This window comes from Ruegeria arenilitoris (assembly GCF_013035315.1).
In the GTDB taxonomy this organism is placed as follows: Bacteria; Pseudomonadota; Alphaproteobacteria; order Rhodobacterales; family Rhodobacteraceae; genus Ruegeria; species Ruegeria arenilitoris_D.
In genome coordinates this window covers 54547-112217 of sequence record NZ_WQHP01000004.1, presented here as the reverse complement: position 1 = coordinate 112217, position 57671 = coordinate 54547, and the positions used below count along the sequence as shown (strand labels likewise).

Genomic DNA, 57671 nt, shown 5'->3' with positions numbered 1-57671 from the left:
CAGTGGCAGTTCGGGGATCAGGTTGACGCGGATTGGCTCACCTTCGCGCCAATAGGACGATAATTGCAGCACGGATGGACCGCTAAGCCCGCGATGGGTGAACAACAGCGCCTCGTCAAAACTGGTGCGATCATTTGACAGGCGGGCGGGCAGGGACACGCCGGACAAGTCTTTGAATTTCCCGTCCGAAAAGGTGAACGGCACCAACGCCGCGCGCGTGTCTGTCGTCTTCAGGCCGAATTGGCGCGCGATGTCATAGGCCAGCCCGGTCGCTCCCATCTTAGGGATCGACTTGCCGCCGGTGGCCAGCACGAGCTTGGCACAGCTTAGGCTGTGTCGTTGCCCTTCCCGATCAACCTCCAGCGCGAAGCCGTGATCGGTTTTGCGCAGGTCTTTGACCTCGGTCCGAATCCACAGTTCTGCGCCGGTGCGTTCCATTTCGTCCAGAAGCATCTGTACGATCTGCTTTGACGACCCATCGCAAAACAATTGCCCCAGAGTTTTTTCGTGCCACGCGATACCGTGCCGCCCGACAAGATCTATGAAATCCCATTGCGTATAGCGCGCCAGTGCGGATTTGCAGAAATGGGGGTTCTGCGACAGGAAATTGCCCGGACCCGCATACATATTGGTGAAATTACACCGCCCCCCGCCCGAAATGCGGATTTTCTCACCCGGTGCCTTGGCATGGTCGATCACTAGCACGCGCCCGCCACAATGGGCAGCGCACATCATACCGGCAGCACCGGCTCCAAGGATGATCGTGTCGAACTTCATGCGCGGGTGGATGGCGTGATTTGGCGGAGATGACAAGAGGAAGCGGAGTTCGCAACGACAGGAGGGGGCATCGCCACGCTTTGGGCATTTCGACCCTCGTGGAATAGCGCCGATTTCGCGGGCCGAGCTGTCATTCCACTAGCCCAAACGCAAAAATCCCTGTAGACTCTCAAACAGATCCCGAAAAAGGGACGTTAACGAGGCAGAGAGTGGCGGTATCTCATGACTGAGATGGTGTATGGCGCGGTCCAGGACCAGCGCGGCGAACCGATTCTTCCGAAATGGTGGCGGACGATTGATCGTTGGACGATGTCCTGCGTTCTGATCCTGTTTGTCATCGGATTGTTGCTGGGGTTGGCATCCTCACCGCCATTGGCCAGCCGAAATGGCTTTGATCCGTTCCATTATGTCGAGCGGCAGGCATTGTTCGGCGGATTGGCGCTGATTGCGATGCTGCTGACGTCGATGATGTCGCCGACGCTGGTGCGACGTCTGGCGGTGCTGGGTTTTCTGGGCGCATTTGTGGCGCTGGCCTTCCTGCCGGTCTTTGGGACGGATTTCGGTAAAGGGGCGGTGCGCTGGTACTCGCTAGGTTTTGCCTCGTTGCAGCCGTCCGAGTTTCTGAAACCCGGATTCGTGGTGGTCGCCGCTTGGCTGTTGGCTGCGTCGCAAGAGATCAACGGCCCTCCGGGACGGTTGTGGTCCTTTGCGCTGTGCATGGCGATTGTCGCTATGCTGGTGCTGCAGCCGGACTTTGGGCAGGCCTGTCTGATCCTGTTTGGCTGGGGCGTGATGTATTTCGTGGCCGGTGCGCCGATGCTGTTGCTGGTTGGCATGGCTGGTGTTGTTGTTCTGGCCGGAATGTTAGCCTATTCGAACTCGGAACACTTTGCCCGTCGGATTGACGGGTTCCTGAATCAAGAGGTCGATCCGACCACGCAGCTTGGCTATGCCACGAATGCCATCCGCGAAGGTGGGTTGTTCGGCGTCGGCGTGGGTGAGGGGCAGGTGAAGTGGTCTCTGCCCGATGCCCATACGGATTTCATCATCGCGGTCGCGGCCGAGGAATATGGCCTGATCCTGGTGCTGATCATTATCGCGCTCTACGCTTTGATCGTTGTGCGTTCTCTGCTGCGGCTGATGCGTGAACGCGATATGTTCATCCGTTTGGCGGGCACCGGTCTGGCCTGCATGTTCGGCGTTCAGGCGATGATCAACATGGGTGTTGCGGTGCGCCTGCTGCCAGCCAAAGGGATGACCTTGCCGTTTGTCAGCTATGGCGGTTCGTCCCTAATTGCGGGCGGTATCGCCGTTGGCATGCTGCTGGCCTTTACACGAAGCCGCCCTCAGGGCGAACTTGGCGATATTCTGCGCGGAAGAGGATAATGGGGAAACCTTACCTGTTGATTGCGGCTGGCGGCACCGGGGGCCATATGTTCCCGGCGCAGGCGCTGGCCGAAGCGATGCTGCAAAAAGGCTGGCGCGTCCGCCTGTCTACGGACGAGCGTGGCGCGCGTTATACCGGAGCCTTCCCGCAAACAGTTGAAATTGTCGAGGTCGCCTCGGCCACGTTCGCACGGGGCGGTCTGGCCGCTAAGGCCCTGGTCGGGCCGAAGATCGCGGGTGGTGTCACCAGTATGGCGATCCAGATGATGCGGGATAAGCCGGATGTGGTGGTGGGTTTTGGCGGTTACCCGTCGATCCCGGCGCTGGGTGCAGCGACAATGCTGGGTATTCCCCGCATGATCCACGAACAAAACGGTGTACTGGGGCGCGTCAATCAGTTGTTTGCCAAGCGCGTGGCGCAGGTCGCCTGTGGGGTTTGGCCGACCGATCTGCCTGAGGGTGCGCAAGGTATTCATACAGGAAACCCGGTTCGCGCTGCCGTTCTGGAACGGGCCGCTGCTGGGTATATCCCGCCGGGCGATTATCCAATGTCGGTTCTGGTGATGGGCGGCTCGCAAGGTGCTCGGATCCTCAGCGATGTCGTTCCCGGTGCCATTGCCGCATTGCCCGACAACCTGCGCCAGCATATCCGCGTGGCCCATCAGGCCCGCGACGAGGATGGCGAGCGGGTGACCGCATTCTATGCCGATCATGGCATCCGCGCCGAGGTGCTGCCCTTCTTCGATGATGTGCCCCGCCGTATGTCTGACGCGCAGCTTGTGATCAGCCGATCCGGTGCATCCAGCGTCGCCGATATCTCGGTCATTGGGCGACCCTCGATCCTCATTCCCTTTGCCGCTGCGGCGGGCGATCACCAGACCGCAAATGCGCGTGGGCTGGTTCAGGCGGGCGGGGCGATCCTGATCCCCGAAAACGCACTTGACGTCCCCGCGCTGACCGAGCAAATCACCGCAGTTCTGACAAACCCCGAAGCCGCGCAAAAGATGGCCCATGCCGCCCTCTCGACCGGTGCCCCCGACGCGACCGAGCGTCTGGTGGCCCTTGTAGAAAACCTGGCGCAGAAGGAGACCACATGAATCCAGCAACCAAACTGCCGCAAGACGTAGGGCCGATCCACTTTGTTGGGATCGGCGGGATCGGGATGTCGGGAATTGCCGAGGTGCTGTTGAACCTTGGCTACCGGGTTCAGGGGTCCGACCTGAAAGCGTCCAAGATCACCGACCGTTTGGCGAGCCTTGGTGCTGAGATCTTTGTAGGTCAACGGGCTGAAAACCTTGAGAACGCAGCCGTGGTCGTGGTCTCGACTGCGATCAAACCGGGCAACCCCGAGCTGGATGGGGCCCGAGCGCAGGGCCTGCCAGTGGTGCGCCGCGCCGACATGCTGGCCGAACTGATGCGCCTGAAGTCCAACATCGCCATCGCAGGCACACACGGAAAAACTACGACGACGACCATGATGGCCGAGCTGATGGTGGCCGGAGACTTTGATCCGACCGTTATCAACGGCGGCATCATTCATGCCTATGGTTCGAACGCGCGGATGGGGCAGGGCGAATGGATGGTGGTTGAGGCGGACGAATCCGACGGTTCGTTCAACCGCCTGCCCGCGACGATCGCCATTGTCACCAACATCGACCCCGAACACATGGAGCACTGGGGCGATTTCGACAAATTGCGTGATGGCTTCTACGAATTCGTCTCGAACCTGCCGTTCTACGGTCTGGCCGTCTGCTGCACGGACCATGCCGAAGTGCAGACACTGGTAGGCCGCATCTCGGACCGTCGGGTGCGGACCTATGGGTTCAACGCACAGGCGGATGTGCGAGCAATGAACCTGACCTACAAAGGCGGAGTGGCGCATTTCGATATCCATCTGCAGTACGAAGACACGGTGATCGAAGGCTGCACTCTTCCGATGCCCGGTGACCACAATGTGTCTAACGCATTGTCTGCGGTGGCGGTTGCCCGTCATCTGGGGATGAAGGCGTCGGAAATCCGCGATGCGTTGGCCAATTTCGGTGGCGTGAACCGTCGCTTCACTAAGGTCGGAGAGGTCGATGGCGTCACCATTATCGACGATTACGGACATCACCCGGTCGAGATTGCAGCAGTGCTGAAAGCCGCGCGTCAGGCGACCGATGGCCGCGTTATCGCCGTGCATCAGCCACACCGCTATTCGCGCCTGTCCAACTTGTTTGATGATTTCTGTACCTGTTTCAATGATGCGGACGTTGTCGCCATCGCCGAGGTTTTCGCCGCCGGGGAAGACCCGATCGAAGGCGCTTCCCGCGATGATCTGGTTCAAGGACTGATCCGTCACGGCCATCGCCACGCGCGCGCTTTGCTGGACGAAAACGATCTGGAGCGTCTTGTCCGCGAACAGGCCCGCCCCGGGGACATGGTTGTCTGCCTGGGGGCCGGTACGATTAGCGCCTGGGCCAACGGGTTGCCCGAGCGGCTGCAGCACAAACAGGCCGTTTGACCGAGTGGACTCTCTTACGGCGCAACTCTAAAGTGTGATGTTGCAGTTGCAGAAACGATCGTCCTCGGAGGGGCAATTGGTTTATTCAGTGCTTTTTGCGGGCCTATGGGTCCTGGCCTCGACCGTCGTGGCCATGTTGCCGATGCGTCTGCAATTTCCACCGGGCGTTGTCCTTTTTGTCTCGGCGCCTGCGCTTGTCGTTTGGCTGGGTCATGACTTTGGCTGGTTCTATTCGGTGCTGGCCTTCGCGGCTTTTGCCTCGATGTTCCGCAATCCGATCCGATATTACTGGCGGCGTTGGACCGGGCAGGAGGTCGAGCCATGAACTGGTCGATCGCTTTTGCCGCGCTGTGGGGCATTGCCGCGAATGTGCTGGCGATGATTCCCAGCAAGGATAACCACTGGACCCGTGCCTACATCCTGATCGCGATTGGCATCCCAATCCTTGGCTATGTCACTTTGCAGAACGGCCCATGGATTGGGCTGCTTGTCCTTGCCATGGGTATGTCTGTGCTGCGCTGGCCGGTGATTTACCTTGGTCGGTGGTTGCGCAGGTTCATGGGCTCTGCGCAATAAAGGATGCCGCTTGCGTTACCTCTCTGAATCCGCGATCTAGCCAACATGACAGCACTTCCCACACCGCGCGGCAAACTCACCGAGAACCGTTTTCTGAATGATTTGACATGGCTGCGTGTCGGTGGCCCGGCAGACTATTTGTTCCAGCCAGCCGATGTGCGGGATCTTCAGGATTTTCTGCACGTATTGCCCGCAGAGATTCCAGTGTTCCCAATGGGCGTAGGATCAAACCTGATTGTCCGCGACGGCGGTTTGCGCGCAGTGGTGATCCGGCTGGGGCGCGGATTCAACGGTATCTCGGTAGAAGGCAACACCGTTACCGCAGGTGCTGCTGCGCTGGACGCGCATGTGGCACGCAAGGCGGCAGATGCGGGTGTTGATTTGACCTTTTTGCGCACGATACCCGGCTCAATTGGCGGTGCGGTGCGAATGAACGCGGGCTGCTATGGTAGCTATACGGCGGACGCGTTGCGCAAGGCGACTGCCGTCACGCGGCAGGGTGAGGTGTTGGACCTGACCCCTGACGATTTGAACTTTCGCTACCGCCAGTCTGATTTGCCTGAGGGCGCGGTGCTGATTTCAGCTACGCTCGAAGGGCCGTCAGGTGAGGCCGAAGAACTGCACGCCCGGATGGAGGCACAGCTGAAGAAGCGTGACGAAACGCAGCCGACCAAGGATCGCAGCGCTGGATCGACCTTTCGTAATCCCGCCGGGTTCTCTTCGACAGGGCGAGACGACGATACCCATGATCTGAAGGCGTGGAAGGTGATCGACGATGCAGGCATGCGTGGCGCGACTAAAGGTGGCGCACAGATGAGCCCGAAGCACTCGAATTTCCTGATCAATACCGGAGATGCCACCGCCGCTGACCTCGAAGGGCTGGGCGAAGAGGTGCGAAAAAAGGTTTACGAAACAAGCGGCATCACGCTAGAGTGGGAAATCATGCGGGTCGGTGATCCGTTGATAGAATAAAGCCGCACCCGTCAGACCATAACAGGCAATTTAAGGCGACGGATCAAAGGCATAAACGCAGTACGGACCACCACATAAGGTCCGGGGACATTGAGGCGCACATTGGGAATGTCGAGCAGGACAAACCCCAAAGTGGCGGTATTGATGGGTGGACCCTCGGCGGAACGCGAGGTGTCTCTCAGCTCTGGGCGCGAATGCGCAGCCGCCCTTGTGGGAGAAGGCTTTGAAGTGGTTGAGCTGGACGCAGGTCCCGACCTCTATGCGCGCCTTTTGGACATCAAACCAGACGTTGTATTCAACGCCCTGCATGGCCGCTGGGGCGAGGATGGCTGTGTGCAGGGCTTGCTGGAGTGGATGCGCATACCTTACACGCATTCCGGCGTTTTGGCCTCGGCCCTTGCCATGGACAAGCAGCGTAGCAAAGAGGTCTATGAGGCCGTCGGCCTGCCCATCGTGCCCAGCATGATTGTCCCCAAGGTCGAAGTGGTCGAAGTTCACGTGATGGAGCCGCCTTATGTGGCCAAGCCCAACAACGAGGGCTCAAGCGTCGGAATTTACATCGTACACGAGGGTTCCAACGGCCCGCCGAAATTGTCCGAGGAAATGCCCGATCAGGTAATGGTCGAGAAATACGTCGCCGGGCGCGAACTGACCGTGACCGTGATGAACGACCGCGCCTTGACCGTGACCGAGATCATGACGGATGGCGGCTGGTACGACTATGACGCCAAATACAAGCCGGGTGGGTCATGGCACGTTCTGCCCGCCGATATTCCGGCCGAGATTTTCGACCGCTGCATGGATTACGCGTTGCGCGCCCATGATGCATTGGGTTGCAAAGGCGTCAGCCGCACCGATTTTCGTTGGGATGACAGCATGGGAGCCGAGGGGTTGTTCCTGCTGGAAACCAATACACAGCCCGGCATGACGCCGACATCACTGGTGCCTGAGCAGGCCGCGCATCTGGGGATGACATTCGGACAGCTCTGCGCCTGGATGGTGGAGGACGCCTCATGCGACCGTTGAAGGCCACGCGCGCGCCCGTCGTGCACCGTCCCAAGCCGCTATCCGGTCCCGATGCTGATTTCGCATCCGGCGCTCGGACAGGGGCCGAGCCCAAGCTACGCCTGCGCGGGGTGTTCAACCGCAAGGGTGACCGGTTCGATCCGGCCCCGTCGCGCCTCAGTTATCGTTTGCAGCGGTGGATGCTGACGCCGGGTATTCGGCGCGGCTTGAAGATCGGTTTGCCGATATTGGCGGTTTGTGCGGCAGTTGGCATCTATTTTGGCGCACAGGAACGGCGCGACGCTGTTGTCGCCTATGTGATGGACATCAAGACCTCGATCCAGCAGCGCCCGGAATTCATGGTCAATCTGATGGCGATCGATGGGGCAGGAACCAACCTGTCCGAGGATATTCGCGAAGTTGTTCCGTTGGATTTCCCGATCAGTTCGTGGGATCTGGATGTTGAGCAGATCCGGGACACGATCACCGGGCTGAACCCTGTGAAATCCGCTACGGTGCGGGTGCGCCCCGGCGGCATCCTGCAAGTGGACGTGGTCGAGCGTCAGCCTGTCATTGTCTGGCGGACGCGCAATGGGATCGAACTGCTGGACGAAACCGGCGCGCATGTGAAGCGCATCTCGTCGCGCAAGGATCACGCCAATCTGCCGTTGATCGCCGGCAAAGGCGCAGATGGCCATGTCGGCGAGGCGCTGGCGCTGCTGACCACAGCCCGCAGTTTGGGCGGTCGCGTGCGCGGTTTGGTGCGGATCGGTGAACGCCGCTGGGATCTGGTGTTGGATCGCGGCCAACGCATCATGTTGCCAACAGAACGCCCGGTTCGCGCGTTGGAACGTGTGCTGGCGGTGAATGAGGTGCAAGACCTGTTGGAGCGCGATGTCGCCGTGGTCGATATGCGCCTTGGACAACGTCCGACAATCAGAATGACCAAAGCTGCCAGCGAAGACTGGTGGAATACAAAAGTGAACGTGAGTAGCGAGCAGTAACGACCATGATGACCGATCTCTATCAGTCCCAGCGCGCCATGCGGCAGATGCGTAGACAGGCGATGCAGCGCGGAGTTGTCGCCATTCTGGACGTGGGAAGCTCTAAGATTGCCTGCCTTGTACTGCGTTTCGACGGGACCGGTCGCCTGAGCGAGGATAACACCATCGGCTCGATGGCTGGCCAGACAGGGTTCCGGGTGATCGGTGCGGCGACGACGCGGTCGCGCGGCGTGCAGTTTGGCGAAGTCACCGCCATGCAGGAGACCGAGCGCGCCATCCGCACCGCTTTGCAGGCGGCACAGAAAATGGCCGATATTCGGGTCGATCATGTCATCGCCAGTTTCTCGGGGGCCAACCCCCGGTCTTATGGTCTGGACGCTCAGGTCGATCTGGAAGGTCAGGTTGTGACCGAAGCCGAAGTAGGGCGCGTCCTAAATGCCTGCGACGTGCCTGACTATGGGGCAGGGCGTGAAGTGCTACATGCACAGCCCGTAAATTTTGCGCTGGACAACCGGTCGGGTCTGATCGACCCACGCGGTCAGATGGGGCAAAGTCTGGCGGTCGACATGCACATGCTGACCGTTGACGCGACGGCGATCCAGAACATCGTGCGCTGTATCAAGCGTTGCGATCTCGAGTTGGCAGGCATCGCAAACTCGGCCTATGTGTCCGGCGTTTCCGCGCTGGTCGAGGATGAGCAGGAGCTGGGTGCCGCCTGTATCGATATGGGTGGCGGCACGACGAGCGTGTCGATCTTCATGAAAAAGCACATGATTTATGCCGACTGCGTGCGCATGGGCGGCGATCACGTGACCTCGGATATCTCGATGGGTCTTGGCATCCCGGCCTCGGTGGCCGAACGGATCAAGACGTTCAACGGCGGTGTCCATGCAACCGGCGCCGACGATCGTGACCTGATCGATATTGGCGGAGATACAGGCGACTGGGAACACGACCGCCGCACCGTCAGCCGCGCCGAGCTGATCGGCATCATGCGCCCCCGCGTCGAAGAAATCCTTGAAGAGGTGCGCGTCCGCCTGGATGCGGCCGGTTTCGAGCATATGCCAAGTCAGCAGATTGTGCTGACCGGTGGCGGCAGTCAGATCATGGGGTTGGACGGCCTCGCCACGCGTATCCTTGGTCAGCGCGTGCGCCTGGGGCGTCCGCTGCGCGTGCACGGCTTGCCGCAATCAGCGACAGGACCGGGATTCTCGTCGGCCGTCGGTCTCAGTCTTTTCGCAGCGCACCCGCAGGATGAATGGTGGGATTTCGAGATTCCAGTGGACACCTACGCTGCGCGTCCGTTCAAACGTGCGGTACGCTGGTTTCGTGACAATTGGTAAAGCGGTGGTCGTCGCGGCGCTGATCCTGGCACCGCTCACTGCCCAGGCGCAGACCCGCATCACGCCCGAGGCGTTCCTGAATGCGGTCCAGGGCAAAACCGTCATGTTCCACGACTACCCCACGGGCGAGCTTGTGGGCACCGAAGAGTTCCTAAGCCCCACGCTATCGGTCTGGCGGATGGTGGGGCGTGGGTGCGTTTACGGGCAGATCACCACGCCAAATGGACAAATATGCTTCCTTTATGATGATGACGCGGATGGTATCCCAGTCTGCTGGTGGCCTTTCTTGCACGAAGACCGCCTGATGGTCCGGTTGGCGACATTTGCCAACACTGAGATTCAAGAAGTACGCAGCATTACAGAGGACGGTTTGAACTGTCCAAGTACCCAGATTGGTTAAAGAAATGGGTTGCAGCCAGCACGTTTATCCCGCAAGATATCCACATGGCCCGCAAGAGGCCCGCGGCAGGACCTGAGCAGTTTTCCGCAGTTTGACAGTTTAGTGAGTCCCTATGGTGAAGCGTCGGTTGATGGCCGCGCGCAAATCGCCTGTTTTGTGCTACATTGAGTTCTTTCCGCAACATCTGGCGGCGTATGCGAAATACTGCCGGTTAGCGCCTTATTTCCTCCATATTTTGTGGAATCGCGCGATTTTTGGCGTGACGTTTGCCGTTTCGAACGGTAGGATTGGTGAAGGATAGGTAAGAAAAACACCGCTTTGGCGGGTCAAAAAAACAGGCGGACAGAGCATGACATTAAATCTTTCGATGCCCGGGCACGACGAACTGAAGCCTCGGATTACGGTATTTGGCGTTGGTGGTGCAGGCGGCAACGCTGTCAACAACATGATTGAGAAACAGCTGGATGGCGTCGATTTCGTAGTCGCCAACACAGATGCACAGGCGCTGCAGCAAAGTCAGTCCTCTGCTCGGGTTCAGCTGGGTGTCAAAGTTACCGAAGGTCTTGGGGCAGGGGCCCGTCCAACTGTAGGTGCCGCAGCTGCCGAAGAAAGCATCGAACAGATCGTGGATCACCTTGCGGGTGCGCACATGTGCTTCATCACAGCCGGTATGGGCGGTGGCACAGGCACAGGTGCGGCTCCGATCATCGCGCAGGCCGCGCGTGAGCTGGGCGTTCTGACCGTTGGTGTCGTGACCAAACCTTTCCAGTTCGAAGGTGCCAAGCGCATGCGCCAGGCTGAAGATGGCGTTGAGATGCTGCAAAAGGTTGTCGACACGCTGATCATCATCCCGAACCAGAACCTGTTCCGCCTGGCCAACGAAAAAACCACCTTCACCGAGGCGTTCTCGATGGCTGATGACGTTCTGTATCAGGGCGTTAAAGGTGTCACGGACCTGATGGTTCGTCCGGGTCTGATCAACCTCGACTTTGCCGATGTTCGCGCCGTGATGGACGAGATGGGCAAAGCGATGATGGGCACAGGCGAGGCCACCGGCGAAGATCGCGCGGTTCAAGCGGCCGAGAAGGCGATCGCCAACCCGCTGTTGGACGAAATCAGCCTCAAAGGCGCGAAGGGTGTTCTGATCAACATCACGGGTTCGCACGACCTGACCCTGTTCGAACTGGACGAAGCCGCGAACCGCATCCGCGAGGAAGTGGATCCCGAGGCGAACATCATTGTCGGATCGACCCTGGATACAGCCATGGAAGGCGGCATGCGTGTGTCGGTCGTCGCAACCGGCATCGACGCCAGCGAAAAATCCGAAGACGTGCCGGTCGCGCGCCGTTCGATGTCAGCACCGCTGACACGCACGGTATCCGCCGAAGAGCCAGTGCAAGAAGAAGCGCCGGTCGCTGCGGAAGTCGCTGAACCAGCACCGCAAACGGAAGTGAACCGTGAGCCTTCGCTGTTTGAGGCCCCTCAGGAGCCAGCGCAGCCTCAATTCCAGCCGCGTGCGGAACAGGATGATGATGGCCTGCCACCTCCGGCCTACCAGCCGCGCGTTGCCGAATTCGAGCCGACCCCCGAACCGGTTGAGCCTGCGCCCGAGAACTACGTCGCGCCGCAGCCTCAACCGGCAGCGGGAACACCGTCACCCGAGGCGCTGCAGCGCCTGCAGGCCGCGGTTCAGAACGTCCCAGCGTCCGAGCGCAGCCCCTCGATGGTTCGTCCGGCTGCGCCTCAGCAAGCTCCTGCACCGCAGGAAGAGGGTCATGATCGCCCCCGGTTTGGGTTCAATCGTCTCATCGATCGGATGACCGGTCATGCGGCGGACACACCGGCCCAGCCGCCCCGTCAGCAGCCCGTTCTGCGCCAATCTGACGCTACGGCACCTGCACGGGAAGAGGCCGACCCCGAGCAGGACCGGATCGAAATCCCTGCCTTTTTGCGGCGTCAGGCGAACTGATCGCGGTAACAAAATGATTGCAAAGGGTCGCCAAATGGCGGCCCTTTTCTTTTGATTTACAGTTATTTAATGGGGTGTAAGCAGGGATTTGCCGATCTGTTACATACATGTTTCATTCGGTTACAAAGAGTGAGTTGAGCCTTGACGCCTGCTTCCTTAACTGAGTGTCCAACACGGCCCGCTCAGGTCGGACACCACTCATCGAGGTTCAGTTTGCAACATACGCTCAAATCTCCGGTCACGTTTAAAGGCATCGGGCTGCACAGCGGCAAGCCTGCGACGATGGTCCTGAAACCGGCAGCTGCCGGTCACGGCATCTGGTTCAAGCGGACGGATATCGAGCTGGGCAACGCCCTCATTCCTGCGATTTACGACGTTGTAGAGCGCACCCCGCTTTGCACCCGATTGGTCAATGACGCGGACGTGTCAGTTTCTACGGTCGAACACATCATGGCCGCGCTTGCCGGTTGCGGTGTCCACAACGCTCTGATCGAAATCGACGGATCCGAAGTTCCGATCATGGATGGGTCGTCGATCGATTTCGTGCGCGGTATCGTTTCCAAGGGTGTGCGCCGTCAAGCCAGCCCGGTCCTAGCGTACGAAGTTCTGAAACCGGTCACCGCCACACGCGAGGGCGCAAGCGCATCAATTGCACCCGCAGACGGTCTGATCATCGATTTCCACATCGACTTTGAAGACAGCGCCATCGGCAGCCAGACCAAACGTCTGGACATGCGCAACGGTTCCTTTGCGCGTGAGCTTTCCGATTGCCGGACATTCTGCCGTCGCACAGACGTTGAAGCGATGCGCGAAAACGGTCTCGCCTTGGGTGGGACGCTGGAAAATGCGGTCGTTGTTCAGGGTGACGAAGTCCTGACGCCGGGCGGTTTCCGCCACGCAGATGAAGCCGTGCGCCACAAGATGCTGGACGCTTTGGGAGACCTTTATCTGGCGGGTGGACCGATTCTTGGTCACTTCACTGGGGACAAGTCAGGTCACGCTATGACGAACACGCTGCTGCGCAAATTGTTCGAAACGCCCGGCGCGGTGCGTCCGATCCTGTGCACACCCGAACAGGCTGCGCGTCTGCCGGGGCAGGGGCTGGTCTGGGACGAAATCCCGGAAGTCGCCTGATTGGATCAACTCTGACGACAATTCTGCCATTGGGCGCATAAGGCGTTTTGCACCGGAATTATATGTGCTAGACCATGGCCTAATCCGGGGCATAACCCCGTCAAGTAATACGACAAGGATAGGCGGAATGGTTGGCACCAAAGCGGCAGTCAGATTCGCAAGCGCGATTCTTCTGACAGCAGTTTTGACGGCGTGCGCTGGGAAAGGCGCAGACCGCGATCAGAACCTGGAAGGGTTCACCCCCGAACAGATTTTCACGCGTGGCGAGTTTGAGCTGTCGCAGAATCGTTCGGACGATGCGGCGTGGTATTTCTCTGAGGTCGAACGCCTGTATCCCTATTCCGATTGGGCTAAGCGCGCGCTGATCATGCAGGCCTTCTCGTATCATGCAGACAGGAATTACGAAGAAAGCCGTGCTGCAGCACAGCGATACATCGATTTCTACCCTGCAGACGAAGACGCAGCATATGCGCAGTACCTTCTGGCGCTCAGCTACTATGACCAGATTGACGAGGTCGGGCGCGATCAGGGGCTGACCTTTCAGGCGCTGCAATCCTTGCGCACCGTGATCGAGGTTTATCCCGACAGTGAGTACGCGACCTCGGCGGTTTTGAAGTTCGATCTGGCCTTCGACCATCTGGCTGGCAAAGAGATGGAGATCGGGCGCTATTATCTGCGTCAGGATCACTACCCTGCGGCGATAAACCGGTTCCGGGTCGTGGTCGAAGACTTCCAGACCACCTCTCATACCGCAGAAGCGCTGTACCGTCTGATTGAGGCCTACCTTGCCTTGGGTCTGGTGGACGAGGCGCAATCGGCCGGGGCTATTCTGGGATACAACTACCAGTCGTCCGAATGGTACGATGCAGGCTACAAACTGTTGACGTCGCGTGGGCTGGATCTGAAGAGCCGCGGCAACAACTGGCTCAGCACGATCTACCGCCAGACGATCAAGGGTGAGTGGTTGTAATCGCCATGGCCAAAGGGGTGGGACGCTAAGACCCGATGCTGCGCGCCCTCGATATCCGCGACATGCTGATCATCGACCGGCTGGAACTGACGTTTCAGCCGGGCTTGAATGCTTTGACCGGTGAAACCGGGGCGGGCAAGTCGATCCTTTTGGATTCTCTGGGGTTCGTTTTGGGCTGGCGCGGCCGGGCTGAATTGGTTCGCCAAGGCGCCGCGCAGGGCGAAGTGGTTGCCGAGTTCGAGTTGTACGAAGACCACCCAGCGCATGCGATCCTGGCCGAGGCTGGCTTGCCCGGAGGCGAGGAATTAATCCTGCGTCGTGTGAATACGGCGGAGGGACGGAAAACAGCCTGGGTCAATGACCGCCGCTGTTCTGGCGAGGTGCTGCGTGCGTTGTCCGAAACGCTGATCGAATTGCACGGCCAGCATGATGATCGCGGGTTGTTGAACCAGCGCGGCCACCGCGCCATGCTGGATGAATACGCCGACGTTGGGGATCATCTGGCCAAGGTTCGATCCACCTGGTCCGAGATGTCCCGCGCGCGAAAGGCGCTTGCGAAAACCGAAGAAACCCTCGCGGCGATGCGCGCGGAGGAAGAGTTTCTGAGGTACTCGGTTTCCGAACTGGACAAGCTTGATCCGCAGCCGGGCGAGGACGCGGAACTGGATGCCCGCCGCCGCATGATGCAGGCGGCCGAACGCATCCGCGACGATGTCGCCCGCGCTTTTGCCCTATTGGGCGGGGACGGGGCCGAGGGGGCCATGGCGGACGCCGTTCGCTGGCTTGAGGGTGTTTCGGACAATGCGGGCGGCCAATTGGAAGAGCCAATAGCGGCCCTTGGACGTGCGCTGATTGAACTGGGCGAGGCGCAGGACGGGGTCAACGCATGCTTACAGGCCTTGGATTTTAACCCGGCGGAATTGGAGCAGGCCGAAGAACGCCTGTTTGCCATCCGCGCACTGGCCCGAAAGCACGATGTTGCGCCCGACGAATTGGGTTCCTTTGCTGATACGTTGCGGGACCGCCTGAACCGGCTGGATGCCGGGGACGCAGATTTGGCGGATCAACGTGCCGCCGTAGAAGCAGCACAATCGGCTTATGACGCCGCCGCAGCGAGTTTGAGCGCTGCGCGACAAAAAGCGGCCGGGCAGTTGGATGCCGCGGTTATGGCCGAACTCGCTCCGCTCAAGATGGAGCGCGCGGTGTTCCGAACCGAGATTGCCTCTGCGGATGCTGGTCCGGAAGGGATCGACGCCGTGGCCTTCACCGTCGCGACCAATCCTGGTGCACCGTCAGGACCACTGAACAAGATCGCCTCGGGTGGTGAACTCAGCCGCTTTCTGCTGGCGCTTAAGGTTTGTCTGGCCGGGGATGACAGCGCCCGCACGATGATTTTTGATGAGATCGACCGTGGCGTCGGTGGTGCGACCGCGGATGCGGTCGGTCGGCGACTGGCCGCGCTGGCGCAGGGCGGGCAGGTTCTGGTCGTCACGCATTCGCCGCAAGTGGCAGCCCGCGCGGCACATCACTGGCGAGTACAGAAACAGGTCACCGATGGACAAACGCTGTCCACCGTTGTGCCGCTGGCCGATCCTGACCGCGTGGACGAAATCGCGCGCATGGTCGCAGGCGACACCATTACAGACGAAGCCCGAGCCGCCGCCCGGGCCCTGTTAGATGCCTGAGGCTTTTGTGACGCTTTCCGATAATCAAACCGTCGCGATCTCACTTTTATCAGGGCGCTCCGTGGCTTACTAAGGGGAAAGACGTGATCCCCGAGGGCCAATGACCCAATCAACCCGCACTGTTCTGCGTAACCAGCTGAATCAGGCTCTGGCCGCGATTAAGGACGCTTGGCGGGTAATGCTGAGGCGTGGACCCAGCCAGATACAGTTCTGGTTCATCGCTCTGGCCATTGGTATCGCCGCTGGTTTCATGGCGCTAGGGTTCCGCAAAGCGATCCGGTCATTGCAGGCCTATGTCTATGACACGGATGATATATTGCTGCTGCACAGCCACGCTGAAAAGCTGCCTTGGTTCCTCATTCTGATCATTCCCATCATCGGCGGCTTGATCGTTGGGGTCATCCTGCACAAGTTCACCGACGATGGCCGCGTACGGTCTGTTGCTGACGTGATCGAAGGGGCCGCGCTGACAGATGGCCGGGTCGAAGGTAAGGCGGGTATCGCGTCCTTCTTTGCCTCGCTCATCACACTCAGCACCGGTGGATCGACGGGTCGAGAAGGGCCGGTTGTGCATATGGCCGGCGTGATCTCTACATGGGTCAGCAACCGAATTCACGCCGATGGGATCACCGGGCGCGATCTGTTGGGCTGCGCTGTGGCGGCGGCTGTATCGGCCAGCTTCAACTCACCCATCGCGGGGGCTCTGTTCGCACTTGAGGTCGTGCTGCGTCACTTCGCTGTTCACGCCTTTGCACCTATCGTCATCGCCTCGGTCGCTGGGACCGTGATCAACCGATTGGAATATGGCGACGTGACCGAGTTTGTGCTGGATACGCCGGGTTCGCTGCAGTTCTACGTAGAGTTACCCGCCTTTCTGATCCTCGGTTTGATCTGCGGTCTGGTCTCGCTGCTGTTGATGCGGTCAATCTTTTTTGCCGAGGATATCGGCAACCATATCCAAAACCGGCTTGCCTTGCCGCGTTGGCTGCGCCCGGCGGTTTCGGGCGCGATGCTGGGGCTGCTGGCGATCTGGTTCCCGCACATTATCGGTGTGGGTTATGAGACGACAATCCGCGCCCTGACTGGTGACCTGACCCTGACGTTTGCCATCTTGTTCGCCGTGATCAAAACGGTCGCCGTCGCGATCACCATGGGTGGGCGCATGGGGGGCGGAGTGTTTTCGCCCTCGCTGATGATCGGAGCGTTAACGGGGCTGGCCTTTGGTTTGATTGCGACCGGACTGCTGCCGGATGTGTCGGGCACCCACACGCTCTATGCATTTGCAGGGATGGGAGCTGTGGCTGCTGCCGTCCTGGGGGCGCCGATTTCGACAACGATGATCGTCTTTGAATTGACCGGAGACTGGCAGATTGGTCTGGCCGTGATGGTGTCGGTCTCGATGTCGACGGCGCTGGCCTCGCGGCTTGTGGACCGGTCATTCTTCCTGACGCAGTTGGAACGCCGAAACGTACATCTGGCAGCCGGGCCGCAAGCCTACCTTCTGGCCATGCTGCGCGCAGGGGCCGTCATGCGGCCGCTTGGCGATCCACGCTCGATCACCGAAGAGCAGGCGAACGAGCTTATTGAGCAAGGTTTGTGTGTTGCTGCAAGCGCGACGCTTGAGGCCGCGATGCCCTATTTCGACCGAGACGACATCCCGTGTATTCCGGTCGTTATCGTAAAGCCGGACGGCACGGAAAAACCGGTTGGCGCGCTGTACCATATCGATGCGCTAAAGGCGTACAACAGAGCACTGGCCGCCACTGCGGCCGAGGAGCACTCCTAACGTCGATAGACTGTGGCGGTGTCACCCAAGTAGTTGTCCCACGCAAACCAGTAAGAGATGTGGCCTGCAATTCGGGGCATTTGCGCGCCATTCGGTCCGATCAGGGCTTCTTCGGTCAGGGTCCACTTCTGTCCTGCCTCATCAATCAGGCTGCCGTCTGCGGCGGTAAATTTGTGTGCCCCTCGCTCATAGGCCCGCACTGCGCGTTTGTCTGCATTGCCGATCAAAACCAGCGGCCTGTTGGCAATCGCATCGTTGATGACCCGGGCCCGTTTGAAAGCATCAAGCGGCCAAGCTCGGGCCGCGCCGAACTGACGGATGGCGAACACGTAGTCTTTTTGCTGATGATGAGACTGATCCACAAGGGCAGGGAACATCAATTCGGGCGATGCAAAATACTCTTGATACACCACACCTGAACCATAGTTCCGCCGGTGCCCGGTATTGCGGGACAGAACCTGAGTTTTGGGATGAGACGCCTTCCAGCTTTGCCACGTGGTGATGACAACAGGACGTTGTTTCAGCTCGATACCGCTGTTCACTAGCGGACCCACGACCGGTTTGCCGGTGTATTGGTTCCAAAGAGAGTGCGTCTGCCGGTCGAACATCAGCTTGTTCGAGCGGTACAGAAATCCGGATGAGCCAAAGACGAATGGTTTCTGACGGCCAGGTACCTGCGTTTCAAACAAAATGCCCGAACCGCATAGTGTGCAATAGGCCAAGGCGACCGGAACACCGCCGATCACCTCGTTAAACATCTCGTGCCAGCCCATGATCCGCAGCGGATAGGCGCGTTCATCCCCGGTGATTGATACGCCAAAAACCAGATCGTCGTCTTTCAGATAGTCTGCCCGCGCGGCCGGGATCAGCGCCGGGTTATCCAGCGACGGGATACCGTCTTTGCGCACACCGCCCCAGGCGATCTCCTCCAGTCGGATCTTCATCCGGTCGCGTTGCAGATACTCGGGCTTCAGAAACACGTCAAAGTTGGCGTCGATCCCTAACAGGACCTCGCGCTTGAACGGGATCAGCGAAGGGTGCGGGATAATCTGAGGGTTCCGTTCCTGCCACAGCATCCAGTCGAACCAATCAGTAACGATGGTCTGCCCGGTCAGATCGCGCATGACCTGCGCGATTTCATCGCCGCGCCGCCGGGCAAATCGCATGCCGGTCAGAAGGGCCGGAACGACGTCCGGATTGCCTCGCTTTCGCAGGAACGCCATGCCTTTTTCGAACTCTGTTGTGCTGCCAAACAAGGTTGAGCGTACGGCTTCAAGAACCGGATCTTGCTGAGCTGAAAGCGCGCCGGGCAGTATCAGCCCGACCCCAACGGATCCTGCGAAACGACGGCGGGTAAGTGACATGGCACCCTCTGGATGATGACTGAAGACAGTTTGCACCCATGACGGATCAAATGCATGCAACAGCCGCGTGAGTACATTGTGAGCACCGCACGAAGTCGTGAAATTGGGGAATTTTTCCCAAGTTAACCGGCGTAAATACGTATGAACCAGAATTTCTTGGCGGGTTTTTGCCTGTGAAACCTCACCCCCAATTCTGGTGCGAAACTAGCACGTTTACTGCGATTTCTTGATCCAAACGCGGTTTTTTCGTTAATATCGGTTAATATTGCCGCGAACGACCGAAATTTCCTTAGTGACATGCCACGCCTTTTTTTGGCTTTGGAGCTTGGCGAAATTCGTGAAACTTGAACGACATAAAGGCATTGAATTATTTTTGAACTGGAACTTTCGTTAACGGAGGCACTTAAAAATGCGATTTCGGCATCCCGCTTTCCGTTCATTTTGTTTTTCGCAAGAGTTTGCCGCACCCGTGCACGTGAGCAGAATTTCTCAAACCAAACACCTCTTTATGTTTACTCGCTTCCCGGGCAGAGCTCGATTTATGACCCAAGGGTCCTATCAGCGATGGATGGCGGGCAAAGGTTTTTATCATGAAAGTTTTTGACGTCGCACTGATTGGTGCGGGCCCTGCTGGTTACGCTGCTCTGACCGCCATGCGCGGCTTTTCCGGTTCGGTCGTGGTTGTAACTGGTGCGGCGTCCGAGCCAAGCAAAGGTGGCCCGGCCAAGATCGTCTCGGTTGCTTATGAGCGGCAACAACCGGCCTGTCTAGCCGAGCGCACGGATGTTTCCGGTGACGCGCCTCCCATGTTCGTCGCGGCGGAGATAGGTGGGCTTGCCAACTACTGGGGCAAACAACTGCAAGTCTATGACAGTGACGATCCTTGGGGGCAGGGGGATTTCCTTCGATCCTGGGCAGAGTACAAAGCCGCATGCGACGCTGTGCAAGGCGACCTGCACGTGATTGGCGGTGTCCGCAAAGAACAGCTGGACGACGGGCTTGAACAAAGCGCGCCACGCCTCTTGGTCGGAACCAAGGATGAACCGGATAGCGGCCTGAGGGCGATGGCACAGGCCGTTGAAAACCGCCTATCGGAAATCGCTCAGATTGAGGTGCGCGCGGGTCGGGTTCAACGGATCGAGAACGATAAGCAATCTGTCAGCCTGTCACTGGACAACGGCACGCAGATTCGGGCGCGGCGCGTTTTTCTGGCCGCCGGTGTTCTGGGCACGGCGACCTTGCTGGCGCGCAGCCTGCCGCAGGTTGCCGAGATCGGATTTTTGGACCACGCGCCTTATACCATCAATTGTCTTGGGCTTGGCCGCGCGCTGGGGTCGCCACGAGATTACATGAACCGAGGCAATTTCAACGCCCTGACGCTCAAACAGAGGCATGAAGGGCGCTGCGATATGTTCGCGTCTGTCTATGCCGTGTCACAAGCGCCGGTCAGCTTGGTGACAACGACCCTGGGCCTGGGTCCGCGTCTGCGCGGATGGCGCATGGGACGTTTCATTGATTTTGTCCAGCCGGTGCGTATTTGGACGCGTAAGACATATGTGCAGTTTCGCTATCGGACGGATCAGGGACCGATTGAGTCGACGAACGTGCCTGATCCCGATCAGGATGAGGCCTTGCAGGGACTTTTGCGCTGGCTCGCGTCACATCGCGTGCGCCACAATCTGGGCATTACCGCGCCGGGGCAAGGGTTTCACTATCACAACCTGACACTGGGCACCGGGAAAGAGCCCGTGGATCAAGCCGTTGAGACAGCTTTTCATGGCCGTGTGCGGGTTGTCGATGCCTCTTGCCTGTCCGAGATCGGATGCCAGCCGCATACTCTGACATCCATGGCACAGGCCTATGGGCGGGTGCGCCGCGATATGGCGCTTGCTGAACGGGTCAGAGAGGCCATCTGAAAGCCAAGCGGCCCTTAAATCTGTTCGACTTTCACAGAATCCACGCGGTAGAACGCCACATAGCCTTTGATCTCGACAACAGCCGGAATCGGGTCCTCATAGCTCCAGGCGGCGTTGTCGGTTACCGAGGACTTATTAACGATCGAGAAATGCGTCGCGTCGCCTTTATGTGGGCAATGTGTGACCTTGTCGGTCTGGTCCAGAAACGCCATGCCGATATCCGCACGTGGGAAATAGATTACCGGTTCCAGATCCCCTTCCAGCAACTCCAGTGCATTCACGCTCTCTCCAAGGACAGCGCCTCCGGAACGAACGCTCCATTTGCCGGGTGCTTTGCGGACAGTTATCTCGGTCATCTCTTCGGTTCCCTCGTCTTTCTTTCGGTTCACTCCTCTGCACAGTTTATGTGACAGTTCAGTGTCAGATGGGTGCAGTTGCGGCATCCAACCACAGTTGAGCGTCAACGCCCAGTCTTGGGCGCAGTTTTTCCGCAACGTCGCGGTGATAGGCGTTCAGCCAGTCGCGTTCGTCTGCCGTTAGCATATCAACAACAATCAACCGCCGATCAATCGGGACAAAGGTGAGTGTGCGCCAGTTCAGCATCGCGCGCTCGGGGTCTGCGGTCGCCAGAGACGGGGCATCCTGCACAACCACAAGGTTTTCGATCCGAATGCCAAAGGCGCCTTCGCGATAGTAACCGGGTTCATTGGACAGGATCATGCCAGGCTCAAGAGGCACGTGGCTTACTTTGGACAGACGTTGCGGCCCCTCATGGACGCTCAGATACGCACCAACACCGTGGCCGACCCCATGATTGAAATCCTGCCCGGCAGCCCACAGCGGGACGCGCGCGATGCATTCAATGTCCCGCCCGGCCAGACCGGCAGGCCATCGCAGAACGGACATATTGATCATGCCTTTCAACACGCGGGTAAAGCAGGCCTTTTCTTCTTCGCCCACATTGCCGATGGCTATCGTGCGGGTGATGTCGGTGGTGCCGTCCAGATATTGTCCGCCGCTATCGAGAACCAGCAGATGCCCGTTCTCCAAAACGCTGTCGGTCTCGTCTGTGACACGGTAGTGCATGATCGCTCCGTTGGGACCAGTACCCGCAATCGTGTCGAACGAGATGTTCTGCAGCGCATTGTCCCGGCGCCGGTTTTCTTCCAGTTGCGTGACAACCTGCACTTCGGTCAGAGTGCCGGGGGTTTGCGCGTCCAGCCAACACAGCGTTTCGATGACGGCTGCGGCATCGCGCAAATGCGCCTCGGCGCTGCCAGAAATTTCGGCTGCGTTCTTGCGGGCTTTGGGCAAGGCGCAGGGGTCTCCGTCGGTTCGCATTTTATCGCCCGACACGTCCGCAACGGCTTGGGGCAGCGTACCCGGATCGACCTGAACAGTGCCTTGCAACCCGGCGACCGCGTCAAGAAACGCCGCAGGATCGTGAACCTGCACGCCTTCGCCCAGATGGTCCCGCGCTTCGGTCAACTTCTGTTCGGCCATGAACAGGTCGACGTGTCCGTCCGCATGCAGAATAGCAAAACCATGGGCAACTGGGTTGTACCCGATGTCCGAGCCGCGAATGTTCAGCAGCCACATGATCGAGTCTGGCAGCGTTATGACAGCTGCGCTGCACCCGTTCTGTTTCAGATCATTCGCCAGCCGCTGGATTTTGCTTTCGGCCGTCTCCCCCGCGAACTCGATCGGATGGGATTTGACCGGGTTCATCGGTGGAGCGGGTTGATCGGGCCATACCCGATCGACCAGGTTTTCGCTGCGCACCAGTTCGATACCGGTTCCGTCCAGCTCTTTCAGCACGGCAGAGATTTGCCCGGTCGCGTGCAGCCAAGGGTCAAACCCAACCTTGCCACCGTTCGGCAGTTGTTGTTTGAGCCAGGCGCTCAGGCTGATTTCGGGCCAGTCGACCGGGGTAAAATCCCCTGCCACCTGTGCTTTGACTTGCGTGCGATAGCGGCCATCGACGAACACGCCAGCGATACCGGTCAAAGCCACGCAGAACCCGGCCGATCCGGTGAATCCGGTCAGCCAAGCAAGACGCGCATCGCGCGGGGCTACATACTCACCCTGATGAGCGTCCGCGCGCGGGATCAGGAATCCGTCCAACCCTTCGTTGGCCATCTCGGCCCGCAGCGCAGCCAGTCTGGGCGGGCCTTGTTCAGGGCGCGCGGTGACTTCGAAGGACTGGAACATGAGACACCTCTTGGAATAGGGGCTAGGCCCTTCATTTTTGGTAAAGACTGGAGGCGGAGGCAAGGCCAGCTTAGCTGGCCTTTTTCATCCCCATCACGCGCGCACGAGCACGGGGATCGCTGTCGAACAGCGCCGCCAGTTGCTCGGTCATGGCACCTGCCAGCTGTTCTACATCCGTGATTGTTACCGCGCGGTCATAGTAGCGGGTCACGTCGTGGCCGATACCGATGGCCAGCAGTTCGACCATCTTGCGCTTTTCGACCATGGCGATCACATCGCGCAGGTGCTTTTCCAGATAGTTTGCGGGGTTCACGCTGAGCGTTGAGTCATCGACCGGCGCACCATCCGAAATCACCATCAGAATCTTGCGTTGTTCGCGCCGCGCCAACATTCGACGATGCGCCCATTCCAACGCCTCGCCATCGATGTTTTCCTTCAGCAGACCCTCTTTCATCATCAACCCCAGATTGGGTCGCGCACGGCGCCAAGGCGCATCAGCGCCCTTGTAGATGATGTGGCGCAGATCGTTCAGACGTCCGGGCTGCTGCGGGCGGCCATCGTTCAGCCACGCCTCGCGTGCCTGACCGCCTTTCCACGCCCGAGTGGTAAAGCCCAGAATTTCGACCTTCACGTTGCAACGTTCCAGCGTCCGGGCCAGAACGTCGGCACAGATTGCCGCGATGGAAATGGGTCGCCCGCGCATCGAGCCCGAGTTGTCCAGCAACAGGGTCACGACCGTATCGCGGAACTCGGTATCTTTCTCGACCTTGAAGCTCAGCGGAGTGGTCGGGTTCGCTACGACTCGTGCCAGGCGGCCTGCGTCCAGAATGCCTTCTTCGCGGTCGAATTCCCAACTCCGGTTCTGCTGAGCCTGCAAGCGGCGCTGCAGTTTGTTGGCCAGTCGGCTGACTGCACCCTTCAATGGCTCTAGCTGCTGATCCAAATAGGCCCGCAGACGCTCCAGCTCTGCAGGTTCCGCCAGGTCCTCGGCCAGAATTTCTTCGTCATAGGTGTTCAGATAGACTTTGTAGTCCGGATCGGCCTCGGATGCAGGCGGTGGGGCAGGCGGCTCCAGCGGAGCTTCGCCTTCGGGCATCTCGGCCTCGTCGCCCATCTCTTCATCGGCCATCTCGTCCATCGAGACCTGAGCCTGAGACTGGTCCTGCTGCTCTTCCTGAGTTTGCTCAGGCGTGGCGTCGGCGTCCTGTTCGTCCTGATCGTCCTGACCGGTGCTGTCCGGATCAGGTTGCTCTTCGGCGTCGTCTTCGGCCTGATCTTCCTGATCTTCGTCCAGCTCATCGGGGTCATCGCCCAACTGGTCGCCATAGCCCAGGTCTTTGATCATCTGGCGCGCGAACTTCGCGAACTCCGCCTGGTCCGACAGGATCTCCTGCAGGTTCTCCAACGTTCCGCCAGCCTGTTCTTCAATGAAGCCTCGCCACAGGTTCATGATGTTCTCAGCGGCAGGCGGCAGGTCTCGCCCGGTGGCCAAATGGCGGATCAGATACCCCGCAGCAACCGCGAGCGGCGCGTCGGCAGGTTGTTTGCACTGGTCATAGCCACGGCGCAGCGCTTCGTGCCCGATTTTGACGTCGATGTTGCTGGCGGTGCCAGGCATGTCCCGCGCACCCATCGCCTCGCATCGCGCAACTTCCATCGCTTCGTACAAATCTCGCGCCATGTCGCCCGGAGGGGCATAGCGCGCATGGGTCGCGTCGTCATGGTACTTGCGCTGCAACGCCAAAGCATCAGCCGTTCCGCGCGCCAGCAGAACTTCTTCGCGGGTCATACGGCGGCTGACCTGCGGCAAACGCATCGACTCGCCGGTCATACCCGAAGGGTCCACCGTGTAGGTCACCGACAGCTCGGGATCGTCGGCCATAACCTTAGTGGCCTCGGCCAAGGCCTTTTTGAACGGATCGGCGGGATTGTCGTTTGGTTTACTCATCTATCCGCCCCTGCTTTTTCCAACGTCCATTCATCACTTGCCAGACGTGTTAAAACATCCACATGCACATCCAGCGCGTCAACAACGGTATAGCCCGGTTCCTGCCCATCAAAGGCAAGGTTCAGGTCAGTTCCGGCCAACACGATTGCATCTGCATTCAAATCATTCACCATCCTGCGGCCTGCTTCCAGAAACAGTGCGCGATCCCGTTCTGTGCAAACCCCGGCGACCGCCATGTCCTGGTAGGTCTGTCCCAGCACTTCAATCTCTTCTTCCGGCGCAACGGCCCGTGTCCGAGCCAACTGACCATAGAGTTTGGTCCGCATCACAACTTGCGTTCCCAGTAGTCCAACCGTGTTCAGTCCCCGCGACGCGAAATACGCGTCCATGGGCTTTACAGCCGAAACAAGCGGCAAAGCGGACAGCGGGACAGTTTCATCGTAACAGAAATGTCCACCCAACGACGTGATAGCTGCACAATCTGCGCCCGCGGATTTCAGCCGCTCAATGAGTTTAGCGTAAACCTGCGCCTGAGCTTCCCGTTCATCCGACAGATTGTTGCGGATCAACTCCTGTACATCTGCGTTCACAATGGTCAGCTCCATCGGCTGTCCACGTGCTGCCATAGCCGCACTAAGCCGCTGATAATACACCACCGTTGCAGCAACACCGATTCCGCCAATCAATCCGATATGCATGGCGGACCCCCTGTCACCCCAGGCTGACGCTCGCCGCGCTTTCTGGCAATTCTTCGTCAAAGCAGCGCTGATAGAACTCGGCCACCGTCTGACGTTCCAGTTCATCGCACTTGTTCAGGAAGGAAAGGCGGAAGGCATAGCCCACGTCGCGGAAGATCTCGGCGTTTTGTGCCCAGTTGATCACGGTCCGGGGGCTCATGACGGTCGAAAGATCGCCGTTCATGAAGGCGGTCCGGGTTAGGTCGGCAACGGTCACCATCTGGCTGACGGTCTTGCGGCCCTTCTCGGTGTTGTAGTGAGGCGCTTTCGACAGAACGATCATCGTCTCGGCGTCGTGGCTGAGGTAGTTCAGCGTCGAGACCAGAGACCAGCGGTCCATCTGCGCTTGGTTGATCTGTTGCGTGCCGTGGTAGAGGCCTGTTGTATCGCCCAGACCCACAGTGTTCGCGGTGGCGAACAGACGGAAGTTCGGGTTCGGCGTGATGATTTCGTTCTGGTCCAAAAGGGTCAGCTTACCATCATGCTCCAGCACACGTTGGATGACGAACATCACGTCGGCACGGCCCGCGTCGTATTCGTCGAATACGATGGCGACCGGGTTACGAAGCGCCCAGGGCAGGATGCCTTCGTGGAATTCGGTGACCTGCTTGCCGTCACGCAGCTTGATGGCGTCTTTACCGATCAAGTCGATCCGGCTGATGTGACTGTCCAGGTTGACGCGAACGGCAGGCCAGTTCAGGCGCGCTGCGACCTGCTCGATATGGGTCGATTTACCGGTGCCGTGATACCCTTGAATCATCACGCGGCGGTTGTGCGAAAACCCCGCCAGAATCGCCAGTGTCGTCTCGGGGTCGAATTTGTAAGTCGGGTCGATCGCAGGCACACGGTCGCTGCGATCTGCAAAGCCTTTGACTGCCATGTCGGTATCAATACCGAACACGTCACGGACCGAGATTTCTTCGGTGGGTTTTGCGTTTACGTCGATCGATCCGTCAGCCATTCGCCTTGTCCTTATCCTTTGGCCCGCATTGCCGGGTTTGAACCCGTGTGTGGTGCAACATATTGCGGGCAAGGGCAAGGGAAAGCCGCGCGCGTCAGAAGTTAGGCGGATGTTTCTTTGAAACTGGCCTTATCGACGCGCATGGGCTCTTAGTTGAGGATCGCGTCGCGAACCCTCATCAGGCTGCGTTCGTCTACGAAACGCGGAGTGGAACGCATATAATCCTGAAACGCGCGGCCATAACCCTGCAGTAGCCAGCGTTCTTCGTTCAGCACGAACAGAAAGTAGATGAGGAACAAGGTGGCGGCCAACCCTAGCGTCAACCAAGATCCGCTTGCAATACCCAGACCGACCGTTGCCAGAACCGACGTCACGTATTGCGGGTTGCGCGAATAGGCGTACATCCCTCCGGTCACCAGCCCGTCGCTTTCGCAGTAGGTGTTGTCGAGGCCAAGAAAGCGATAGCCCCAAAGCGTGATCCCAAAGGACAGCACCATGATCGGGACCCCGATCACGTATCGCACCCAATGGCCCCAGCCATTCACCCAGACCTCGGACAGCGCAAAGACAACGGTCGCGCCGCAGAACAGTCTGAACAACCCAAACGCCGTATGGTGCCGCCAACCGCTGGCGCTGGGCCATAGGCCCAAGTGGGGCAGGCGTAAGTTTACAGAAAGATATGCGCCAATTAGCAAAGCCGCGCCAGTGGCGACCAGCAAGGCGATCTCATGTATCGGGAAGATGAGGTGTTCCATATCGCGTTCCATTAGGGGCAGATCACAGGTCGGATATGGGCCATAGGTTCAGCCCATGAGACAGGGCGTAACCGGAAATTGTAACAGGTTGAGCAAACACCCCACCCCAAAGCGAATGAATACCGGCACCGAAAGGGAACGCAGAACCTCGGCAATGCCAAAAATCAAATTCTAACATCACGATGTTAATTTTGAGTTAATGCTGGTATTGTAAACTGAGCCAAGTGTTTTCGTTTGTTGTTAGGTATCAAGGGTTCGCATGGCACTTACAATTTTAGGTCCGTCTTCGATCGCGATTCCCGGTGGATCGACCTCCGTTATGCAGCAGTATATCGCCACCAAAGGCGGGGCTTCATGGAGTGTGGTTGTTTCTGGGACAGGTGGGTTAGACCCTTCGGATTACTCCGTTTCAATTTCGTCGACCGGCGTTTTGACCGTCGAACTTACGCCGGGTGCAGACATTCCCCCGAACACGCAGCTCACCGTTGAAATATTCGCATCCACCGGTCCTGGAAATGGTAACAATGACTCGCTCATAGTGACGGTTGACCTGCCTGCGGGAACCGTCCCGTGTTTCGTAAAGGGCACATTGATCGAAACTGAGAATGGTCCTTGCCCCGTCGAAGATTTGTCGGTTGGGGACAGAGTTCGCGTTTCAAGCGGTGAGTTACTGCCTATTTTATGGATCGGCGAAAAGACCCTGAGCGCGGACGCGTTAGGCCGAAACCCACGATTGCGCCCCGTTTGCATCAAAAAAGGCGCTATTGGGAAGGGTTTGCCCGACAGAGATTTGTACGTGTCCCCACAACACAGAATTCTCTTAGAGGGGTGGCGCGCCGAGTTGCTATTTGGAGAGCCGAGAGTATTTGCAGCTGCAATCCATCTCGTGAACGATAGTACAATTCGCCAAGTGCGATCCACTGAGCCGGTGACGTACTTCCATATTGCATGCAGCCGCCACGCGATACTAATGTCGCATGGTTTGCCAACGGAAAGCCTGTTTCTGGGCGATATGGCCCTTTTAGCTTTCGATCGTGAAGACGTTGATGAGCTTCGTACGATTTTCCCGGAACTGAGCGGCCCTGCATCCAATTGGAAACAAACACGTGTTCGCTGTTTAAAACGCCCCGAAGTCGAGGCGTTAAATAGCACGTTGGCGCGGTAACCCGACTACTTAAAGTTCCGGCTGTCCTTGATCTGATCCCAGGCCCAGACGACCTCTTGCAGCTGCTCTTCCTGACTGCGGTCACCGCCGTTCATATCCGGGTGCAGCACCTTGATCAACTTCTTGTAAGCCTTGCGCACCTCGGCCTTGGACCAGCTGTCTTTGGCTTCAAGAATTTCGATCGCGCGGCGCTCGGTCGGGGGCAGGCGGCGGCCGCCGCCACCGGAAGTGCGGCCCTTGTTCTGAGTGCTGTTCGCGCCAAGCACCTGGTGCGGGTCCTCTATGCCCAGACGGGCCCAGGCGCGTGCCTCGGGATCGCCCATTGGTTTGGTCTCGCGCTCCCACACTTTGTCCTTGGAGCGCTGCGCGTTCAGCTCGGCCTCGGTGGTGCCGTCGAAGAAGTTCCACTTGTTGTTATACTCCCGGACGTGCTGCTGGCAGAACCAGAAGAAGTCATCCAGTACGTCAGGTGCCTTGGGCGCACGGAACTTGCCGGGTTCGTTGCACCCCTCGTGATCGCAGATACGCGTCGAGGTTTCAGATGCGCCCGACATTCCCCGACGCCCGCGCGGGTTCTTTTTCTTGGCGTTGGAAACGGACATGTCAAATCCGAAGGGGTCTGATTTCGTCATGCTCTGATCCTTACGAACACATCTTTTCGACTCGGAGGCAGCAGTTTAGTCTAAGCAGCCGAAAGTAGAAGAGGGGGGCGGCAAAAATTTTGCCGCTGAGCAAAAAATGTCCGTTACCGACGAAATCCGTACCCGCCTGCAAACCGCCTTTGATCCACGTGAGCTTGTGGTCGTGGATGACAGCGAAAGCCATCGTGGGCACGCAGGGTTTCAAGAAGGTGGCGAAAGCCATTTCAACGTCCGCATTCGCGCCAGCGCGTTCGAAGGGCAATCCCGCGTCGCGCGCCATCGCGCTGTGCATAAGGCGCTGGGGGATATCGTTCCACGCATCCATGCGCTGGCTTTGGACATCGATACCTAAATCGCTCTGAAGCTGTGGTCAGGCCGCCAGCGCAATGGCCTGATTAACTGCGAACCCCTGATTCACAGCCTTGTAAGTGGGGAACGGGTGCCTTTGGCTCGCATCAATCTCGCGCTCTATCCACGCGCTGTTTTCCAGGCGTTGAAGCGATGTCGACAGCGCCCGATCAGAGATTGTCATCAGTCCGGACTTTAGCGCCGAAAACCGCTGTGGCCGGTCGGTCAGCGCCAGGATCGGTGCTGTCCAGCTGCGCCTGAGAAGGGCGAATTCGGTTTCGTCAGGTACGGCCTGAACAATCCGCGCGGCGGTCTGTGCGATCTCGGCTCCTGTTTTGGTCAGGCGAAACTCAGGGCGCAATGGGTGACCGTGGCCAGGGTTGCGTTCCAAAAGCCCAAGTTGCATCAGGTGATCCAGGCTTTGGGCAAAGGCCGTTCTGCTGGCGCTGGTCGCGGCCAATAAGGGCGCTTGCCGCCCCGGGATCCCTGAATTCATTAACGCCAGAATGTTCAAAGACCAGGCGCGGGATGTCAGCTTGACAAGAATCTTTATGTCCATAAAGTATAGTTACTTTATTTTTAGACATAGGGAAAGTGCGATGCCTCTTGTTTCTTTGGACAATACGATAACCCTGGCCCTGTCCGTGCGGGACAGGCACACCAGCGCCGAATGGTACAATGCAAAGCTTGGGTTCGAACTGATCCACCATATCGATGAGGCAGGGTGGAGCGAGATGCACACTAAAACTGCCGGGGTCACTTTGGGACTGGGAGAGCAAGCAGAGCCTGCGCCCGGAAACACTGTGCCGGTTTTTGGGGTGTCCGATATTGCAGAAGCACGTCAGGCGCTTGAATCCTCGGGCGTCAAGTTCGACGGGGAAACCGAAGCGATCGAGGGGATGGTCAGCACAGCCACGTTTTACGACCCTGACGGCAATGCGCTCATGCTTGCTCAGGATCTAAGCCAGTAGCTTGTCTTTTAAGTCTGCTCTTTGTCCTTATCGGACAGGTCTGCAGGCTTCAAGGTCAGCGGCGGATCTTTGGGCTCTTCCGAGATCGGTGCGGGGGCTTCGACGTCATCCGGTCCAGGGACAGGCTGAGCCATCGGAGCGCTCTCAGCGGTTTCGACCGGTTCTCGGGTCGAGGTGAAGGTCACCTCAACCTCGCGCCGGAACACCAGAACATTGCGCCAGTTCACGGTTGAGCTGGTCAGGCCCGCGCGCTCTTCGCTGGGCAGCAGTTCCGCACGCTGATACTCCCAGCCATCCTGGCCCATCTGGTTCAGCAACTGTTCGATCGACACGGCAAACCGACCTTCGACGGTTTTGACGCCCTTGGCCTTTGTGCCTTTTTGCGGGGCTGGGACAACTTTGTATTCGTAGCGCTGCATCAGATCTTCCTGGTTGCCGATCCCAAGCAATCTAGCATGTTGCCGGGTTTCGAAAAGTCATCATCGCCCGCCGGGCAAATTCTGTTTCATCTGTTGCGCGAACCCTGCGCGAAACTTGTTAAGGCCCGAGCAAATGGCCCGGACCCACCGTAGGAATTGTTTAAAGCGAAAGGCTTACGACCCCAGCTTTTTGCTGACCAGTTCGTTCACCGCCTTTGGATTGGCTTTGCCGCCGGTGGCCTTCATCACCTGACCGACAAACCAGCCCGCGAGTTTCGGGTTCACCTTGGCCTTCTCGACCTGCGCCGGGTTGGCGGCGATGATCTCGTCCAGTGCGGACTCAATCGCGCCGGTGTCGGTGACCTGCTTCATGCCGCGCTCTTCCACGATCTGCGCCGGATCACCGCCTTCGGTATAGACGATCTCAAACAGGTCCTTGGCGATTTTACCCGAGATGGCGTCCGAGGAAATCAGGTCGATGATCCCACCCAACTGCGCCGGAGACACGGGCGAGTCGGTGATCTCGTGGTCTTCTTTCTTCAACCGGCCGAACAGCTCGTTGATGACCCAGTTCGCAGCCAATTTGCCGTTACGGCCTTTGGCGACGTCTTCAAAGTAAGCGGCGCTTTCAACCTCGGCGGTTAGAACCGACGCGTCATAATCGGTCAGGCCGAACTCGCTGATAAAGCGCGCTTTTTTATCATCCGGCAGCTCGGGCAGATTGGCGGCGATATCGTCCACCCATGCCTGCTCAATCTCCAGCGGCAGCAGATCGGGGTCGGGGAAATAGCGGTAGTCATGCGCTTCTTCCTTGGACCGCATCGAGCGTGTCTCACCCTTGTCTGGATCGTAGAGGCGGGTTTCCTGATCGACCTTGCCTCCACCTTCGACGACGGCGATCTGACGGCGGGCTTCGATCTCAATCGCCTGCTGAATGAACCGCATCGAGTTCATGTTCTTGATCTCGCAACGCGTTCCCAGATGCGAGAAGTCCTGTGTTTCCTGGTACTTCTCATACGCGCCCGGCAAACAGATCGAGACGTTGACGTCCGCGCGCAGGTTACCGTTCTGCATGTTGCCGTCGCAGGTGCCCAGGTAACGCATAATCTGGCGCAGCTTGGCGATATAGGCCGCAGCTTCTTCGGGGCCACGGATGTCGGGGCGGGAAACGATTTCCATCAGGCAGACGCCGGTCCGGTTCAGGTCGACGAAGGACATATGCGGGTCCATGTCGTGGATCGATTTGCCCGCGTCCTGCTCCATGTGGATGCGTTCGATGCGAACCATGCGCGCGGTGCCATCGCCCATCTCGACCAGCACTTCGCCTTCACCCACGATGGGGTGGTACAGCTGGGAAATCTGATAGCCCTGCGGCAGGTCAGGGTAGAAGTAGTTCTTGCGGTCAAAGGCCGACTTCAGGTTGATATCCGCCTTCAGGCCCAATCCGGTGCGAACGGCCTGTTCCACGCAATATTCGTTGATCACCGGCAACATCCCCGGCATTGCCGCGTCCACAAAGGCCACGTTCGAGTTCGGCTCGGCCCCGAATTGGGTCGATGCGCCCGAGAACAGCTTGGCGTTGGATGAGACCTGAGCGTGCACCTCCATCCCGATTACCAGTTCCCAATCGTGCTTGGCCCCGGCAATGGTTTTGGGTTTGGGCATTTCGTATGTCAGGTCGAGCATGGCGCGCCTCATTTCCGCAGAAGTCTAAGCCTGCGTATTAGGCCCGGCAGGGGCGAGGGGCAAGGGGGAATCAGTGCCCGGACAGGCGCAAACCTGTTGGAGTAAAGGTAACGTCCAGTCCGCTGCGCAACTCATCGCGGAACAGATCGGCAATCGCACGCAGCGCGTCGCGCTGCCCACGGGCCGCGAAGCGCTCGGGTGAACTGATGCGAACGCTGTTGTTGAATCCATTGGCTGCATGGGCCCAGATCAACGGGTGCAGTTCTGTCAGGTGATCGCGGATCAGCCAGTGTGCGGCGTCGTGAATTTGGCTGCGAACGGCATCGGCTTTGTCGTATTGCCCGGCCGCTTTCTGGATCGTGATGGCACAATAGGCCGACAACATATTGACCGTTTGCTGGTCCGGGCGTCGATGCAGAATATCGTGCATTCCCTCAAGGAAGTAATCGACATCCAATAGGGCGCAGGCTTCGGGGTCGAGCGCGATTGCGTCGAATTGCACCCAGGTATATCCGCCAGCGCCCCAAGTCTGTTGGGTGCGGGCTGCAATGCGCAGGGCGTGAACCTCGAGCTCGTCATAGGTGCCGAACCAGCGCGGCAGCAGATGCGTGCCCATTGCGCGCATGTGCCGTTGGTTGGATGGATCCAGCTCAATCAGCCGCTCATATTCTCTGGCGACGCGTGTATGCGCCTTGCGCTGGCCTGCAAGCAGAGCGCACCCGGCTGAAGCGATAAGCGGACTATCCGCAGCCGCTGCGCGACATTTGGGCAGGATCGCAGCGGCCCGGTCGAAATGCGCCGCGCACCGCGATTGGTGCAGCGCGGGCAGGGTAGCTTCGTTTGATGTTCCACGCCACGCCCAGGCCAGATCAATATGTGCAAGTGTCACGACCAGCGCGATCATAGGATCGTACGCATGCGCGCGCATCTCGTCTTCCAGTTCAGAGATACCGCTCAGTACGTCGAACTCCGACAGCGCCTTGGCATCGGACAGGGCGTGCTCGGCGGCCAGAACCACATCGGCGCGCGCGCCAAATGCCAGCAATTCTGCGATGGGCATACCGTCCGGCGCAGTTTCTCTTGCTTCGTCGGCGGCGCGCATCAGCTCGGACAGTTCCGTCCAGCGGTCCTGCCGTGCAAGATAGCGCCCTTGTTCAATGGAGTTTCGTCCGATGTCGTCCTGCGCCTGTCCATCGGCCAGTGGAATGTTCAGCTGTCCGTGATCCGGCAACACCGCTTCATGTGCTGCCTCAGTCAAGCACTTGTCTGGCACAGATAGGGATAGGGATCGGGACAAAAAGTCCCTTACAAACCGGAACATGGTGACACTCGAAACATAAAAACTGGTACTTCAGGTTGAAATCTTTGCCGGAAATACCTTTTGGATCAAGCTTTGTGAGCTGGATTGATCAAATTTTGTAGTCAGTGAGGCAAGTTCTGCCGCTTTGTTTCAAAATGCGACAAAGTGATGTCTTTCGACGCGAAATCCAGCCTGTTGCAGCACCTGTTCGAAATCCCGATGGTGCGGGGTCGATTCATCCGGCAGCCGAATCCGTTTTCCCGAGTTCAACACCAAAGAAACGCGCACGGAAAAGTCCCAGCGCGTATCAAAGCGGGCATAGTCGATATCCGCGCAATCAATCTCGGCTTCTCTGGAACCGGTGAACCATTTCAACGTGCTGTCATTCAGGCTCAGCCCTGCACTGGTGTTCTGCGCGACATCCCACAAAGCGGGCAGAGTGGGCAGCGCCAGCAAAGTAACCAACCACCACGCGGCCTCGAATACGATCACCAGGGCCAGTAGAGCCGCGTAAACAGAAATCAGGACGCCGACCGTACGCGGCGCCCTGTTGTTGCGTGTAAAAGTGAACTCGGTCATGCGCCCAAAATGCGCGAGACCATTTCGGTCGTGTCCCGCGACAGGTCGGGCGTTTCCGCGATGCGGGTCAGCTGTGCGCGGATAACGCTCTGACGATTTGCGTCATAGCGTTTCCAGGTTTGGAAGGCCGAACACATCCGTGCGGTGGTCTGCGGGTTCACCGGATCCAGCTTGATGAGCCAGTCCGCCAGCAGCGTGTACCCAGCCCCATCAGCACGGTGGAACCCGGCATGGTTCATTGCCAGTGCCCCCATGACCGACCGGAAGCGGTTTGGATTCTTCCAGTTGAAATCTGGATGTTCGGTCAAGGTCCGGGCGATATCGGCGGTCTCTTCGGGGGACGCCATGGAAACCTGCAGTCCGAACCATTTGTCCATGACCAGTCGATCATGCTTCCACTGATTGTAGAAAGCGGCCAGTTCGGCTTCACCCTTGCCTGCGCGCAGCAGGCAGGACAAGGCGCTGAGTTGTTGGGTCATGTTACCCGCTGCGCCGTACTCCTCGGCCGCGCGTGCGCCACTGTCCAGACGCGTGGTCAGGGCCAGAGCGGCACCGCCAAGGGAGCGTTTGCCAGCCTGGTCAGCGTCCGGGCTGAACGGCGCGTCGATCAGCGTTTCGCTGTGCAGCCGCGGCAGCAAATCCTGCACGTGCTGAGCGGTCGCCTGGCGCAAGGTCTCAACCGCTGTCCAGATCGCCATCGGATCAGGCGTTTCACCCCGATCGAACAACGCAGCAGCCAGCTCTGACTGCGAGGGCAATCCAAGCATCAGCGCGCGGTAGGCCGGGTCCAGATCTCCGTCGCGCAGGACGGCGAGGATGCCGTCCAGATAATCGGCCCCGGGTGCAGCGTCTTCGAGGATCATGCGCAGCAGCGTATCCTCGGCCAGTGACCGCCCGGCCTGCCAACGGTTGAATGGGTCGGTGTCATGGGCCAGCAAAAACGCGCGCTCTGCATCTGTGTGGTCGTGTTCAAGGATCACCGGAGCCGAGAAATCGCGCAGGATCGAGGCCACAGGCTTGGCCGCCAGTCCGGTGAACTCAAAGCTCTGCTCGGCCTCGGTCAGTTCAAGAACCTCGGTCGCACGTACCTCATCCCCATTCGGCCCCAGCAGACCAACAGCCACCGGGATCACCTGAGGCAGCTTATCGGACTGCCCGGGCGTTGGTTCTGTGCGTTGGGCAAGTGTCAGGGTGTAGGTGCCATCATTCCAGTCTTCGGTCACCGTCACGCGTGGCGTGCCGGACTGGCTGTACCAGCGTTTGAACTGCGTCAGATCGCGGCCGGTCGTATCCTCGAACACTTTGATCCAGTCTTCGATGGTGCAAGCCTGCCCATCATGTCGGTCGAAATACAGGTCCAGCGCTTTGGTATAGGCGTCATCCCCGACCAGACGTTTCAGCATGCCGATGACTTCTGCGCCTTTTTCATACACTGTGGCGGTGTAGAAGTTATTGATTTCCTGAAAACTTTCAGGCCGGACCGGGTGGGACAGCGGGCCGTTATCCTCGGGGAATTGCCGCGCGCGCAGGTCGATGGCGTCGTGGATGCGCTTCACCGGGGCCGAGCGCATGTCGGACGTGAACTGCGCGTCGCGGAACACGGTTAGGCCTTCTTTCAAACACAGCTGGAACCAGTCGCGGCAGGTGATGCGGTTGCCAGTCCAGTTGTGGAAATACTCATGCGCGATGATCGCCTCGATCCGCTCAAAGTTCAGATCGGTCGAGGTTTCCGGGCTGGCCAGCACGGCAGAGGAGTTGAAAATGTTCAGCCCCTTGTTCTCCATCGCACCCATGTTGAAATCGTCCACGGCAACGATGTTGAAGACGTCCAGATCGTATTCGCGGCCATAGACGTCCTCGTCCCACGTCATGGACTTTTTCAGCGCCTCCATACCAAAGGCGCATTTCCCTTCGTCACCGGGGCGGACCCAGAGGTTCAGTTCGACTTCTCGACCCGACTTGGTAGTGAACTGACCGGGATACGCGATCAGCTCACCGGCCACCAGTGCGAACAGATAGGCAGGTTTGGGCCACGGGTCGGTCCACTCGGCCCAGCCTTCACCCTTGCCTGACGGGTTGCCGTTGGACAGCAGCACCGGCAGATCGCCGTTGATGCGCACGGTAAAGGTGGACATCACATCCGGGCGGTCGGGATAGAACGTGATCTTGCGGAACCCTTCGGCCTCGCACTGCGTGCAGTACATGCCGTTCGACATGTAAAGGCCCTCAAGTGCGGTGTTGTTTCCGGGATCGATTTCGACCTCTGCCTCCCAGATGAACGGTGCGTCCGGGGCGTCTGCGGTCAGGCCCTTGTCGGTGACATCTGGGGTTATCTCGACCCCGTCGATCGAGGCGCGGATCAGCTTGAGCTCTTCGCCATGCAGGAAGAATGTCTTGTCGCTGGCCTCGGGGTTCGGGCGAAAGGCTATGTGCGATGTGACACGGGTGGCATGCGCGGCAAGGTCAAAGGTCAGGTGTACACTGTCCACCAGATAGCCGAAGGGCGTGTAGTCTTTCAGGTAAATTGTCGTGGGAGCAGCGTCGCGCATCGGGGGCCTCGCATCATTTCGTGTTTGCGCGAAACTATGGCCTGCGCGGGTCGGCTGCAAGCGGTGCTGCACTCGGCTTATGTTGCCAGATCTGAGAATTGGTAAGATTTTTTTACCGCGAAGTGACATCAAAAGTTGCCTATCGGAAACTTTCATCCTAAATGCTGACGGCATACAGCCGTGCACATTTCGGGGAGAGACAATATGAGCAGCAGACAGGCGCGTAGCGGATTGCAGGTGGATACCATCCTGGCCGAGTTCATCGAGGGGCAGGCCCTGCCGGGAACCGGCGTGACGGCAGACACCTTCTGGGATGGTCTTGCGCGCATGGTCACTGAACTGGGCCCCAAGAACCGCGCCTTTCTGGCCAAGCGGCACGAGATTCAAGGCAAGATCGACGCATGGCATCTTGGGCGCCAAGGTCAGGAACATGACGCTGACGCCTATCAGTCTTTCCTGCGCGAGATCGGGTATCTGGTCGAAGAAGGCGCGGATTTTCAGATCGAAACCGCGAATGTCGACCCCGAGATCGCAGCGACCCCGGGCCCGCAACTGGTGGTGCCAATCACAAACGCGCGCTTTGCTCTGAACGCCGCCAATGCGCGCTGGGGCAGCCTGTATGACGCTCTTTATGGGACGGACGCAATGGGCGATCTGCCCGCCGGCAAAGGGTATGATGCTGCACGCGGTGTCCGCGTCATCGCTTGGGCCAAAGCTTTCCTGGACGACGCTGCGCCGCTTGCCAATGGCTCTTGGGCAGACGTTTCAGACCTGCGTGTCGAAGGCGGTGCGCTGGTGCCCGCGCTTGCCGATGTTTCGCGGTTTGTCGGATATGGTGGTGCCGCCGAGAGCCCCGAGTTCATTCTGCTAAAAAACAACGGCTTACACATCAAAGTCGTGATCGACCCCACCAGCGACATTGGCGCAACTGATCCAGCTGGGATTGCTGACGTTCATCTGGAATCGGCGTTGTCCACGATCATGGATTGCGAGGATTCCGTCGCCTGCGTGGACGCCGAGGACAAGGTGGTTGCCTATGGTAACTGGCTGGGCCTGATGAAAGGTGATCTGACCGAAGAGGTCACCAAGGGCGGTAACACCTTTACCCGAAAACTGGCCGATGATCTGTCTTACACGGCTACCGACGGCGGGGCAGGCGTTCTGAAGGGCCGTTCCCTGATGCTGGTGCGCAATGTCGGGCACCTGATGACCAACCCGGCGGTTCTGGACGCTGATGGCAACGAGATCGGTGAGGGGCTGATGGACGCGCTCTGCACCACTTTGATCGCCATGCACGATCTGCAACGCGCGGGTGGCAACTCGGTCGCCGGTTCGGTCTATGTGGTAAAGCCAAAGATGCACGGGCCAGCCGAAGTCGCCCTTTCGGTCGAGATCTTCGACATGGTCGAAGACATCCTCGGGCTGCCGCGCAATACCGTAAAGCTGGGTATCATGGATGAGGAGCGTCGCACCTCGTCCAATCTCAAGGAATGTATCCGTGCCGCGAAATCGCGCGTGGCCTTTATCAACACTGGCTTCCTTGATCGGACCGGTGATGAAATCCACACCTCGATGGAAGCTGGGCCGATGCTGCCCAAAGGCGACATCAAGAACACTCCGTGGATTGCGTCTTATGAGGATCGCAACGTCGATATCGGTCTGGCCTGCGGTCTGAAGGGTAAAGCGCAGATCGGCAAGGGAATGTGGGCTATGCCCGACCGGATGGGCGATATGCTTGAGGCCAAGATCGGCCACCCGCAATCCGGCGCGACCTGCGCCTGGGTTCCGTCGCCGACGGCCGCGACTTTGCATGCAACCCATTACCACAAGGTCGATGTACTGGCCCGTCAGGATGAACTGGCTGCAGGTGGTGCGCGGGGCAGTCTGGACGATCTGTTGACCATCCCGTTGTTGGGTGGCCGCAACCTCAGTTCGGATGAGATTACGCGCGAAGTCGAGAACAACGCTCAGGGTATTTTGGGCTACGTCGTGCGCTGGGTCGATCAGGGTGTCGGCTGCTCAAAAGTGCCGGACATCAACGACATCGGTCTGATGGAGGATCGTGCGACTTGCCGCATCTCTAGCCAGGCGCTCGCGAATTGGCTGCATCATGATGTTGTTTCGAAAGAACAGGTTATGGCCGCGATGCAGAAGATGGCCGCGGTGGTTGACCGCCAGAACGAAGGTGATCCGGCCTATCGTCCTATGGCACCGGGCTTTGACGGAATTGCTTTCCAAGCGGCCTGTGATTTAGTCTTTAAAGGCCGCATGCAGCCCTCGGGCTATACCGAGCCGGTCCTGCACGCCCGCCGTCTGGAACTGAAAGCCAGCCTTTAACACCTCAAGAACGATAGGACACGATATGGCAGTTTCTCTCCGCAAAGCCCGCACGATCATCCGCAAGGCCCTTGAAAAAGGTCGCGAGATGGAACTGAAACCCCTTTCTGCCGTCGTTCTGGACGCGGGCGGCCACGTCATCGCGTTCGAGCGTGAAGATGGTGCCGCTCCGGGCCGGTTCGCTATCGCGCACGGTAAAGCATACGGGTCGGTCATGCTGGGCATGGCAGGGACCGCACAGATGCAGCGGGCTGAGGCGCAGGCCTACTTTATGGCTGCCGTGAATGGCGTCTATGGTGGTCAGGTCGTGCCGGTTCCTGGCGGCGTTCTGCTGCGCGACAAGAAGGGCGCGGTGATCGGTGCAGTAGGTGTAACCGGCGACACATCCGACAACGATGCCAACGCCGCAATGGCGGGCATCGAAGCTGCGGGCCTGACTGGCGAGATCTGATCCAAGACATCGTCGGAGAGCCGTGTTTGCTCTCCGGTCAAGACCGGCGTGCAAGGTGCGCCGCAAATCTGTGCAGTGGCGGCAATACTCCGCAAAACCCGAGCATCTTTTCACATGTGCAGTGTTGAACAAGAACTTGCGCTGACACGCAGGGCTTGTGCTATTGCGCGCTTTTGGCCCTGCCGATAGTTTTTTTTGAAAGCAAGGAAACAGCACAGGAACGTAGAATGTCTCGACCCGTCGTCGGTATCATCGGCAATTCGTATTTGATGAATGATCAGTATCCAACCCATGCCGGTGGGACGATGAATTCGGACGCTGTCGCAAATGTGTCGGACTGTCTGCCGCTGCTGATCCCGGCTGATCCGCGCTATGTGTCGGTCGACGAACTGCTAGAGGTGTGCGACGGGTTTCTGCTGACCGGTGGACGTCCAAACGTCCACCCCGAGGAATATGGCGAGCCCGCGACCGAGGCACATGGCGAGTTCGACCGCGCCCGAGATGCGATCACACTGCCGCTGGTGCGGGCCTGTGTTGAGCGCGGGCAGCCGTTCTTTGGCATCTGCCGCGGGTTTCAGGAGGTCAACGTTGCGATGGGCGGGACCCTTTACCCGGAAATTCGCGACCTGCCGGGCCGCATGAACCATCGCATGCCGCCCGATGGCACCTTGGAGGAGAAATTCGCACTGCGCCATGTCGTAATGCTGAACGAGGGCGGTGTCTTTCACAAGCTGATGGGCGCGACCGAGGTGATGACGAACACTCTGCACGGGCAGGGGATCAAAACTGTGGGGCACCGCGTCGTGATCGAGGGTCATGCCCCCGACGGAACACCCGAGGCGATCTACATTCAGGATGCGCCAGGGTTTACACTCTCCGTGCAGTGGCACCCGGAATGGGACGCAGAAAACGATCCGGTTTCGCGCCCGCTGTTCAAGGCGTTTGGTGCAGCGGTTCATGCCTGGGCAAAAGGGTCAGATACGGCGCTGTTCCAGCAAACGGCCTAAGCACTGCGCCGGTCCGGGAGAGAAGGACCAGACCGGCGCAGCAAGATCAAACCAGCAGATTGAACTGATTGATCAAGGGCAGGGTGCGCGCGCGCTCACCCGTCAAGTCGAACAGAGCATTGCCAAGCGCAGGCATCGACGGAGGCGTCCCCGGCTCGCCCACGCCACCCATGTGGCGGTTGGTTTCAAGGATTTTCACCTCGGTCACCGGCGCGTTGTGCATCCGCAGCGCGTCATAGTCGGGGAAGTTGTATTGTTCGACTTCGCCGTCCGAGAAGGTGATCTCGCCCATCACTGCCGCCGACAGCCCATAGATCATGCCGCCGAACATCTGTGCTTCGACGGTTCCCGGATCCAGAGCGAGGCCGACGTCGCAGGCGATCCAGGCCTTCGCGATCCTGATGGTGCCGTCCACGTCAACAACCTCAATCACCTGAGCGACCGGCGTGCCAAAGCTGTAGGTCATCGCCACGCCGCGGCCAACGCCGTCGGGGGTTTTGCCGGTCCAGCCGGACATCTCTTTCACCGCCTCTAGGCAACCTGCAGCCGGGGCGAATTCGGCTTTGGCCAGTTCCAGCCGGAACTCCAGCGGATCACGGCCTGCGGCATAGGCCATCTCATCCATGAACGTTTCGTGGAAGAAGCCGTTGTGGCTGTTTCCGACCGAGCGCCAGAAACCGACGGGAATGTTCAGATCAGCAATGTGCCCGCTCATGCGGTAGTTCGGTACCGCATAGGGTTGGTTAAAGAAACCTTCGACCAGAACCTTGTCGGGGCCGCCTCCGGGAATGCCGGTATAGCGCTCAACGGCCTGTTGCGTGCAGGATTGCGCAGCGACTTTGCCGTCGATCAGAACGGCCTGACCATCCTTTACTGCGCCCCGCATCCGGGCCATCGCGCCGGGGCGGTAGTAGTCGTGGCGCATGTCCTCTTCACGGCTCCAGGTCGTCTGGACCGGCACTCCGGGCATTGCCATCGCGACCTTTGTGGCGATCTCACCAAAGTCCAGCTCACCGCGACGACCAAACCCGCCGCCCAGATAGGTTGTGTGGATCTGCACTGCGTCCTTGTCCAGGTTGGCCGTATTGGCGACGCGCATCTGGATCAGCGTCGGGGCCTGGTTCCCGCACCACAGCTCCAGCGAATTGCCGGTGAACAACGCTGTCGCGTTCATTGGCTCCATGGTGGAGTGGGCGAGATATGGCGCCGTGTACTCTGCAGTGATCTCGGTCGCGCCGTCCGGCAGGATGTCCACATCCCCATCGTCGCGCATCGTCGAGTTGGGGGCGGCATCGAAAGCCTTGGAGATTTCCGCGAAGATAGCATCGGTTTCCGGCGGGTAGGGCGCATCGCCCCAGTCTACGTCAATCGCATCAACCGCCTGCATTGCCAGCCAGGTGTTGGTGGCAATCACGGCCACGCCGTTACCGAGGTCTACAACCTTTTCGACGCCCGGCATGCCTTCCGCCGCGCTGGCGTCAAAGCTTTTCATCTCGCCACCCAGTTTCGGGTTGATGCGGACAGAGGCGAATTTCAAACCCTCGGGGCGCACGTCAATGCCGAACTCAGCGGTACCGGTAGATTTGCCAACCACATCGACTCGCGGCAGGTTCTGGCCCAGCAAACGCCAGTTGGTCGGGTCGCGCAATTCGACCTGAGGTGGCTCAATCTGACCGGCGGCTTCGGCCAGTTCTGTGTACGGGATACGGGTTCCGTCTGGTGCGATGACCTCGCCGTTTTCGGTTTTCAATTGCGCACGATCAACGCCCAATCGATCGGCTGCAGCCTGCTTTAGCGTTTCGCGCGCGGTTGCACCTGCTTCGCGCATCCGCTCGAACCCATCCTTCATCGAGGTTGAGCCGCCGGTGACTTGCAAGCTGAGCGTCCGACCCAGAACACCCAGAGCTTCGCCCAGATTGTGCTGGAAGTCCGAGATGTCATAGCCCTTGTTGGGCAGACCTTCACCGATCAGGGCAGAGTTATAGTAAGCCGCCGCCGCTGGTCCGTGGAGGACGCGAATCTGGTCCAGCTCGACATCCAGTTCTTCGGCAATAAGTGCGGCCCAAGTGGTCATGACGCCCTGTCCCATCTCGGCCCGGGGCGCAAACAAGGTAACGCCGTTCTGGTCGACTAAAACAAAGGGGCTAAGCGCGGTTTCACCTTCGGTCGGTTTCAAAGGGTTCGCAGCCGGACGGCTAACGTAGTAAGCGCCGAAGGCCACGCCGCCCACAATCGCGGCCGAGCCAATCAGGAACGTACGGCGGAGGATTTTTCCTACGGATGCCATTGCTTACGCCTCCTTCAGCTTGGATGCCGCATCGTGGATGGCAGCGCGGATTCTGGGGTAGGTGCCACAGCGGCACAGGTTGCCTTGCATCGCGTCATCAATCTCAGCATCTGTTGGCGCGGGGTTCTCGGCCAGCAATGCTGCAGCCTGCATGATCTGTCCTGACTGGCAGTAACCGCATTGCGCCACCTGATGGTCGACCCAAGCCTGCTGAACTGCGGCCATGGCATCCGGTGTGCCCAGCCCTTCAATCGTCGTCACATCACCCCAGACATCCGACAGTGCCACCTGGCAAGACCGCACGGCCTCGCCATCGATGTGAACCGTGCACGACCCGCATGCAGCAACGCCGCAACCGAACTTGGTTCCCGTCAGGCCGATTTCGTCGCGCAGAACCCAGAGCAGGGGCACGTCATCTGGCAGGTCCACCTGATGTTGCTTTCCATTGATCTTTAGCGCGGTCGCCATGGCGCACCTCTCTTGGCTGTGGCTGGTTTCTGACATAATTAATCTAAAGTGTCAGTGTGTCAATTGACAAAATGAACAGAAAGTGTCACGAGTTTTGGAATGACCGATTTGAAAGAAGATACACGACAGAAGGCGATCCTGGATTCCGCCTTTCAAGCTTTTGCCACCTATGGGTTCCGCAAAACATCGATGGATGAAATCGCGCGCGGCGCGGGGATGTCCCGTCCAGCGGTCTATCTCCATTTCAAGAATAAAGAAGCGATCGTCGCCAAGCTGACTGAGCTGTACTACACCACGAAGCACGCTGCGGTGGCGCAGGCGTTGTCGACGTCGGGGTCGGTTACCGAAATACTGACGCGTGCGATTGCAGCCCAGACCGAGGGAATCTCGACAATTCTGGCTTCTTCCCATGGGCTTGAGATGCTGGACACCTCGGTATCCATGTCGGGTGAAATTATTGCGCAGGGCGAGGCCGACCTGACGCAGCTTTATGGCGAGTGGCTGGCCCGAGAAGAAAAGGCCGGGCGCGTTCGTTTGTATGCGGGTGCGATGGAGACGGGCACGCTGATCACTACCGCTTTGAGAGGGTTGAAGGTGAGCGTCACCGGGGTCGAAGAGTATGAGGCCCGCACCGTGCAATTCGCAACGCTGATCGGCGCGGGTCTTGAGGTCAAGTAACGCGCTGACGCACCATGTACTCTGGTGCATCCCACAGGCGGTTGCTCATGATGTCTGCTAAGATTTCAACGCCCTGTTCTACATCGTTCTCGTCGATGTAAAGCGGCGTGAAGCCAAATCGAATGATGTCCGGCGCTCGGAAATCACCGATCACGCCGCGCGCGATCAAAGCCTGCATCACGGCATAGCCATGCTCGAAACGAAATGAGACCTGGCTTCCGCGCCGGGCGGGGTCGCGCGGGCTTGCCAGCGTCAGGTCAGGGCAGGCGGCCTCGACCCGGTTTATGAACAACTCGGTCAGTTCGATGGACTTGGCGCGTACGTCGTGAATGTCGGCCATGTCCCAGATGTCCATCGCTGCGGACAAGGCCGTCATCTGAATGATCGGCGGCGTGCCGACCCGCATTCTTTCGATACCTTGCCCTGGCCGATAGTCCAGATCGAAGGCGAACGGAGATTCGTGACCCAGCCAGCCGGACAGGGCGGGTTGAGCCTTGTCCGCAAGACGCGGCGCGACATAGATGAACGCAGGCGCTCCGGGGCCGCCATTGAGATACTTATAGGTACAGCCTACGGCGAAATCGGCGTTGCATCCCGCCAGATCCACTGGGATTGCCCCCGCCGAATGCGCCAGATCCCAAACGGTTATTGTACCGTTCGCATGGGCCAGTTCGGTCAACGCTTTCGTGTCGTGCATGCGCCCGGTGCGGTAGTCGACTTCGGTCAGCATTAGGACCGCAACATCATCGGTCAGGTTGTCGGCGACATCCTCGGGATCGACGACGCGCAATTCGTAGTCTGGCCCGAGTGAGCGCAAGAGGCCCTCGACCATGTAAAGATCGGACGGAAAATTGCCGTTGTCGGACAAAACGACTTTACGGTCCGGGCACAGGTCCAATGCTGAGGCGACGGCCTGATAGACTTTGATCGAAAGGGTGTCCCCTGTCACAACGCTTCCGGGTTCGGCTCCGATCAATCGGCCAACACGATCCCCCAGACCTGTCGGTAGCGCCATCCATCCGGCTTTGTTCCAGCCGGTGATCAGCATCTGTCCCCATTCAGAAACCAGCATCTCATTGACCCGTCCCGCCGCCGCGCTTGGCAAGGGCCCCAGCGAGTTTCCGTCCAGATAAACAACGCCTTCGGGCAAATCGAACATAGCTTTTGTAGCGGCAAAGTCAGTCATCGCGATCCTGTGCATGCATTGGAAAACATTGGTTTGAAATGGCTATCTGATCCGTGGCGGCCTGTCCACGATTGACAATCCCTGGCCCGGATGAGCTGGCCGGGACCGGCAATTTGCCCTGCGACCAACTGTAGTTTTGCTATTGAGGCCGAAAAGCGGTAGGTGATCGTGCAAACGCGACATGTTCGCCATTGCCGGAACGAAAGTCAGCCCGACATGCGTAACATTGATATCCCTCCGGTTTGGTTATTGGGATTTGCCGTGCTGGCATGGATGCAGGCGCGGTATATGCCGATGGGTTTATCGCTGGACAGCGGGGTCACCGACCTTCTCAGCGGGGTTCTGATAGGCGGAGGGTTGATCCTGATCGCTTTAGCCGCTGCAGAGTTCCGTCGCCATCGCACGACGATCATGCCGCATGAAACCCCCAGCTCGCTTGTGCAAACCGGTATCTTCAAACGCAGCCGGAACCCGATCTATGCGGGCGATGTTCTGATCCTCACTGGCCTGATCCTGCGGTTCGACGCCGTCGCCTCGTTGGTTCTGATCCCGGTCTTTGTCTGGCTGCTGGAACGCCGTTTCATCGTGCCGGAAGAGGATCGAATGCGCAGGACTTTCCGCGCCGATTTCGCCCGATATGAACGCCAAACCCGCAGGTGGATCTGAAGTGATGTGGTAACGACACAACGTAATATGCTGCGCTTGCGAAATAATGTTGCGCAAGATACACCTTTGCTTAACAAACAATACCGACCACCCGCTCGGTCAGAGTGAAAATTAGGGGGAATGCCAGTGAAAATAGGCACACCGAAAGAGATATTTGACGGTGAGAACCGCGTCGCGATGACGCCCGATTCTGCCGTGCAGTTGCAGAAACTGGGCTATGAATGCCTGATCGAGAAAGGCGCAGGTGCTGCGGCCGGGTTCTCGGATGCAGCTTACGAGGCCGCTGGTGTCGAAGTGATCAAGACCGCAGCTGCGCTGTGGAAGGCGTCCGATATCATCGCCAAGGTACGTCAGCCCTCTGAGGCCGAGCTCAAACGGCTGACCAAGGACAAGACGCTGATTTCGTTCTTCAACCCTGCGGGCAATGAAGAAGGGATGGAGCTGGCCAAATCCAAAGGTGCCAACGTCATCGCCATGGAAATGGTTCCGCGCATCAGCCGCGCGCAGAAGATGGATGCTCTGTCGTCGATGGCCAACATCGCCGGGTATCGTGCGGTAATCGAGGCCGGCAACAATTTTGGCCGCTTCTTCACTGGTCAGGTGACGGCGGCCGGTAAGGTTCCGCCCGCCAAAGTGCTGATCGTCGGTGCCGGTGTGGCTGGTCTGGCGGCAATTGGCACCTCGACCTCGCTGGGTGCGATCACCTATGCGTTCGACGTCCGCCCCGAAGTGGCCGAACAGGTCGAATCGATGGGGGCCGAGTTCGTCTATCTGGACTTTGAAGAAGATCAGCAAGACGGCGCGGCAACGGGTGGTTATGCGTCGGTTCAGTCCGAAGAATTCCGCAACGCGCAGCTGGCTAAGTTCCGTGAGCTTGCTCCGGAAATGGACATCGTTATCACCACCGCGCTGATCCCGAACCGCGAAGCGCCTGAGCTTTGGACCAAGGACATGGTCGAAAGCATGAAGCCGGGCTCGGTCATTGTCGATCTGGCGGCGGAAAAGGGCGGCAACTGTAAGCTGACCGTGGCGGATGAGAAGATCGTGACCGACAATGGCGTGACCATCATCGGCTATACCGACTTCCCCAGCCGGATGGCGGCGCAGTCGTCGTCTCTGTATGCCACCAACATCCGTCACATGATGGCCGACCTGACGCCTGAAAAGGACGGCCAGGTCAACCACGACATGGAAGATGACGTGATCCGCGGCGCGACCGTGACCTTTGAGGGCGAGATCACCTTCCCGCCGCCGCCACCCAAGGTGCAGGCGATTGCGGCGCAGAAGAAACCGGAAGTCAAAGAACTGACACCGGAAGAGAAAAAGGCGCAGGAAATCGCGGCCTTCAAGGCGCAGACCAAACAGCAGTTCACCCTGCTGGGTGTCGGCGGCGCGCTGATGCTGCTGGTGGGGCTGGTCGCTCCGGCCAGCTTCATGCAGCACTTCATCGTCTTTGTGCTGGCTGTGTTCGTGGGCTTCCAGGTGATCTGGGGCGTCGCGCATTCTCTGCACACACCGCTGATGGCGATCACCAACGCGATCTCGTCGATCATTATCGTTGGAGCCTTGATGCAGATTGGATCGGGGTCGTTCCTGGTTATTCTGCTGGCGGCGCTGTCCGTCTTCATGGCCGGGATCAATATCTTCGGCGGCTTCCTCGTAACCCGGCGCATGCTCGCCATGTTCCAGAAATCTTAAGGAGGCCGGGTAGATGATTGGCTTCACTACTGCCGCCTATGTTGTTGCGGCTGTCCTTTTCATCCTTTCGCTCGGCGGTCTGTCGAACCAGGAAAGCGCCAAGCGCGCGGTCTGGTACGGCATCGTCGGTATGGCGCTGGCGGTTTTTGCCACGCTGGTTGGTCCGGGTTCCGGCCTGTGGTTGCTGTCGCTTCTGCTGATCATCGGCGGTGGTCTGATCGGTCAGTACGTGGCGCAGCGCGTCCAGATGACCGAGATGCCGCAGCTTGTGGCGGCGATGCACTCGCTGGTCGGTCTGGCGGCTGTGTTCGTGGGCTACAACGCGCATTTTGAGATACAGAATGTTGCCGAAGTATTCGCCATCGCCGACGCCGCGAAAGAAGTTGAGATGGACGGTCTGGGGGCCTTTGCCCAACTGATCGCCAAAAAGACCTCGGCCGAACTGACGATCCTGCATGTGGAACTGTTCCTGGGCATCTTCATCGGTGCGATCACCTTTACCGGTTCGGTTGTGGCCTATGGCAAGCTGGCGGGCAAAGTGACCTCGGCGGCGACCAAGCTGCCCGGCGGTCATGCGCTGAACGCGGCTGCTGCGGGTCTCTCGCTGATCTGCCTGTTCTGGTATACAGCATCGGGCGGCTTCTTCCCGCTGTTCCTAATGACGCTGGCGGCGCTGTTTATCGGCTATCACCTGATCATGGGCATCGGTGGTGCGGACATGCCGGTGGTTGTGTCGATGCTGAACAGCTACTCGGGTTGGGCGGCTGCGGCCATCGGCTTCTCGCTGGGCAACGACCTGCTGATCGTGGTCGGCGCGCTGGTGGGCTCGTCCGGTGCGATCCTGTCCTACATCATGTGTAAGGCGATGAACCGTCACTTTGTCAGTGTGATCCTGGGCGGCTTCGGCGGTACCTCGGGTCCGCAGATGGAAGTGGAAGGCGAGCAGGTCGCGATTGAGGCCGACGGGGTTGCCGCAGCTCTGAACGACGCTGACAGCGTGGTCATCATTCCTGGCTACGGCATGGCTGTTGCGCAAGCTCAGCAGTCGGTGTCCGAGCTGGTTCGCAAGCTGCGCGCCAAAGGCAAGAACGTGCGCTTTGCGATCCATCCGGTTGCAGGTCGTCTGCCGGGTCACATGAACGTTCTGCTGGCTGAGGCGAAGGTGCCGTACGACATCGTGCTGGAGATGGACGAGATCAATGACGATTTCCCAGACACGGATGTGGCCATCGTCATCGGTTCGAACGACATCGTGAACCCCGCGGCGCAGGAAGACCCCAACAGCCCCATCGCCGGTATGCCGGTTCTGGAATGCTGGAAAGCGAAGCAGGTCTTTGTGTCCAAGCGCGGTCAGGGCACGGGATACTCGGGCATCGAAAATCCGCTGTTCTTCAAAGAGAACACCCGCATGTTCTACGGCGACGCAAAACAGTCGCTGGACAAGCTGCTGCCCATGATCGACTGATCGAACGGTATTATGAGATTGCAAAGGGCGCCTGAGGGCGCCCTTTTCTTTTTTTGCAGGAGGCTTTGCCTCCTGACCTCCAAGGTATTTGGGGCCAGATGAAGACTGCGGACTGTGTTACACTGTTGGTGCCACTATTCTACGGAGGTGCTGATGGAGAAAGTGAACGGTATAGGCGGTGTGTTCTTCCGTGCGCGAGACCCAGCGGCGTTGAGCGCGTGGTATGAAACGCATTTGGGGGTCAATCATTATGATCCGGTGCCGTGGAAGCAGCGAGAGGGTTATACGGTTTTTGCCCCTTTCGACCAGAATACCGAGTATTTCGGTCGGGCCGAGCAGCAGTGGATGATCAATTTTCGAGTCGATGATCTGGCTGCCATGACGGCGCAGTTGGAGGCGGCTGGGATCAAGGTTGAAACCAATGCCGAATGGGACAGCGAGGTCGGCAAGTTTGCACGCATCCACGACCCAGAAGGCAATCCGATTGAGCTGTGGCAACCAAATCAATGAGATAGCGGGTTTGTATACCGTCGTATCCCTGTAAGTATATGAAATAAAAAGAGAATTGATGCGCGTCGCGGATGGCGTATAGTGCCGGGAACCAGACGGAGCCCTTTATGACGCCGATAGATGACCATCCGCTGCGCTATGCGCTGGCCAATGAACTGCATGCGCGGCCGTTTCCGATTGCGGCGACACCTTGCACCGTGGTGTTTCTGGCCATCAAGAAATCTGAGGCTGCCGTCGCGCGGGATCGCCGTGAAGATCTGGAGCACCTCGTCAACCTTCTGGACCGCCACGGTGCGCAGCATCCTCAACCGGATGCCACGCATTACGCGGGGCAGATCGGGCGTCATTGGTTGAAATGGGAACAGCACACCGAGTTTGTGACCTATACGGCGATCTCTCAGAATGTGAGTGACCGTGCGTTCAATCCGGCTGATTTTGAGGTGTTTCCCCCTGACTGGCTGATGGCGAGCCCGGGTCAGCGCGTCACCTCTGCGATGGTGCGTGTTGTCGAGCGTGAGAGCGATGAGGCGATCCGGTCCAAACTTGCCGAATGGTTCGAGCCTGAAAGTCTGGCCGTGGCGCGCGTGCTGGATGATGCCGCTATTTGTGCCTGCGATTTTCGCATCGATCCGGCCGGGCACATGCGGTTTGCAATGTTTGTGACCGAGGGCACCGGGCGGCGGAGAACCGGACGCATCGTGCAACGTCTGTGCGAGATTGAAACCTACAAGGCGATGTCCATGTTGGGATTTGCCCGCGTCAAACAGTTGATGCCGCGCATCGGTGCTTTGGATGGCCAACTGACCCAGATAATGGCGCAGATGAATGACGACACAGCGCAACCGGATGCGTTGTTGCAGGATTTGTTGTCGACGTCGATCGAGCTTGAAGCGCTGTCCGCCAAATGCTCGTTTCGGTTTGGTGCCACAGGTGCCTATGAGGCCATCGTCAACCAGCGCATTGAGGTCCTGCGGGAAGATCGGTTTGGCGGCGGGCAGAGCTTTGCCGATTTCATGATGCGCCGTTACGATCCTGCGATCCGTACGGTCAAGTCGACCGAGCGGCGATTGAAGGCGCTGTCGGACCGGGCGATCAGGGCGGGGGAATTGCTGCGCACGCGGGTTGATGTCGAGCGCAGCGCTCAGAACCAGGCGTTGCTGGAAAGCATGGACCGTCGCGCCGACTTGGCCCTGCGTCTACAGCACACTGTCGAAGGGCTGTCGGTGGTCGCCATCAGTTACTACGCAGTGTCATTGGTCAGCTACCTGCTGTATCCGCTGACCGGGGTTGGGATAAGCAAGGGGATGTTGACCGCTGCCGTGACAATCCCGGTTGTGCTGGCCGTTTGGTTTGCCATTCGGAAGATTCGCAAAAGGCTGGAGTGAAACTGTGTTTGCCAGCGCGCCAGCAAGCTGTACAAGGGCAGCATTTGGCATCTGGCACTAAGGGTTTCCCGTGATCGGAATCGTGGCAGCTTGGCGGGCCGTTGCCGCCATGTTCATCCTGAATGGAGCGTTGTTCGGCATCTGGGCCTCGCGTATTCCCGCGGTTCGGGACCGGTTGGATCTGACGCATGAGGCGCTCGGCTACGGGTTGTTGTTCATGGCCGCAGGCGCGGTGTGTTCCTTTCCGATTACCGGGCGGCTAACGGACAGGTTCGGAGCGGTTAGCCTGACGCGCTACATCGCGGTTCTATATACGCTGTCCTTGATCTTGTTGGCCTTCGCAGGCGGGTTCTGGGCGCTGGCGGCTTTTTTGTTTGTGTTCGGCGCTTTCCACGGCTCGATGGACGTTGCGATGAACGCCTGGGCCGCTGAGGTCGAACAGACCTTTGACAAGCCTGTCATGTCCTCGTTCCACGCCATGTGGAGCCTCGGCGCGGGGCTGGGGGCGCTTAGCGGGTTTGCTGCAGTGCAGATGCAGTTGACCGTGATGCAGCATTTTCTGCTGGCGGGCGGGATCGTGGTCGGGCTTGCGCTGGCCTTGTCGTGGGTGCGTTGGACATCGCGTCGCGCGGTTTCGACGGGGGGGCAGGTGTTTGCGCTTCCGTCCGGGGCGCTGATCCTTGTTGGGTTCACAGCCCTATGCGGTGCGCTAGGCGAAGGCGCGGTGGCGGATTGGAGTGCGATCTTTCTGCGTGATGTCACAGGGGCCACCGAAAGTGTTGCGGCGTTGGGCTATGCTGTGTTCTCAGTGGCGATGGTTGCGTTTCGACTGGCGGGTGGTGTCGTGATCATGCGCTTTGGGCCCGTCGCTACGGCGCGATTTGGTGGGGTTTGCGCTGCACTGGGCGTGTTCTGCGTGGTTTCCGCTGGCGAGGCGGGCCTTGCGTTGGCAGGTTTTGCAATGATGGGAATCGGCTACGCGGTGATCATGCCGCTGGCATTCAGCCGGGCGGCCTCGGATCCTGACGTGCCGCCGGGGCAGGCCATCGCCAGTGTTGCCACATTAGGCTACGGCGGGCTATTGATTGGTCCACCCCTTATTGGGTTTCTCGCAGAGATGTTTACATTACGAATAGCTTTTGCGGCTCTACTACCACTGGCCGTTTTCATTGTCCTTCTCTCTGGCGCGCTTCGGCCTGCCGATTTGGATTGAACTGCTGGCGGTCCCGGATCGGGGCTGAGGGCCGAAGATATTTTGTTAGGAGACCAGAATGCCGATCAAGAACCGGTTCGCCGAGTTGCAGGATGAGATCACCAAGTGGCGGCGCGACATTCACGAACACCCTGAAATTCTGTTTGAAACCCATCGTACCAGCGCTTTGGTTGCGGACAGGCTGCGAGAGTTTGGCTGTGATGAGGTCGTGACCGGCATTGGCCGCACAGGTGTGGTCGGGGTGATCAAGGGCAAGGCGAATACAAGCGGCAAGGTGATCGGGTTGCGCGCCGATATGGATGCTTTGCCGATCCTCGAGGCGACGGGCTTGGATTACGCTTCGAAAACCGATGGTGCGATGCATGCCTGCGGGCATGATGGCCATACAGCGATGCTTTTGGGGGCTGCGAAGTACCTGTCCGAGACGCGCAATTTTGACGGCACCGTTGTCGTGATCTTCCAACCCGCCGAAGAAGGCGGCGGTGGGGGCCGTGAGATGTGTGAAGACGGCATGATGGACCGCTGGAGTATTCAGGAAGTTTACGGCATGCACAACTGGCCGGGCCGTCCGGTTGGCAGCTTTGCCATTCGACCAGGCGCTTTTTTTGCCGCAACGGACCAGTTCGATATCTCTTTCGAGGGCAAGGGCGGACATGCCGCGAAACCACATGAAACGGTCGACACAACCGTGATGGCGGCTCAGGCGGTTCTGGCGCTACAGACGATTGCCGCGCGCAATGCGGACCCTGTGGATCAGGTCGTGGTTTCGGTTACATCATTTGAGACGTCTTCGAATGCCTTCAACGTGATCCCTCAGAGCGTGAAATTGAAAGGGACCGTGCGTACGATGAGCGAAGACATGCGGGACCTGGCGGAAAAGCGCATTCATGAGATTTGTGCGGGTATCGCGACCACCTTTGGCGGAACGGCTGATGTGACTTATTACCGAGGCTATCCGGTAATGGTGAACAGCAACGAACAAACCGATTTTGCTGCGGATGTCGCGCGTTCTGTTGCCGGCAATTGCGACGAGGCACCATTGATCATGGGCGGCGAGGACTTTGCCTTTATGCTGGAGGAGCGTCCGGGAGCCTATATCCTGGTTGGTAACGGCGATACTGCGGCCGTGCATCATCCGGAGTATAATTTCAATGACGAGGCTATTCCGGCCGGATGCAGCTGGTGGGCCGGGATCGTGGAACAGCGGATGCCGGCGGCCTGATGGACAGGGCGGGGGCTCTGTCCCCGCACCCCCGAGGTATTTTCGGCCAGATGAAGTTGGATCCTGGTTAGATCATTTGAGGTCGAGGCTGCTGCATAGCGTGTCGATAACGTCGTCCAAGGCGGATTTCTGGGTGTTCACGCAGGCTTTCGCTGCGGCCCTGGTCTGGGCGAGGGCGTTGTCGTCGGAAAGCCAGTTGGCGACAGCTTCGGACAGTTGCGCAGCCGAGTTGACCTCGATCGCGCCACCGTTGTCTATCAATGGAGCGAAGGTCTCCGCGAAGTTGAAATAACCAGGGCCCGTAATCACAGCAGCGCCAGCCTGCGCGGGTTCGAACGGGTTGTGGCCACCGATTTCCTTCAGCGAACCGCCCAGAAACACGATGGGGCAGAGGGCGTACCATGTACCTGTCTCACCCAATGTGTCAGCCACATAGACTTGAGTTTGCGCCGCGATTTGGTCGCCCTTGGATCGGAAGGCAGCCGTTTGTCCGGCGGTGTTCAGCAGGTCAGCAACCTCACCTCGCCGTTCCGGGTGGCGAGGGATCAGCAGCAACAGAAGGTTTGGCCAACGTTTCATCAGTTCGGCATGGGCGGCCAGAACCGTTTCCTCTTCGCCTGCATGGGTCGAGCTGGCGATCCAGAGCGGGCGATCGGCGGTTTGTGACCGTATGCTTTCCAGAGTCGTCTGATCCACCGGCAGAGGGTCTGACATGGCCTTGAGGTTGGTACCCGGCTGCACCCGGTCGGCACGCGCGCCCATGTCGATCAGGTTTTTTGCTGTTTTATCGTTCTGGGTCAGAAACAGTTTGAAATGGTCCAGAATGAAGCGAGCGGTTTCAGGCCTCTTCTTCCAGCCCGCGACGGAGCGATCCGAAAGGCGTGCGTTGAGCAGCGCCAAAGGGGTTCCTCGCCGAGACGCTTCGACGATCAGGCGCGGCCAAATCTCGCTTTCGACAAAGATCGCGGCGTCGGGGTGCCAATGATCCAAAAATTGCCGCACTGCTGCTGCGGTGTCGAGCGGAGGGTATTGGTGGCGCCCGCGTGGCGGCATGCGTTTTTCAATCAGTGCGGCCGAAGTCGGCGTACCTGACGTGATCAGGAACTGCGCCTCGGGCAGGCGCTCTCCCAGACGCTTGATTAGGCTGATGACCGATAGCGTCTCTCCAACGCTGGCAGCATGGAACCAAATCAGCTGGCCGTCAGGACGGGGCTGGCTGGCGTGGCCGAGGCGCTCCTGCTGCCGTGCCTCGGGGACGTCTGCGGCCTGTAGTTTCTTGCGCACTGTGTGCCATGCCAAAGGTGCGGCAACAGAAGTGAGGCCGCAATACAGGTGGTAGAGCAGCGTCGGCCGGTCGGAGATGTTTGGCATGTTAGCCGCCCGTATGGCTCATGTGGCGGGTCATCTGGCCATCCACAGCCTGTCGGGAATAATCGAAATCGTGGCCCTTGGGCTTGAGGTTGATTGCCGCGCGGATCGCATCCTCAAGCGGTTGTTCGGTATCAGGGTGATCGCGCAGCGGTGCGCGCAGATCGGCCATGTCCTCTTGCCCGAGGCACATATACAGCTCACCTGTGCAGGTCAGACGCACGCGGTTGCAGCTTTCGCAGAAGTTATGTGACAGGGGCGTAATGAACCCGATCTTCTGGCCCGTATCCTCAAGCCGTACATAGCGTGCGGGGCCACCGGTCCGTTCTGCCAGATCGGTCACGGAATAGTGGTTTTCGTATTCCTTACGAACGTCCTTGAGTGACCAATACTGGTCCAGGCGATCCTCGTTGCCGATATCGCCCATTGGCATGACCTCGATCCAGGTCAGGTCCATGTCACGCTCAGCGCACCATTCGGTGATCCTGGGCAGTTCGGGTTCATTGAACCCTTTCAAAGCCACGGCGTTGATCTTGACACGCAGACCCGCCTTTTGCGCGGCGTCGATCCCGTTCAGCACCTGTTTCAGGCGACCCCAGCGAGTGACTTTGGCAAACTTGTCCTCGTCCAGAGTGTCCAGAGACACATTCACCCTACGCACGCCCGCTGCGTATAGGTCATCTGCAAAACGGTGCAATTGCGACCCATTGGTCGTCAGGGTCAGTTCTTTCAGCGCGCCGCTTTCCAGATGGCGGGTCATCGAATTGAAGAAACTCATTATGTTGCGGCGTACCAGCGGCTCACCGCCGGTAATGCGCAGCTTTTCGACGCCCAGTTTCACAAAGGTCGAACACATGCGGTCCAATTCCTCCAGCGTCAGGAGGTCTTTCTTGGGCAAAAAGGTCATGTCCTCGGACATGCAATAGACACAACGGAAATCGCAGCGATCCGTGACGGATACGCGGAGATAGGTGATGGCACGAGCGAACGGGTCGATAAGCGGAGCTGTCATGCCTCATAGGTAAAGCGGCAACTGCCCTGCGACAAGGGCGAACTGTGCTTTGCGCTGGTGCACTTGCACCGAGAGCGATAGGTTTGGGGTATGAGATATTCGCTTTTGGCTTTGTGTGCTGTGTTGGCGGGCTGTGAAACAGTGCGATCGACTACGGATCGCGTGTTTGGTGGCGATACGCCTGCCGAAGACGGTGCGCCCGCTGTTGTCGAAGAAACCGTGGTCGAACCGCAACCTGTGGCGGCAACGGCGGCCGCCGGCTGGGTTGGTCCAAAGACGACCATCGCCAGCCTAGGCGATCCGACGACGCCGGGGCGATGGCTGGAAACACCATTGGTTGAGACCGAGTTCACAGGCCGCGTTGTCGTACCCCGAACCGGCGCGCAGGCCTATATCACGTTGGTGCCAGCGTCCGGCCCGGCCAGTGGCGGCAGCCGGTTATCCCTGGATGCCATGCGGGCATTGTTGCTGCCATTTGACGAACTGGTCGAGCTGGAAGTCTATTCCAACTGACCCTTCAGATACTTGCCGGCCTCTTTTCGCGCGAAAGGCTTCATGCCTGGGCCATGGGCATTGAGAAATGCGACCACGCGATCAGGGTCGTGTTTGGATAACTCGCGCAACCACCACGCAATTGACTTTTGGATGAACCAGTCGCGATCCGGTACATAGCTGGCTGCCCAGCCCAAGATACGGTCGCGCCGTAGCAGGTCGTCCGATTTGGGGTGGTTCTGTTTTGTCCAGGGCAGGGTGGCCACCAGTGCAGCGCGGCGGGTCCACATATGGTCAGATGAGGTCCAGATCTCGACTTGATCCAGACGGATCGGATCTGCGGAAAGGCGCTTTTGCATCGCCATACAGGCGTGATCCGCTATGGCCCAAGCATCGAAATCCGGCAACCAGCTTTGCAGTATGTCCCATACGGCATCGTCAAGGCGGATACGGGCCTGAGTGAGCAGTTTGGCGGCGGCAACGCGGCCCTCGTGAATGTCGGTCTGCCAAAAGGCGCCCGCCAGTTCCACGCGCGCGGGAACGTCCAGCTCTTGCCGCCACGCTCTGGTCAGATCATTCAGGACAGGATTGGCCACCCCGAGATAAGGCCTGTCGACCTTGTGATAGGCGGCCATCTGTTTCCCGCGATCCGGGTCTGCGTGAGCTTTGATCTGATCTAGATAGGGCGCAAGCATGTTAGGTTTCAACTTGCGGTGCCGGTGGGTTTACCGTCAATGGTCTGCTGGTTCTTCTCGACCCAGTAGGACTTGATCTGGTCGTCGGTCTTTCCATCGACCCATTTCTGCATCGTATCGCGGTCCGAGCGGTATTCCATGAAGGGCACCGCATATCCGCATGAGGTCTGAACCAGATCGACGTTCAGGTCATAGATTTGCCGGGCGCTTCGGTGATCCGGGAAAAGCTCGGCCAGCTCATCCCAGCCCTCATCACCCAGATGCAGCGTGCGCGCAGTGCCATAGCTGCGCAGGATCAGGGGCCGTGTCGTAAACGAACACCACATCAGCGTCATGCGGTCAGTTTCAAGCAGGTGACCGGCGGTTTCATTGCCGCTGCCGGTCAGGTTCATCCAGGCAATCCGGGTCGGCCCCAGAACACGTAGCGAGTCCATGCCCTTGGGCGAGATATTGACCCGTCCGTCAGGTGCG

53 protein-coding genes (2 of these 53 only partly in view) are annotated in these 57671 nt (G+C 59.0%); 31 read left to right on the top strand and 22 right to left on the bottom strand.

What is annotated here, in order from left to right; genetic code table 11:
* Positions 1-777, bottom strand: partial view of an NAD(P)/FAD-dependent oxidoreductase gene (locus GOV53_RS10295; protein WP_170466230.1) — the 5' portion only. It extends 402 nt beyond the left edge of the window; only the first 777 of its 1179 coding nucleotides appear in the window; its start codon is at positions 775-777; its stop codon lies off the left edge, out of view.
* Positions 778-999: 222 nt separating this feature from the next.
* Here GOV53_RS10295 and ftsW point away from each other — a divergent pair, with 222 nt between their 5' ends.
* From ftsW to GOV53_RS10220, 15 genes are all read left to right on the top strand, one after another.
* Positions 1000-2163 (top strand): putative lipid II flippase FtsW, encoded by a 1164-nt coding sequence (ftsW, locus tag GOV53_RS10290; RefSeq protein ID WP_170466227.1) that lies wholly within the window; start codon positions 1000-1002, stop codon positions 2161-2163.
* Positions 2163-3260 (top strand): UDP-N-acetylglucosamine--N-acetylmuramyl-(pentapeptide) pyrophosphoryl-undecaprenol N-acetylglucosamine transferase, encoded by a 1098-nt coding sequence (locus GOV53_RS10285; protein ID WP_170466224.1) that lies wholly within the window; start codon positions 2163-2165, stop codon positions 3258-3260. The genes ftsW and GOV53_RS10285 overlap by 1 nt, the downstream gene beginning before the upstream one ends.
* Positions 3257-4666 carry a UDP-N-acetylmuramate--L-alanine ligase gene (murC, locus tag GOV53_RS10280; RefSeq protein ID WP_170422705.1) on the top strand — a complete coding sequence of 470 codons (1410 nt, stop codon included), beginning with the start codon at positions 3257-3259 and terminating at the stop codon, positions 4664-4666. Before GOV53_RS10285 ends, murC begins: the two co-directional genes overlap by 4 nt.
* 76 nt (positions 4667-4742) lie before the next feature.
* Positions 4743-4991, top strand: coding sequence for a DUF2484 family protein (locus GOV53_RS10275; protein WP_170466221.1), 249 nt, complete (start codon positions 4743-4745; stop codon positions 4989-4991).
* Complete coding sequence (locus GOV53_RS10270) at positions 4988-5242, top strand: DUF2484 family protein (protein ID WP_170466218.1); 255 nt, start codon at positions 4988-4990, stop codon at positions 5240-5242. The genes GOV53_RS10275 and GOV53_RS10270 overlap by 4 nt, the downstream gene beginning before the upstream one ends.
* 45 nt (positions 5243-5287) lie before the next feature.
* Positions 5288-6214: a UDP-N-acetylmuramate dehydrogenase gene (murB, locus tag GOV53_RS10265; protein ID WP_170466215.1), complete on the top strand. Its 927-nt coding sequence runs from the start codon at positions 5288-5290 to the stop codon at positions 6212-6214.
* A gap of 108 nt (positions 6215-6322) precedes the next feature.
* Positions 6323-7240, top strand: coding sequence for a D-alanine--D-alanine ligase (locus GOV53_RS10260; RefSeq protein ID WP_170466212.1), 918 nt, complete (start codon positions 6323-6325; stop codon positions 7238-7240).
* Complete coding sequence (locus GOV53_RS10255) at positions 7228-8223, top strand: cell division protein FtsQ/DivIB (protein ID WP_170466209.1); 996 nt, start codon at positions 7228-7230, stop codon at positions 8221-8223. Before GOV53_RS10260 ends, GOV53_RS10255 begins: the two co-directional genes overlap by 13 nt.
* An 8-nt stretch (positions 8224-8231) precedes the next feature.
* Positions 8232-9566, top strand: coding sequence for a cell division protein FtsA (gene ftsA, locus GOV53_RS10250; protein WP_058279582.1), 1335 nt, complete (start codon positions 8232-8234; stop codon positions 9564-9566).
* Complete coding sequence (locus GOV53_RS10245; protein WP_170466206.1) at positions 9553-9966, top strand: hypothetical protein; 414 nt, start codon at positions 9553-9555, stop codon at positions 9964-9966. The genes ftsA and GOV53_RS10245 overlap by 14 nt, the downstream gene beginning before the upstream one ends.
* Positions 9967-10315: 349 nt before the next feature.
* Positions 10316-11935 carry a cell division protein FtsZ gene (gene ftsZ / locus GOV53_RS10240; RefSeq protein ID WP_170466203.1) on the top strand — a complete coding sequence of 540 codons (1620 nt, stop codon included), beginning with the start codon at positions 10316-10318 and terminating at the stop codon, positions 11933-11935.
* Between the two features lie 213 nt (positions 11936-12148).
* Positions 12149-13069 carry a UDP-3-O-acyl-N-acetylglucosamine deacetylase gene (gene lpxC / locus GOV53_RS10235; protein WP_170466200.1) on the top strand — a complete coding sequence of 307 codons (921 nt, stop codon included), beginning with the start codon at positions 12149-12151 and terminating at the stop codon, positions 13067-13069.
* Positions 13070-13196: 127 nt separating this feature from the next.
* A complete protein-coding gene (locus GOV53_RS10230; RefSeq protein WP_170422687.1) occupies positions 13197-14039 on the top strand; it encodes an outer membrane protein assembly factor BamD in 843 nt (280 codons plus the stop codon).
* Positions 14040-14074: 35 nt separating this feature from the next.
* Positions 14075-15724, top strand: coding sequence for a DNA repair protein RecN (gene recN / locus GOV53_RS10225; protein ID WP_170466197.1), 1650 nt, complete (start codon positions 14075-14077; stop codon positions 15722-15724).
* Between the two features lie 100 nt (positions 15725-15824).
* Positions 15825-17510 (top strand): chloride channel protein, encoded by a 1686-nt coding sequence (locus GOV53_RS10220; protein ID WP_170466194.1) that lies wholly within the window; start codon positions 15825-15827, stop codon positions 17508-17510.
* Here GOV53_RS10220 and GOV53_RS10215 read toward each other — a convergent pair.
* Positions 17507-18874 carry a DUF3179 domain-containing protein gene (locus tag GOV53_RS10215; protein WP_170466191.1) on the bottom strand — a complete coding sequence of 456 codons (1368 nt, stop codon included), beginning with the start codon at positions 18872-18874 and terminating at the stop codon, positions 17507-17509. The genes GOV53_RS10220 and GOV53_RS10215 overlap by 4 nt on opposite strands.
* A gap of 590 nt (positions 18875-19464) precedes the next feature.
* Between GOV53_RS10215 and GOV53_RS10210 the strand changes: the two genes are divergently transcribed.
* Entirely contained in the window at positions 19465-20790 is a 1326-nt protein-coding gene (locus tag GOV53_RS10210) for an FAD/NAD(P)-binding protein (RefSeq protein ID WP_170466188.1), read from the top strand.
* 14 nt (positions 20791-20804) lie between these two features.
* Here the strand turns inward: GOV53_RS10210 and GOV53_RS10205 are convergent, their stop codons facing one another.
* From GOV53_RS10205 to GOV53_RS10180, 6 genes are all read right to left on the bottom strand, one after another.
* On the bottom strand, positions 20805-21146 hold the full coding sequence (locus GOV53_RS10205) for a DUF427 domain-containing protein (RefSeq protein WP_170466184.1): 342 nt from the start codon (positions 21144-21146) through the stop codon (positions 20805-20807).
* 64 nt (positions 21147-21210) lie between these two features.
* Entirely contained in the window at positions 21211-23001 is a 1791-nt protein-coding gene (locus GOV53_RS10200; RefSeq protein WP_170466181.1) for an aminopeptidase P family protein, read from the bottom strand.
* A 70-nt stretch (positions 23002-23071) separates the two neighbouring features.
* Positions 23072-24949, bottom strand: coding sequence for a cobaltochelatase subunit CobT (gene cobT / locus GOV53_RS10195; protein ID WP_170466178.1), 1878 nt, complete (start codon positions 24947-24949; stop codon positions 23072-23074).
* Positions 24946-25647 (bottom strand): aspartate/glutamate racemase family protein, encoded by a 702-nt coding sequence (locus GOV53_RS10190; protein WP_170466176.1) that lies wholly within the window; start codon positions 25645-25647, stop codon positions 24946-24948. The genes cobT and GOV53_RS10190 overlap by 4 nt, the downstream gene beginning before the upstream one ends.
* A 13-nt stretch (positions 25648-25660) precedes the next feature.
* Entirely contained in the window at positions 25661-26647 is a 987-nt protein-coding gene (gene cobS, locus GOV53_RS10185) for a cobaltochelatase subunit CobS (protein ID WP_170422659.1), read from the bottom strand.
* 149 nt (positions 26648-26796) lie between these two features.
* A complete protein-coding gene (locus tag GOV53_RS10180) occupies positions 26797-27402 on the bottom strand; it encodes a methyltransferase family protein (RefSeq protein ID WP_170466173.1) in 606 nt (201 codons plus the stop codon).
* Between the two features lie 259 nt (positions 27403-27661).
* On the opposite strand from GOV53_RS10180, the gene GOV53_RS10175 reads away from it, so the two are divergent.
* Positions 27662-28567 carry a Hint domain-containing protein gene (locus GOV53_RS10175; protein ID WP_170466170.1) on the top strand — a complete coding sequence of 302 codons (906 nt, stop codon included), beginning with the start codon at positions 27662-27664 and terminating at the stop codon, positions 28565-28567.
* A gap of 5 nt (positions 28568-28572) precedes the next feature.
* On the opposite strand, the gene GOV53_RS10170 is transcribed toward GOV53_RS10175, so the two are convergent.
* On the bottom strand, positions 28573-29199 hold the full coding sequence (locus tag GOV53_RS10170; protein ID WP_170466167.1) for a J domain-containing protein: 627 nt from the start codon (positions 29197-29199) through the stop codon (positions 28573-28575).
* 106 nt (positions 29200-29305) lie between these two features.
* Between GOV53_RS10170 and GOV53_RS10165 the strand changes: the two genes are divergently transcribed.
* Positions 29306-29560: a BolA family protein gene (locus tag GOV53_RS10165; RefSeq protein ID WP_170466164.1), complete on the top strand. Its 255-nt coding sequence runs from the start codon at positions 29306-29308 to the stop codon at positions 29558-29560.
* Between the two features lie 18 nt (positions 29561-29578).
* On the opposite strand, the gene GOV53_RS10160 is transcribed toward GOV53_RS10165, so the two are convergent.
* The gene (locus tag GOV53_RS10160) at positions 29579-30115 is read right to left on the bottom strand and encodes a winged helix-turn-helix transcriptional regulator (protein ID WP_170466162.1); all 537 of its coding nucleotides are present in this window, start codon (positions 30113-30115) and stop codon (positions 29579-29581) included.
* A 40-nt stretch (positions 30116-30155) separates the two neighbouring features.
* On the opposite strand from GOV53_RS10160, the gene GOV53_RS10155 reads away from it, so the two are divergent.
* The gene (locus GOV53_RS10155; protein WP_170466159.1) at positions 30156-30527 is read left to right on the top strand and encodes a VOC family protein; all 372 of its coding nucleotides are present in this window, start codon (positions 30156-30158) and stop codon (positions 30525-30527) included.
* Between the two features lie 8 nt (positions 30528-30535).
* Here GOV53_RS10155 and GOV53_RS10150 read toward each other — a convergent pair whose 3' ends face one another.
* The 5 genes from GOV53_RS10150 to pepN all read right to left on the bottom strand — a co-directional run bounded on the left by GOV53_RS10150 (position 30536) and on the right by pepN (position 37060).
* On the bottom strand, positions 30536-30946 hold the full coding sequence (locus GOV53_RS10150) for a DUF4177 domain-containing protein (RefSeq protein WP_170422638.1): 411 nt from the start codon (positions 30944-30946) through the stop codon (positions 30536-30538).
* Positions 30947-31120: 174 nt separating this feature from the next.
* Complete coding sequence (gatB, locus tag GOV53_RS10145) at positions 31121-32632, bottom strand: Asp-tRNA(Asn)/Glu-tRNA(Gln) amidotransferase subunit GatB (RefSeq protein ID WP_170466156.1); 1512 nt, start codon at positions 32630-32632, stop codon at positions 31121-31123.
* 70 nt (positions 32633-32702) lie between these two features.
* On the bottom strand, positions 32703-33890 hold the full coding sequence (locus tag GOV53_RS10140; protein WP_254439261.1) for a hypothetical protein: 1188 nt from the start codon (positions 33888-33890) through the stop codon (positions 32703-32705).
* Between the two features lie 192 nt (positions 33891-34082).
* Positions 34083-34511 carry a hypothetical protein gene (locus GOV53_RS10135; RefSeq protein ID WP_170466150.1) on the bottom strand — a complete coding sequence of 143 codons (429 nt, stop codon included), beginning with the start codon at positions 34509-34511 and terminating at the stop codon, positions 34083-34085.
* Positions 34508-37060 carry an aminopeptidase N gene (gene pepN, locus GOV53_RS10130; protein WP_170466147.1) on the bottom strand — a complete coding sequence of 851 codons (2553 nt, stop codon included), beginning with the start codon at positions 37058-37060 and terminating at the stop codon, positions 34508-34510. The genes GOV53_RS10135 and pepN overlap by 4 nt, the downstream gene beginning before the upstream one ends.
* A 204-nt stretch (positions 37061-37264) precedes the next feature.
* Here pepN and GOV53_RS10125 point away from each other — a divergent pair, with 204 nt between their 5' ends.
* The 3 genes from GOV53_RS10125 to GOV53_RS10115 all read left to right on the top strand — a co-directional run bounded on the left by GOV53_RS10125 (position 37265) and on the right by GOV53_RS10115 (position 40855).
* Entirely contained in the window at positions 37265-39397 is a 2133-nt protein-coding gene (locus GOV53_RS10125) for a malate synthase G (RefSeq protein WP_170466144.1), read from the top strand.
* A 25-nt stretch (positions 39398-39422) separates the two neighbouring features.
* The gene (locus GOV53_RS10120; protein WP_170466141.1) at positions 39423-39848 is read left to right on the top strand and encodes a GlcG/HbpS family heme-binding protein; all 426 of its coding nucleotides are present in this window, start codon (positions 39423-39425) and stop codon (positions 39846-39848) included.
* Positions 39849-40075: 227 nt separating this feature from the next.
* On the top strand, positions 40076-40855 hold the full coding sequence (locus tag GOV53_RS10115) for a gamma-glutamyl-gamma-aminobutyrate hydrolase family protein (RefSeq protein ID WP_170466138.1): 780 nt from the start codon (positions 40076-40078) through the stop codon (positions 40853-40855).
* Positions 40856-40901: 46 nt separating this feature from the next.
* On the opposite strand, the gene GOV53_RS10110 is transcribed toward GOV53_RS10115, so the two are convergent.
* Together GOV53_RS10110 and GOV53_RS10105 are read right to left on the bottom strand one after the other, a co-directional pair.
* Positions 40902-43142: a xanthine dehydrogenase family protein molybdopterin-binding subunit gene (locus tag GOV53_RS10110; protein WP_170466136.1), complete on the bottom strand. Its 2241-nt coding sequence runs from the start codon at positions 43140-43142 to the stop codon at positions 40902-40904.
* 3 nt (positions 43143-43145) lie between these two features.
* The gene (locus tag GOV53_RS10105) at positions 43146-43610 is read right to left on the bottom strand and encodes a (2Fe-2S)-binding protein (protein WP_170466133.1); all 465 of its coding nucleotides are present in this window, start codon (positions 43608-43610) and stop codon (positions 43146-43148) included.
* A 99-nt stretch (positions 43611-43709) separates the two neighbouring features.
* On the opposite strand from GOV53_RS10105, the gene GOV53_RS10100 reads away from it, so the two are divergent.
* Entirely contained in the window at positions 43710-44288 is a 579-nt protein-coding gene (locus GOV53_RS10100) for a TetR/AcrR family transcriptional regulator (RefSeq protein WP_170466130.1), read from the top strand.
* Here GOV53_RS10100 and kynU read toward each other — a convergent pair.
* A complete protein-coding gene (gene kynU, locus GOV53_RS10095) occupies positions 44281-45474 on the bottom strand; it encodes a kynureninase (RefSeq protein WP_170466128.1) in 1194 nt (397 codons plus the stop codon). The genes GOV53_RS10100 and kynU overlap by 8 nt on opposite strands.
* A gap of 216 nt (positions 45475-45690) precedes the next feature.
* Between kynU and GOV53_RS10090 the strand changes: the two genes are divergently transcribed.
* From GOV53_RS10090 to GOV53_RS10060, 7 genes are all read left to right on the top strand, one after another.
* On the top strand, positions 45691-46140 hold the full coding sequence (locus GOV53_RS10090) for a methyltransferase family protein (protein WP_170422614.1): 450 nt from the start codon (positions 45691-45693) through the stop codon (positions 46138-46140).
* A 126-nt stretch (positions 46141-46266) separates the two neighbouring features.
* On the top strand, positions 46267-47838 hold the full coding sequence (locus GOV53_RS10085; protein WP_170422612.1) for a Re/Si-specific NAD(P)(+) transhydrogenase subunit alpha: 1572 nt from the start codon (positions 46267-46269) through the stop codon (positions 47836-47838).
* A 13-nt stretch (positions 47839-47851) separates the two neighbouring features.
* Positions 47852-49303 carry an NAD(P)(+) transhydrogenase (Re/Si-specific) subunit beta gene (locus GOV53_RS10080; protein WP_170422610.1) on the top strand — a complete coding sequence of 484 codons (1452 nt, stop codon included), beginning with the start codon at positions 47852-47854 and terminating at the stop codon, positions 49301-49303.
* A gap of 153 nt (positions 49304-49456) precedes the next feature.
* On the top strand, positions 49457-49813 hold the full coding sequence (locus tag GOV53_RS10075; protein ID WP_170466125.1) for a VOC family protein: 357 nt from the start codon (positions 49457-49459) through the stop codon (positions 49811-49813).
* A 107-nt stretch (positions 49814-49920) separates the two neighbouring features.
* Positions 49921-51198: a DUF3422 family protein gene (locus GOV53_RS10070; protein ID WP_170466122.1), complete on the top strand. Its 1278-nt coding sequence runs from the start codon at positions 49921-49923 to the stop codon at positions 51196-51198.
* A gap of 70 nt (positions 51199-51268) precedes the next feature.
* Entirely contained in the window at positions 51269-52411 is a 1143-nt protein-coding gene (locus tag GOV53_RS10065; protein WP_367648768.1) for an MFS transporter, read from the top strand.
* Positions 52412-52469: 58 nt separating this feature from the next.
* Positions 52470-53633, top strand: coding sequence for a M20 aminoacylase family protein (locus GOV53_RS10060; RefSeq protein WP_170466119.1), 1164 nt, complete (start codon positions 52470-52472; stop codon positions 53631-53633).
* Positions 53634-53705: 72 nt separating this feature from the next.
* Here the strand turns inward: GOV53_RS10060 and GOV53_RS10055 are convergent, their stop codons facing one another.
* Both GOV53_RS10055 and moaA read right to left on the bottom strand, forming a co-directional pair.
* Complete coding sequence (locus tag GOV53_RS10055; protein ID WP_170466116.1) at positions 53706-55004, bottom strand: 3-deoxy-D-manno-octulosonic acid transferase; 1299 nt, start codon at positions 55002-55004, stop codon at positions 53706-53708.
* Position 55005: 1 nt separating this feature from the next.
* Positions 55006-56013 (bottom strand): GTP 3',8-cyclase MoaA, encoded by a 1008-nt coding sequence (moaA, locus tag GOV53_RS10050; RefSeq protein WP_170466113.1) that lies wholly within the window; start codon positions 56011-56013, stop codon positions 55006-55008.
* Between the two features lie 90 nt (positions 56014-56103).
* Between moaA and GOV53_RS10045 the strand changes: the two genes are divergently transcribed.
* On the top strand, positions 56104-56526 hold the full coding sequence (locus GOV53_RS10045) for a hypothetical protein (RefSeq protein ID WP_170466109.1): 423 nt from the start codon (positions 56104-56106) through the stop codon (positions 56524-56526).
* Here GOV53_RS10045 and GOV53_RS10040 read toward each other — a convergent pair.
* Positions 56514-57200, bottom strand: a complete 687-nt coding sequence (locus GOV53_RS10040; RefSeq protein ID WP_170466106.1) for a DNA alkylation repair protein — start codon at positions 57198-57200, stop codon at positions 56514-56516. The two genes, GOV53_RS10045 and GOV53_RS10040, sit on opposite strands and share 13 nt — an antisense overlap.
* 8 nt (positions 57201-57208) lie before the next feature.
* Positions 57209-57671, bottom strand: partial view of a pyridoxamine 5'-phosphate oxidase family protein gene (locus GOV53_RS10035; protein WP_170466103.1) — the 3' portion only. 80 nt of this gene lie beyond the right edge of the window; the window shows 463 of its 543 coding nt (coding positions 81-543); its start codon lies off the right edge, out of view; the stop codon is at positions 57209-57211.

Coding starts and splice junctions, on each gene's coding strand:
- cobT (WP_170466178.1), bottom strand. CDS start 24,949: ATGAGTAAACCAAACGACAATCCCGCCGATCCGTTCAAAAAGGCCTTG.
- GOV53_RS10115 (WP_170466138.1), top strand. CDS start 40,076: ATGTCTCGACCCGTCGTCGGTATCATCGGCAATTCGTATTTGATGAAT.
- GOV53_RS10260 (WP_170466212.1), top strand. CDS start 6,323: ATGTCGAGCAGGACAAACCCCAAAGTGGCGGTATTGATGGGTGGACCC.
- GOV53_RS10100 (WP_170466130.1), top strand. CDS start 43,710: ATGACCGATTTGAAAGAAGATACACGACAGAAGGCGATCCTGGATTCC.
- GOV53_RS10205 (WP_170466184.1), bottom strand. CDS start 21,146: ATGACCGAGATAACTGTCCGCAAAGCACCCGGCAAATGGAGCGTTCGT.
- GOV53_RS10105 (WP_170466133.1), bottom strand. CDS start 43,610: ATGGCGACCGCGCTAAAGATCAATGGAAAGCAACATCAGGTGGACCTG.
- GOV53_RS10210 (WP_170466188.1), top strand. CDS start 19,465: ATGAAAGTTTTTGACGTCGCACTGATTGGTGCGGGCCCTGCTGGTTAC.
- GOV53_RS10110 (WP_170466136.1), bottom strand. CDS start 43,142: ATGGCATCCGTAGGAAAAATCCTCCGCCGTACGTTCCTGATTGGCTCG.
- GOV53_RS10180 (WP_170466173.1), bottom strand. CDS start 27,402: ATGGAACACCTCATCTTCCCGATACATGAGATCGCCTTGCTGGTCGCC.
- GOV53_RS10285 (WP_170466224.1), top strand. CDS start 2,163: ATGGGGAAACCTTACCTGTTGATTGCGGCTGGCGGCACCGGGGGCCAT.
- moaA (WP_170466113.1), bottom strand. CDS start 56,013: ATGACAGCTCCGCTTATCGACCCGTTCGCTCGTGCCATCACCTATCTC.
- ftsZ (WP_170466203.1), top strand. CDS start 10,316: ATGACATTAAATCTTTCGATGCCCGGGCACGACGAACTGAAGCCTCGG.
- GOV53_RS10155 (WP_170466159.1), top strand. CDS start 30,156: ATGCCTCTTGTTTCTTTGGACAATACGATAACCCTGGCCCTGTCCGTG.
- GOV53_RS10270 (WP_170466218.1), top strand. CDS start 4,988: ATGAACTGGTCGATCGCTTTTGCCGCGCTGTGGGGCATTGCCGCGAAT.
- GOV53_RS10075 (WP_170466125.1), top strand. CDS start 49,457: ATGGAGAAAGTGAACGGTATAGGCGGTGTGTTCTTCCGTGCGCGAGAC.
- GOV53_RS10165 (WP_170466164.1), top strand. CDS start 29,306: ATGTCCGTTACCGACGAAATCCGTACCCGCCTGCAAACCGCCTTTGAT.
- GOV53_RS10135 (WP_170466150.1), bottom strand. CDS start 34,511: ATGACCGAGTTCACTTTTACACGCAACAACAGGGCGCCGCGTACGGTC.
- cobS (WP_170422659.1), bottom strand. CDS start 26,647: ATGGCTGACGGATCGATCGACGTAAACGCAAAACCCACCGAAGAAATC.
- murB (WP_170466215.1), top strand. CDS start 5,288: ATGACAGCACTTCCCACACCGCGCGGCAAACTCACCGAGAACCGTTTT.
- pepN (WP_170466147.1), bottom strand. CDS start 37,060: ATGCGCGACGCTGCTCCCACGACAATTTACCTGAAAGACTACACGCCC.
- recN (WP_170466197.1), top strand. CDS start 14,075: ATGCTGCGCGCCCTCGATATCCGCGACATGCTGATCATCGACCGGCTG.
- GOV53_RS10230 (WP_170422687.1), top strand. CDS start 13,197: ATGGTTGGCACCAAAGCGGCAGTCAGATTCGCAAGCGCGATTCTTCTG.
- GOV53_RS10045 (WP_170466109.1), top strand. CDS start 56,104: ATGAGATATTCGCTTTTGGCTTTGTGTGCTGTGTTGGCGGGCTGTGAA.
- GOV53_RS10080 (WP_170422610.1), top strand. CDS start 47,852: ATGATTGGCTTCACTACTGCCGCCTATGTTGTTGCGGCTGTCCTTTTC.
- GOV53_RS10090 (WP_170422614.1), top strand. CDS start 45,691: ATGCGTAACATTGATATCCCTCCGGTTTGGTTATTGGGATTTGCCGTG.
- GOV53_RS10190 (WP_170466176.1), bottom strand. CDS start 25,647: ATGCATATCGGATTGATTGGCGGAATCGGTGTTGCTGCAACGGTGGTG.
- GOV53_RS10125 (WP_170466144.1), top strand. CDS start 37,265: ATGAGCAGCAGACAGGCGCGTAGCGGATTGCAGGTGGATACCATCCTG.
- GOV53_RS10170 (WP_170466167.1), bottom strand. CDS start 29,199: ATGACGAAATCAGACCCCTTCGGATTTGACATGTCCGTTTCCAACGCC.
- GOV53_RS10160 (WP_170466162.1), bottom strand. CDS start 30,115: ATGGACATAAAGATTCTTGTCAAGCTGACATCCCGCGCCTGGTCTTTG.
- GOV53_RS10060 (WP_170466119.1), top strand. CDS start 52,470: ATGCCGATCAAGAACCGGTTCGCCGAGTTGCAGGATGAGATCACCAAG.
- GOV53_RS10255 (WP_170466209.1), top strand. CDS start 7,228: ATGCGACCGTTGAAGGCCACGCGCGCGCCCGTCGTGCACCGTCCCAAG.
- gatB (WP_170466156.1), bottom strand. CDS start 32,632: ATGCTCGACCTGACATACGAAATGCCCAAACCCAAAACCATTGCCGGG.
- GOV53_RS10200 (WP_170466181.1), bottom strand. CDS start 23,001: ATGTTCCAGTCCTTCGAAGTCACCGCGCGCCCTGAACAAGGCCCGCCC.
- GOV53_RS10220 (WP_170466194.1), top strand. CDS start 15,825: ATGACCCAATCAACCCGCACTGTTCTGCGTAACCAGCTGAATCAGGCT.
- GOV53_RS10055 (WP_170466116.1), bottom strand. CDS start 55,004: ATGCCAAACATCTCCGACCGGCCGACGCTGCTCTACCACCTGTATTGC.
- kynU (WP_170466128.1), bottom strand. CDS start 45,474: ATGACTGACTTTGCCGCTACAAAAGCTATGTTCGATTTGCCCGAAGGC.
- ftsW (WP_170466227.1), top strand. CDS start 1,000: ATGACTGAGATGGTGTATGGCGCGGTCCAGGACCAGCGCGGCGAACCG.
- ftsA (WP_058279582.1), top strand. CDS start 8,232: ATGACCGATCTCTATCAGTCCCAGCGCGCCATGCGGCAGATGCGTAGA.
- GOV53_RS10150 (WP_170422638.1), bottom strand. CDS start 30,946: ATGCAGCGCTACGAATACAAAGTTGTCCCAGCCCCGCAAAAAGGCACA.
- GOV53_RS10040 (WP_170466106.1), bottom strand. CDS start 57,200: ATGCTTGCGCCCTATCTAGATCAGATCAAAGCTCACGCAGACCCGGAT.
- GOV53_RS10070 (WP_170466122.1), top strand. CDS start 49,921: ATGACGCCGATAGATGACCATCCGCTGCGCTATGCGCTGGCCAATGAA.
- GOV53_RS10175 (WP_170466170.1), top strand. CDS start 27,662: ATGGCACTTACAATTTTAGGTCCGTCTTCGATCGCGATTCCCGGTGGA.
- GOV53_RS10215 (WP_170466191.1), bottom strand. CDS start 18,874: ATGTCACTTACCCGCCGTCGTTTCGCAGGATCCGTTGGGGTCGGGCTG.
- GOV53_RS10120 (WP_170466141.1), top strand. CDS start 39,423: ATGGCAGTTTCTCTCCGCAAAGCCCGCACGATCATCCGCAAGGCCCTT.
- murC (WP_170422705.1), top strand. CDS start 3,257: ATGAATCCAGCAACCAAACTGCCGCAAGACGTAGGGCCGATCCACTTT.